The sequence below is a fragment of the Pseudomonas sp. YuFO20 genome (assembly GCF_035064975.1).
In the GTDB taxonomy this organism is placed as follows: domain Bacteria; phylum Pseudomonadota; class Gammaproteobacteria; order Pseudomonadales; family Pseudomonadaceae; genus Aquipseudomonas; species Aquipseudomonas putida_AE.
The window spans coordinates 1-57,671 of the sequence record NZ_JAXDEO010000004.1; the positions used below are offsets into that span (position 1 = coordinate 1).

The following is a 57,671-nucleotide window of genomic DNA, read 5'->3' on the forward strand; positions in this document are numbered from 1 at the left end:
CAGCAAGTCTGACGGAGCTGATGTGCGTATTTGGGAGGTGCTAATAGACAACGAGTACTTCTTCCTCGCATTTGACGATTTCCCAGTAATGATTACGCTAGAATCGAAGAGTCTGCAGGGAGACGATCATATACCAGCCTTCAAGGCCTTACTCGTTGAGAAGTCCTAACCTTGAAACCAATCGGGTGAACCGATCCACCCTGGCTATCTCAGACCTGAGAGTTTCAACGACAGCAACATTGGGGCTACGATGAGGTCGGCATGAAGGTTGCGTGAGCAGGCTGGTGCCCTTCCCGTCTTCCGTCAGCCCGCCGCGGACGCAGCATGAAGCGTTTCATCCGCCGCAAACTCGAAGCCTGGCTTATCCTGCTGGCAGCGAAGATCCTGATCGACCGCAACGTGCAACGCGCAGCTGTCATATCGCGCCGCGACAACATCGACATGTGGCGCATGGCCGAGCAGCTCGAAGCCATCGCCAAGCGCATCGGCAAAAGGTACCAGGGTTCTCACATTTACTAAGTAGGCGCCCCGTCAACAGGTCGACCATCAAGAACCGGCATTGGGTCTATTTGGACGCCTGTCGCGACACTCACCCACGCCGAATAGGCCGCGCTTTGTTGTGCGAAGGCTTCATCCCAACGACTTCCAGAGAGCTCGCCAGCGACTACCAGCATCATCAACTTGGTTGTTGCAGCGTCGAGCTCTACAAGAAGAACGTGTGATTGGAATCTAAAGTCGTCTTTGGGGATCATGGTAACGCTCGACTTGCTATAGCAATCATACGGGTCGATTTTGCAGACTTGATTCTCCTCCGTTGGATTGTCGCACAAAAACCTATACAAACAATCACAATCTGTACAGGTTCTGTGGCAAATTTCATGGAGCACATATGTACTCCACCCGCGAAATCAGTCCCTCGCCCTTCAAAGTCAGCCGCTATAGCAGCAAGGAATCCGCATGTCTGAGATAAAGGAACGGCCGATCTTGTTCTCGGCCCCGATGGTGCGCGCCATCATGGAAGGCCGGAAGACGGTCACGCGGCGATCACTCAACGAGCGAGTGCTGAAGAACACCCAGGAATCCGCACTCTACTGGAACGAGCCTGATGGACACGTGTGGGAAAGCTGTCACCCATACGACTGCTGTACAACTGAACGGTCGGAAGACTGAATTCCACAACGTGGCGATTGCCGACATTCGGCAATTGATGGCGTCAGTAAGCGATGGGCGGGCACTCCAGTTATTAGGTAGGTTGTTCTTCGAATTGCTTCGCTTCGAGCCGTACTCTGCGCTCGTCCAGCAGCTCGCCATCGAACATCCAATAGTCAGAACCGCTGACCGAAGTCCATTTGTATCCCAATGGTTCCGGTCACGAGACCTTACGGCATATGGAGGGATTGGTAATAAAGCGAGCCAGCCAGATCCGGGTATCTAGGTTGCTATAGGACAGTATCGCTCTCGTCTGCTTCCAGGTGCCCATCTATGCAGCGATCTTTGCCTTCAGTGGCGCATCGGGAGGCGCCCTGATGCGTGGCACACTCGGCGCGGCCTTGATGATGCTCTTTTTGGGACGACCTTATGGGCGTTTCTTAATAGGGTACGGAGGCTGCTTGGCTTGCCTCCGGGCGGGGATAGGCCCATGTCGTTGAATAGTTAAGTGGCCGTTATCGGCAAAAAACGCCTAGTCGGACATGGTCGCGTTCGCCAGTTTCGCTACCCTCGCTGAAGACAATCAGGCTGCAAAGTGTCTCATTTGAAGCTTTACGAGTTTTTCAGCAGTTAGCACACCGATTTGGAGGACTGAATAAACCAGACAAGTGGTGAACTCAGGACTGTCGCGTGCAATGCCGCGTCACAAGAAACTGACTGCCTGAAGGATTTATCCGCCCCCTGTTCCGCACCATTGCTGCCATCGACGTTTACTTGATCTTACTCACAGGCGGCATCATGTACTCACCCTTGACCACGCTTTGTCCCGGGCTGTACAGGCGCAACAACAAGCTGAAGTCGCCCTTGGGTACCGGCAGCCAGTTGCTTTCCTTGTCAGCCCCTGGCGAAGTGTGTTGCAGGTATATCGTCAGCGAACCGTCGGCATTCTTCTTCAGGTCCCGATTCTTGGTGCCGATCGAAAAGCGATTGATCGGGTTGGGTTCGAAAAAGTGCTCACCGTCGTACGCCGATATTGACCAGAACGCCTCGGCAGGCGGCAGTTGATCGGCCGCAAATGTCAGGCTGTACGGCTTCGAGCCCTCAAGCCGTTCCCCGCGGCCATCGTAGTCGGTGCCCAGATACAGCGCGTCGTCCGGCTTGTTGGTGGCGATGTAGGCCTTGGCTACCCAGGCACGGCGCAAGTAGTTGCTGCCTGCTGCGCCAGCAGTCAGGTCGGCCGCCCACTGGTTACCGAATTTGTTGGGGTGGATGCTGAACGAAAACCCGGCATTGAGCACCAGCGCACCATGCGCCAGTGCCCGGTCCAGGCCTCGCTGGATGGCCGGGTTGGTCTTGGCAAACTCCAGCGTGCGCTTGAAGGTGTCCACCAGTGCCGCCTCCTCCGGGCGTGGCTGGTTCTCTAAGAGGACTGTCGCCAGGTCCGCCCAGAAGGTTTCGTCCTTGACCCAGCGCACTTCTCCCTTGCTGTGTGCCGGGGCCGGAAATGTCGGCAGGGCGTGCCAATCGACGTTCCTGGGTTTGCCATCGAACTGGCTGAGCGGATAGGCGTTGACCTGATTGACCAGCGAGCGCACGGCCTCGCGGTCCTGAGTGTCGTCATCCATGAAGATGCGCGGCACCACCCAGGCCAGGTTGGTCGGCGAGCGCAACACCTCGACCATCCCGGCCGGTTTTTCACCCTGCCAGTCCGGTCCGACGATCATGTAGAAACCAGGTTTTGACTTGATCCGCGAGCCGGGGGCCGCGAACACTTCGGTATAGGCGTCCATGCAATGCAGCACCCAGTAGCGTGCGCCAAAGTCGGGGATCTGGAACACCACCGGGCCCTTGCTGAGGTCGGTGAACATCTGACCGTAGATCACGTCCTGGTTAGGGGTCAGCACAAAGCGCTGCCCGGCATCGAGGTAGTCGGTCAACATGCTCAACTGATTGACCGGGGCCACCGGAATGATGCCGCCGACCAGCCCCGGACGTGGCACCGGCTGCATGGCGGCGCGGCGATTATGCAGGTTGACCGCCGGCCAGCCCCAGATGTAAGCCTGTTTGCCGATGAGGTAGGCGTAATCTTCCTGGGCCTTCTGGTAGACCTGAGTCGACTCAGCAGCATTGAGCGGCGTTTTTTCCTGGGCCACGGCCCCCAGGTTTATCGACAAGGCCAGGCCGACGGCGGCCGCAATAGGTGAAAATCGGAGCGAGAACATTAGCGTGTTTTCCTTGTATTGGAGGGGCCTTCCCTTTCTGTGAGGGTGTTCGGGTCAGGATGACCAGAACCAGCAAAACCAGACGCAGCTGGTTGACTGGCTGCGCAGTTGGTCCTGTACGGCGTACCAGGCGGGCGGGTATGAGGCGAAAGCGATGGCGCCGGCAATCACTAGCGAAGGCAGTATCAGTTCGAGGGCACGCGCAACCTTGCCCATCCATTCAGAAGCCATGATTGAGGCCCCCGCGTTCAGTTGACACGGCGGATGGCTGGCGGCGCACGGTCACCGCGGAAGATCGCCGGGTCCGTGGCCAGGAATGAAGCGGATAGCGCATGCGCAGGTCCTCGATTGTTGTGATTGTTGTTATCGGGCGGCTCGACTCTGGGCAGTCGAGAGGCAGGAGGACTATGCAAATTCCCCCGGCGCGCATTGATCCCCCACATGGGGGGAACCGGGCGGCAAAAAAAAGGGCGAGCCCCGAGGATTACCCAGGCTCCGCCCCAAAAACACAGCACAGCGACCCGCAGTCACTGCGCCAGATAACCTCCGTCGACCACCAGGTCAGTACCCGTTACATAGCTGGCATCGTCCGATGCCAGGAAGAGCGCGGCCTTGGCGATTTCCTCAGGGGCGCCTACGCGGCCCATGGGGATGCGCTGCTGCAGGAAACCCTGGAACTGTTGCGCCTGTTCCGCGCTGATGGTGCCCAGGCCGCCAGTGAACATCGCCGTCGAGATGAAACCCGGGCACAGGTTGTTGATGCGGATGCCATAGCCCAGGCGCGCGCAATGGGCGGCGGCTGCGCGTGTGAAGATGCGCACACCGCCCTTGCTGGCGTTGTAGGACGGCACCAGTGGTTCGCCGATGATGCCTTCGATGGACGCGATGTTGATGATCGCCCCGCTGCCCTGCCCCTTCATGGCCGCGATGGCCTGTTGGGTGCCAAGGAATACACCGTCGAGGTTGACCGCGTTGGTCTTGCGCCACTGCGCCAGGGTCAGGGTTTCCACGTCGGCGATGATGGCGATGCCCGCGTTGTTGACCAATACGTCGAGGCGGCCCCAGCGTTGCTGGACGGCGTCCATGACCTGCTGCCATTGCTCCTGCGAACTGGCGTCATGAACATGGAAGTCTGCCGCCAGGCCTTCTTCCTGCAAGCGGGCAACGGCGCTTTCGCCATTCGCCACATCGATATCGGTCAACAGGACCTTTGCGCCTTCGCGCAGGAAGGCTTCGGCGATCGCCAGGCCGATACCGCTCGCGGCGCCAGTCACCAGGCAAACCTTGTTGTGCAGACGACTCATGAGTTTCTCCTTTCTTCAGACAGTCAGCAGGCGCAAGCGCCGCCGTCGATGACGATTTCGCTGCCGGTGCTCCAGCGCGACGCCTCGGACGCGAGGAACAGCACGGCGCTGGAAACATCCTGCGGCTGGCCGTAGCCGAGCGGGTGCAGAGACTCGGCGTAGGCGTCGGCGCTGGCTTCGTCGGGCGCCAGGCCGATGGCGACAAAACCGCGGACCACGTTCACGCCCATGTCAGTCTTGATGATTGCCGGGTGGATCGAGTTGACGCGAACGCCATAGCCCAGGCGAGCGAACTCCACGGCCGCTGCCTTGCTCATCAGGCGCACCGCACCTTTGGAGGAGCAATAACCGCCAAGCGCCGGCATACCCACCAGGCCGGCCACCGACGACAGGTTGATGATCGAACCGCCCTTGCCCGCGGCGGCGCCAGGACGCATGACCCGGGCGGCGTGCTTGATGCCGAGGAACACGCCGGTGACGTTGATCTCGTGCATCAGGCGGAAGTCCTCGACGCAGGCTTCGGTAAACAGCGCCATCTTCTCGATGCCCGCGTTGTTGACCAGCACGTCGAGCCCGCCGAAGGCCTCGACCGTTGCGGCGACCACCTGCTGCCATTGGGCTTCGTCGGTCACGTCATGCACCATGGCCAGGGCTTCGCCGCCTGCCGCACGGATACGTTCGGCCGTGGCTTGCGCCTGCTCGAGTTGCAGGTCGCTGACCATCACTTTGGCGCCCGCCATGGCCAGGGTGTGCGCAGTTTCGGCACCCAGGCCTTGCGCGGCGCCAGTGACCAGGGCGACCTTGCCGGCCAGGGCGAATCGTTCGAATACAGTATTCATCGTGATTTTTCTCTCGTGTTTGCTCACGCCGGTAAACGGCGCAGGAAATCCAGGAACAGCAGGCTGAACAGTGCGTCGGCGCTGGCCAGCAGCGGCAGTTGCCAGCCAATGTCTCCCAGCAGCCAATGGCCGAACACCAGCAGCACCACCAGCGTCTTGCCCAGCACGCCCAAGGCGATGTAAGGGCGAAAACGCTGCGGATGGCCGGCGACTCGCGCATAGGCGTAGCCGAACACCGCAATCAGCATCGCCGTCAGGTCGAGGAACAAGGCATTGCTGCCGTAGGCCGGCGTCAGCCCCAACAGGGGTGCCAGCCAGGATTGGCAAAACAGCAGGCCCGAGGCCACGGCCACATTGAAGGCGGCCGCGATGCCGAACAGCCAGCGGGCGTGAAGCCGCACATCGCGTGCTGCCGCGCGCGGGGCGTGAACCGTACGGGCTGGTTTATCCAGGACGACTGGGGGCATATTTTTCTCCGCTTGCGATGAACCGTTCAGGCTGGGCAACTGGCTGTTCAGGCCGGCAATGCGCTGCAATAGCCGCGCTCGTGGAAGAACTGGATCAGCTCGCGATGACCAAAGGCCTTGGCAGGCGACTGGAAGCCGACGTTCTTCTGCCGGTTCTCAAGCAGGCGCAGGGCTCCTTCGGCACAGAGGTCGCCGGTCCACGTGTAGGCCGCGGACAGGTTCATTACGTAGGACGTGGTGATCTGCCGGCCCTGCCCGTGCACCACGATCACACCGCGTTGCACGTCCAGCGAATCCTTCGGCGGCTCGCCCGTGTCCATCTGGTCGCCCATGTGGTTGGTCCACTCTTCACGCTGCTGCTGGGTCAGGCCCGGCGCGACCGCGTTGAAGGCCTTGATCGCCTGGATGACCGGGCCGATCATGTGTTCGCCCACCGCCGTCAGTACCTTGCAGTTACGCACGCGCGGATCGTTCTTGAACCACACCGGCTCGCAGGCGCCACCCCAGGGGTGAGCACTGAGCAGCGCATTGCGGTAAGGCACGGACACCTGGTAGGCCACGTCATTGGGCCAGGATTTGTACTCACCCTGCTCCAGGTAATACTGGGACACGTCGTTGCAGACCATGCGCAGGAACGACTTGGTCGAGGCTTCCGAGGGCAGGCCGTTGTCGATCTGGTAGCAGATGTCGAGGCTGTCGATCAGCGGGTTCTCCAGCACCACTTCGGCGGCCAGGGAGCCGGCGGCCCACATGAAGGAGTTGGCCGGGCACAGCAACAGGCCCTTGGCGGCGAAGGCGGCACCGAATTTCTCGCCGATGGCGGCAGTCCAGTCCTGCTCGCCAGTGGTATCCAGGTAATGGCAGCCCGCTTCCAGGCAAGCCTCCACCACCGGCCAGGCGATCTGCATGAAAGGACCGGCCACGTTGATCACCACGTCCACCTCGGCGAACAGTGGCAGCAAGGATTCCAGATCGTTGCTGGCGACGACGATTTGCGCATCGACCGCTTGGCCATGACGCTCTTCGACTATTTGCAACGCCGCTTCCAGACGGGCCTGGGTGCGCCCTGCCATGTAGAACGGTATGCCGCGCTGGGCCAGGGATTCGGCTACCAGTTTGCCGGTGTAGCCGCTGGCGCCATAGATCAGGACTTTGCGTGCTTGGGACATGTGAATTTTCCTCTTGTTGTTTGAATTGACTGTCAGCGGACTTCGAGATGCACGTTGGCTCGATCGCGCTCGAGGGCTTCGAGCAGGAAACGATCCTGGGGTTTTTCCGAGGCGGTCTTGGGGATCTGCGCCAACACCTGCAGGTAGCTCGGTACAAAGTTGGACTCGAGCTGCTCGCGGCAGACCCGGAAGATTCGCTGTGGGTCGAAGCCCGCCAGGTCTTTGGGCACCACCGCCGCAACCACATCTTTTTCGCCGGGGACACCGCTGCTGGCCGGGATGCCATAGACGTACACGTCGTCGACCTCCGGGCACTCGGCGATGGCTTTTTCGATGAAGGCGCTGCTGATGAACTCACCGTTGCGGCGAATGCCGCTGCCTTTGCGGTATTGGAAGAACAGCCAGCCCTCGGCGTCCTGGGTCACCACATCGCCCATGTGCAACCAGCCGGCCGCGCATTTCTTCGCCGAGGCTTCGGGGTTGTTGAAGTATTCGACCTTGTAGGGGCTGCCATCGACCGGCTGGAACAGCAGCTCGCCTGGCTCGCCCGGCGCGCAGTCATGGCCGGCCTCGTCGACGATGCGATGGCGTAGATTCGGCGCCGGCTTGCCGATACTGCCGACGGGGCCCACGCCGATCGGCTTGATGCTCAGCCCGCCCTCAGCAGCGCCGTAGAACTCCAGGACCTGGACGCCGAAGCGTTGCTCGAAGTCATTCCAGATCGCCTTGGGCATGCCGGCGGAAATCACGAAACGCACCGGATTGTCGGCGTCGTCTGGGCGGGCCGCCTCGGCATACAGCGCCGTGGTCATGCCGCCCAGCAGGGTGAAACTGGTGCAGCCGTACTGGCGGGTGATGTCCCACAGCCGAGATTTGGTGAACTTGCGCGACAGCACGCAGCGCATGCCCAATGCCAGCGACGCGCCGAGGGTGACCAGTTGGGCGTTGGCGTGGGTCAGCGACAGTCCCGAGTAGGGACGGTCGTCGGCGTGGTAGCCAAAGGCGCGGTCGGTGATTAAGGCCGACTCGCAATAGCGCCGGTGGGTCATGACAATGCCTTTCGGATCGCCCGTGGTGCCCGAAGTGAAGATCAACTGCATCGGCGCATCGTCGGCCAGATCCGCCAACGGATGATCGTCGAGACTTGTCTGCAGGACATCGGCGTACAGCGTCACATCGGCGCTGTTCTGCCACTCACCGGCGGCCTCGTCGCTGGGCAGGACCAGCACCCACGGGCGATCGTCGAGCTGCTCGCGGACCGCCAGCAGATTGCCCAGTGCGTAGTCGGCGGCAATCACTCCTTTGCAGCGCGCATTGTTGAGAAAGAACGCCAGCTTCTCGCCCTTGGCCCGCGGGTCGATCGGCACGAAGACGGTGCCGGTGATCGCCGCCGCCACCATCGCATCGACAAACTCCGCGTGGTTGGCCATCAGCAAGGCGAAGCAGTCGCCGGGCCGCAGTCCCAACCGGCTCAGGCCCCAGGCCAGGCGGTGGCCATTGCGCCACAGCTGCGCATAGGTGCGAGTCTGCGCCGGGCTTGCCGGGCCGTTCTCCACCGTCAGCACGCAACGCTGCGGGTCGCTCAGGACCCGGTTGCCGAGCAGCCCGGCCAGATTCAGATCGCTGTAATGACTCATCGCAGATTCTCCCGCACCAATAGAGTGACAACCGTGGCCGCGGCATCCAGGCCGATGGCCCCGCCGCCGTTGTGGGCCAAACCGATTCGCGCGTTATCGACCTGCCGTGCGCCGGCGCGCCCTTGCAACTGTTCGGTCAATTCGACGATCTGCGCGCAACCGCTGGCGCCGATGGGATGGCCTTTGCGCAACAGGCCGCCGGAAGCGTTCACCGGCAAGCGCCCACCCAGATGCGTCGCACCGGATTCGAGCAATCGCGTACCGCCACCGGGCGCGCACAGGCCCAGGTATTCGTAGGCCATGAGCTCCGACGGTGCCGAAGCGTCATGCAGTTCGACACAGGACAGGTCCTGCGGGCCGATACCGGAGGCGGCGTACACCTGCTGTGCCGCCAGGGCGCCGACGCTTTCGCCGGCCTGTTCGAAGTCCCAGCCCGACACCAGCGCCGAAGCCGCCACCCGCACCGGATTGCGCAGGCCGAGTTGCCGGGCCTTGCGCTCGCTGACCACCACCACGGCCGCCGCGCCATCGCCAATCGGCGAGCACATGGGCAAGGTCAAGGGATCGACGATCGAGCGGGCGCCGAGCACCTGCTCTACAGTCAGCACGTCACGAAATTGCGCGCGTTCATTGAGGCTGCCATGGAAGGAATTCTTCGCCGCGATCATTGCGAAATGCTCGGCAGTGGAGCCGTACTGCTTCATGTGTTTCTTGGCCATCAACGCGTAGATGTCCATGAACACCGAACGGCTGCTGCCCGCACCGGCGACGTCGAACGGCTCGCCTGCAGCCTCGGCGAGTTTCTTCACCACGTTCATCGCACCTTCGGGGTCTTCGACGTCGATGGCGCTGGAAAACGCCCCGAGACTGCGGGCCTTGTCTTCGTGAAACAGCTTCTCGTAGCCGCACACCAGGACGATGTCGTAATAGCCGGCACTGACCATGGCGCAGGCCTGCTGAAAGGCCGTGGACGATGAGGCGCAGGCGTTTTCCACATTGACCACCGGAATCTTGCCGATGCCCATGCCCCGCAGCACCACTTCGCCACGGATCATTTCCTGGCCGGTCACCACACCGGCGGCGGCATTGCCCATCCACGCCGCCTGTAGCTGCGTCTTGTCCAGCCCGGCATCGTTCAAGGCCAATTGGATCGCCTGTCCGGCCAAGCCCTTGAGCGTCTTGTCCAGGTGTTTGCCGAACGGCACCATGCCCACACCGGCAACGTATGCATTCATCTTCATGTCGAGGTTCTCAGATCCGTGAAATCAGGGTGCCGCCCTTGATGGCGAGCATTTCGTTGCAACCGTCCTCGATCATCGAGGCGCGGGCATCGCGCAACAGCTTTTCCACCGGGTACTCGCGAGTGACGCCGTTGCCACCGAACAGCTGGATCGCTTGCGAGGCCACGTCGAAGGCGGTCTGCGTCGCGGTGATCTTGGCGGCGATGGAACCTTGCAGCGCCGGGCGTGGCGCCAGCTGGTTGAACAGCACCGCACGGCGAGCCAGGGCACGGGAGGCCTCGACGCGGGTGAACATGTGGAACAGGCGATAGCGCACGTTCTGGTGAACGATGATCGGCACCCCGCCCTGCTTGCGCTGGTGGGCGTAGGTGTAGGCGAGCTCATAGGCAGCACGGGCCACGCCGGTCCAGATCACGCCCATCAATGCGTTGGCCTCGGCGAGCACGCCCTGCTCGACCCTGGCGTAGTCTTCCGGCCCGGCCACCAGGTGGTCGAGCGGCAGGCTGACGTTGTCGAAATACAATTCACCTTGCGGCAGCGCACGCTGGCCCATCTTGTCCAGCGGTGCCCCGCGGCTGACACCCGCGCTGTCGAGCGGCACCAGCACCACGCAGCGCTGGTCGCGGCCGGAGCCATCGTCGAAACCGCAGAACAGGATGCAGGTTTGCGCAATCGGTCCATTGGACACCCAGGCGGACTTCTGCCCGTTGATGACGATGCGCTCGCCCTGGATTTTCGCGTTGCAATTCAATCGGCCATGCCCCACGCCGGGGTGGCGTACGTGGCCGCTGCTGTCGAGCATGTCGCTGCCATGGTCCGGTTCGGTAATGCCCCAGCAGCCCAGCGGGCGGTCGATGTAGCGCTGCATCAGGTCCTGCCGATCGACCAGGTCCAGGACAATGCCCGGGATCATGGCGGCGCCCAGCACCACGGCCAGGCCCCCGTCACCGTGCCCCAATTCCTCGAACACCAGGCTCATCAGGCGTGCGCGATCGGCCGCCGGCAAAGCCTGCAGATCGGCCAGGTTCAGGCCGAGCCCGGCGAACTCCTCGAACACCTGCCACAACGGCGAGTCGGCGGCGATCACCTGCGCCGGGGTCATCTGGTCGAGCTGCTGGCCGAGCGGTCGCATCACATTGCAGGCAAAGCGCCGCGCACTTTGCTGCATCGCCGATTCCAGCTCGTTGAGGTCGGCATCGAGGCCGGTTGGTTCAAGTTCCACTCGCAAGGCATACCCAGTCATTATTGTTTCTCTCGGGAAATGGCGGCAGCGGGCCGCACGCAAGGCGCGGCTGTCGCGACAAGGACGAGCTGGATGGTATGCGCAGGAACGAGGGGGATTGACCCCCTTGATGGGGGATGGGGGGTGTTCAGACTTGCAGCTTAGGGGGTCCGCCTTGCCTGCCCGATTGCCGGGCAGGCAAGTGAATAACTACGGTTACCCAGGTCCTTGTTACAAGTGCCTGGGGAACAGTGCAGCGTTCAAAAACCTCGGATGAATCTTAACCACCTTGCGGAACCACACGAGCATCGTTGCCTGAGCCCTGGATATACACCTTCATCCCTTTAGCCAGGGAGGGATTGATCGGCTGGGTCACTGAGACCAGTACGCCACTGTTGACCCGCACGATAATCTGCTGCGCCTCTACCGGTTGATCGTACTTTTTCTTCTCGGCGTAATTACCACCCACCGCCCCGGCGAGCGCGCCGGCGACCATGGCAACATCCCGCCCGGTGCCCCGGCCAATCAGGCTGCCGATCCCCAGGCCACCCAGGCCACCGAGGACAGCACCGACGCCACTGTCGTGATTGGTCTGCATTTGTGTCAGCGAAATCTGCTCGATTGTGCCTGAGCGAATTTCAACTTCACCGGCGCCGCCGTCGGTTGAGCTGACGGCCGAACAGGCACTGATCAGTACAGCCGCCAATGTGATCGTCAGCCAGGACATGATTGCTTTCATAGCGGTGTACCTCGTCATTGATATTTGATGGCAATGCCCTTGAGCTTGCGTCCCTGAATCGTTTCGATGTCACGGCTCCAGAGTGGCCCGCTCACGTAGGCAGCGACGGGCTGGATCTGGTCATAAACGACAACCACTGCATCTGCGCCAAGCTTGGCTGCTTCTTCGCGCAGCTTTTGTTCGACCTGGGTGATGGGCGGTGCCGGGTCGACACTGGCATCGATCAGGATTTCGCCCAACCGCACGTTGGGCCGCGTCGGCGCTGTACGGAGTATCTGCACCTCACTGGCCAGGGTTGGCGCGGGGTGCTCGACGCCGACGTAAGCGGTTGTCTGCGCATCCACCGACGCACAGGCACCGAGCATCAGCACGCTGGTCATCAGCGCGGCCACTAGTAACGGTCTTTGCAAGCTTGCGCATCGAAGCGATGAATTAAGACGCATGTCAGCAATCCTCTGCTTGAGAGTTTCGAGCAGCCGCCGTGGCGGCTACGCTAAGGTTCAACTGCGAATGAACGCCCAAAGATCAACATTCAATTTATCGATGGCGGCCTTGAAGTCCTGGGCGGTAATTTTCTGGCTTTCATTTTCCAGGGTGCTACCAAAGACCTTGCGAACCACTTTGGCGACGGTCTGGTTGGTTTTCGCATCGATGAGCTCGGCTTCGATGAACAGGTTCGTGTCCTGATCCCGGTGACCGGTGGCCGCCTGTGTGGCTCCGACAACGGCGGCGATGGGCACCACTTCATACCATTTCATGCCTTCGTTGGAGGCACTCACTCCGGTGACCGCCGCACGCATGATCAGCGGTTTTGAACCAGTCGGCGCCTCTGAGATGTTCGACACCAGGCGGTATTTCTGACCCAGTGTGGTTCGCGCCTTGCTGGTCATGTAGTTCTGAATATCGGCCAGCGTCTGTTGATTGATTCGTTCATTGGGCTTGGGCGCCGGATAGAGTTCCAGCCTGTTGAACGCCACGGTGTCATAGGCGTTCGGGTTCCACGACGGGCTGACCCAGCGCATCGTCGTTCCACCGCTGGGCGTGTCGACTTCCTGCAGGTTGTCATAGTTGGAGAGGAAACCGGAGTACTGCGTTTGCTCGGTGACTTTCGAGGTGCAACCGCCGAGTAACAGACTGGCCAGCGCGGTGCCGACAAGCAGTTTTCGAGACAGATTCATCGTGGTGTGTACTCCTTGGTTTGACGCGTCTTTGTTATGGCAGGGCATTAGAATCGCCAGGTCATATTCCCGGTCAGCGCTTGAATCCATGCATTGTCAAACTGACCGGAAGTTCGATTGCCAGAGAGGGATTTGGTCTGGTCCACCGACATGTCACCGATCCAGATCATGGCCCAACTGACGTTGATGTCTGTCTCTTTGTTCAGAGCATAGGTGGCGCCTGTCGCAATGCGCCAGGATTCGTCCATGGGCACGGTGAACGTCCGATTGCCGTCCGACACGGCGCTGCTGTCGTAAGCCACGCCGACGTTCCACAGCAATTGCTGCGTGGCCTGGTATTGCGCACCAAGGGATAGGTGCCAGGTATCCTTGAAGTCGGCATCGACGGTGGTCGAACGGGCGTTGCCCGCTGAGGTGTCGACCTGGGCGGCAATCTCGCCGAACTCTGACCAGTCCTGCCAGTTGACCGAAGCCAGCAAGGCCCATTGCCGGTCCAGTTGCTGGAACAGACTCAGGGTGACGGTTTGCGGCACCGTCATGTCCAGTTTGGTCTTGGCGCCATCCAGGCGTTCCAGCGCCGGGCCATTGCCTTTGATGTCCAGGCCGTCCTCGAAATCCAGATCGACCTTGCTGGTGTACGTCAGGCCGATACGGGTTCCGGATTGCGGGGCATAGATCACGCCCACGTTCGCACCGAACCCCCAATCCTCGTCTTTGTATTTGAATTGCCCGTCACCACGATCGGTTAGACCGAACGGCGAGCGATCTATGGCGGTTTGTGCTTGCAGCATGCCGTACATGGCCTTGACGCCGACACCGATCGACCATTGTTCGTCAAAGCGATAGGCCACGCTCGGCACGAAAGAAACACCACCCAGACTGGCGTTCTGGGAGAAATAGCGGCCAGACCATTCGTTGTCGTAATTGACCGCCAGGCCGAAGTCGGCGTACTGGCCGAAGCCGACGCTCCAGTGATCGTCCAGTTCATGGCTGACGAAAAAACTGGCACCGGGTATGGGGTCCAGAGCGTTGCCACTGCTACTGCCCGCGACGTTGGTATCCTCGTCGCGATCAAATTTCAGGCGGCCGTACAGCACCTGCAAGCCAGCGGTTATTTGCGTGCCCGGCAGGTAGCTCATGCCCGCCGGATTGGAGGCGATCGTCGAGGGGCCCTGCGCCCGGGCGGCGGCACCGGCGTTGGCCAGGCCGGCATTATCGGTGCCGATTTCGTAGAGCATGATGCCGCCCGCCTGCACCTGATGGCAGAACAGAACAAGCACAGCTGGAATCGCAGCCTTCCTTAGTTGCATGGACTTACCTCGACAAGAAAGCTTTCTCGAACATCCAAATTAGTTCTGATTCAGAAAGTCTGAACTACGCTGGATGGAGCCGGGGACAGACCACTAAGTGGTAGTTCATGTTTTCGAAATCGCAAAGGTGTGCGAATGAATAAAGCTCTTCAATTCATGCCTGTCATGGCATTGGCAACCCTTTGGCCCAACATCGGGTTCTCCGCCGACAGCCAGGCGGAATTGGCCAAGCAATCGCTGAACCCGGTGGCGGCGCTCTACAGCGTGCCCATTCAATACAACTGGAACCAGAAGCTCGGGCCCAGCGGCGAGGGTTATCAAAGCGTCACCAATATCCAGCCCGTGTTGCCTTTTAGCATCAACGAGAAATGGAACCTGATTTCCCGAACCATCCTGCCGGTCATTGACCAACATGGCCTGGTACCCGGCGGGCAAGCCGACAAATCCGGGATCGGTGATATCACTCAGAGCTTCTTCTTTTCACCCAAGGAACCCACCGCCAGCGGCTGGATTCTGGGGGCCGGCCCAGTGATTCTGGTGCCGACCGGCAGTGATGACCTGCTGAGCGCTGAGCAATGGGGCGCCGGGCCTACGGTGGTGGCGCTTAAACAAAGCCATGGCTGGACTCGCGGTATTCTGGCCAACCACATCTGGTCCGTGGAAAGCAGCCCGCCCGACGACAAGGAAAAGATCAACCAGACGTTCCTGCAACCGTTCTTCAGCTACACCACCCATACCTACACAACCTTTGGCATCAACACCGAATCCACCTACGACTGGCAAACCCGCGAATGGTCGGTGCCGATCAACCTGTTCGTGACCCAGTTGTTCAAAGTAGGTCATCAACCCATGAGCTTGCAGGCCGGACCGCGCTACTGGGCTGACAGCCCGAAAGACGGTGCTGAAGGCTGGGGATTTCGGGTAGCGTTTACGCTGTTGTTTCCAAAGTAGATTTAATTCAGGCCGGAATAATTTCTGTTTCACCGCTACTGCAATGCCCTCGACGGTGTAGATAACAGCTCGAGCCTCAGCCAACTCATTGATGGAGATTGCCAATGAAATACAGCGCCCCGCTGGTAATGCTATTGGGCTCGGCAGGCCTCTTGGGCTGCGCCAGTTCCTCCAGCCATCCGGTGACACTGCCGTTGACCGCTACCCAACAGAATACTGGCCAGATCGGCAGTACGACTCTGACCACTGTGGATAATGAAACCAGTTTTGACTTCTACATTTCTGGTGTCCCTGACGGAACCACTCTGCCGTTGCGTCTCTACACTTTTGTCAACAAAGGCAGCTGCCAGCAGCCAGGCCCAGCCGCTTATGACATGAACAACAGGATTACCACTCAACGTGCTGCTGAAGCCGGTTGGACTTTTTACCGAACTGCGCCTGTCGCCGTCCCTGAACTGCTGTCCGGGAAGTACTCCATCGTCGTGCGTACGACTCCCGAGGATGGCAGCGTCGATATTTTTTGCGGAGATATCGCACAAGCGGTCAGGTGACCTGTCTTTACTTCTGCGGAGAAGAACGATGTTGGCACTCCATCAACATATCCGATTGCTCTCGCTTGGGCTGTTGATCGGCCTGTTCGCAGCACCCTTACAGGCAGCAGAAAAAGCCGTCACTGCTCCTGCGCCTGCGGTTCAACTGGAACCCAGGGCGCTGGAAGTTCTGCAGGCGATGAGCGCGAAGTTGGCTGGCTCACAGGGTATGAGCTTCACAGCCATCACGACCTACGAAAAGCCCAGCCGGCTTGGGCCGCCCTTGGCCTATAGCACGGTGGCGCAAGTCGACGTGCAACGGCCTGATCACCTACGCGTAATGACTTCGGGTGATGGTCCTGCGACCGAGTTTTACTATGACGGCAAGCGTGCCTATGCCTTTGCTCCGACGGAAAACCTGCTGGCGCAAGCGGATGCGCCACCCACCATTGATGCGACCCTTGAGGCTGCGTACCAGCGTGCCGCAATCTACTTTCCTTTTACGGATGTGATCGTCGCCAATCCTTATGAGGATTTGACCAGGGATATGCGTCTGGCGTTTTTCATCGGACAGTCCACGGTGATCGGGGATACCACGACTGATGTGATCGCTTACGCCAATGACATCGTCTTCGTCCAAGCCTGGATCGGCGCGCAGGACAAGCTTCCGCGCATGCTGCGTGCAGTGTTTCGCGATGATCCCAGCCAATCCCGGCATCAGGTCGCGTTCAGCGACTGGAAGCTTGCCTCGGCATTGTCAGTGGACAACTTCAAACCAGAACACATCGACAAGGCCCGACAGATCGAGTTTGCCCCGCCGCCAGACATGCGCCCCCCGGTTGGGGTTAAACCGCTGCAAGTAAAACCCTGAGTAAGGAGGATGAACCATGACTCGATCAACCTTGAGGCTTGCCGGCCTGTTGGTTGTGGCATTCACCTGTGATCAGGCTGCGGCCTGGTCGCACACTTCCGGTTTTGGGCGCACATGGGGAGGCGGTGGCTCGTGGAGCCACTCCGGTGAATTCGGCTCGGCTTCAGGAGGGGGTGGCAGTTGGAGCGGCTCAAGCTATCGCGGCGGCTCGGCTTCCGGGGGGGATGGCAGTTGGAGCGGCTCAGGCTTTCGCGGCGGCACGGCCTCCGGGGGGGATGGCAGTTGGAGTGCCAGGGGCGAGAATGGCGGCACCGCATCCGGGGGCGAGGGCTCCTGGCATGGCACCGGGGCCGAAGGAGGAACGGCCTATGGCGGCGAAGGCTCATGGCACGCCCAAGGCGAGTATGGGGGCAGTGCCAGTGGCTATCATGCGGACGGTTATGGCACAACGGTCTACCATCCCTCGAGCTACGGAACCACCTACTACCACCCGCCCACTGCTGTCTATGCCAGCAGTGGTTGCTATAACTGCGGCTACACTGACAGCGTAAGTCCTGCCGCCGCGGCGGCCGTTGGCGCGGTTACCAGGGCAGCCATGGCTGATGCTGCCAATACGAATGCCAGCAACAATGCCTATGGTGCAGGCTACAACGCCGGGATGATGGCCGCAGCGCCGCCTACCATGCCCATGGGTTCGACATTTGTCAGCTTGCCATCGGGGTGCGGGCTGAGGACCGTTTCCAGTGGCACGTACTATCAGTGCGGGGATTCCTGGGTGCGACCGGCCTACGGGGCCAATGGCGTTTATTACACCGTTGTACCAATGCCGGGATAACCTCGACTACTGCCTCGATAGGCAGATCTACTGCCTATCGAGGTATCCAAAAGTCACATCAGCAATACTCAGCGATTACTTGGCATGGCTTTTTTTCACGGCGCCCACAAAAGACGATTTCGGGTCTTCCTTGCAGGCCGCCACAATCTTGGGAACCACCGTTTCGGTGGCATCGACATCCAATACCGCTCCTACTGGCGTACCTGATTTTGTAAAGCCCTCAGCCAGAAAATAGGCGTTAGGTTGATACGTCTCATCCAACTCCACAAAATCGCCGCACGTCCACTTGTCAACGGATTGTGTGGGCGGCTTGGCGGCCAGGGCGGCAGAACTGACGAAGATTGCCAGGGTAGCGACGAATAGTTGTTTCGCTTTCATTGGAGGTCCCTCAGTAGTTGATTGAGCCGGCATGCCCAGGCAGAGGCAGTGGCGCAAATAACTATAGAACAGCGCAACAAAGCTGCTTCACAGCGTGTGGTATTGGCAGGCAGGTAGAACCACTTACTTTGCTACCCCGTCAAGCAGCACTCCATACGACTGGAGAAACTCCACCGTCCCGTGGAAGATCAGGCCGACGCCCATCGCCGAAACGAAGAAGCCGACGATGCGGGTCGCTGCGTCAATGCCTTGCGGGCCAATCTTTTTCAGGATGACATTGGCGTAAGCCAAAGAAAGGTAGGTTGTGAACATAGTGGCACAAATCGCCAGTGCCACCACGGCGAAGGACAGTATGGCGCGGTCGGAATCTTTTATGGTGCTGGTCAAGCCGATCACGGTGGCAATAGCGCCGGGGCCGAACATGATCGGCATGGCCATGGGTATGAAGGATACGTCCTGGTCGCCTTTGCCAGCGCTTGGAATCAGGTTGCTGTTGGGCGAAGGGGCGAAAAGCTCGAAGCCGATGCGCATCAGGATCAGCCCACCGACCACCCGAATCATACTCAATGGAACCTCGAACAGGCGCAGCAGCAGGTTGCCGAAGATCAAGAAGAAAAACATCAGCAGCAGCGCATAGAGGCAAGCCTTGCGCGCCACTCGACGCCGTTCGACAGCGTCTTTGTCTTGCAGCAGACCAAGGAATACCGGAATGGCCTCAAGTGGATTGATGATTGCCAGCAGGGTAGTGAACATGCCGAAGAACAGTGTGAGGTAGGCGTTCATGGATGATCTGCCAAGTGGGTTGTGTACCGGCTTACCATAGCTGATCAAAAACAGCGCGCCTCAAATCATGGGCATAAAAAACAGCGGATCCCGAATGTCCGCCTGAAAACGTAGATGCCTGTGCAGGCCTTGCCTGCCCGATTGCCGGGCAGGCAAGTGAATGACTGTCGCTACACGGGCAAACCGCATCAGGGTCAGTTGGTTTTCACCACATCAGGCGGCGTCCAGCTGCCGTCGATGATCGAGGCCTCAGGCCAGTAATTGCGCAGCAGCAACGAGAACGGCCCCGTGGGAGCTGGCAGCCAGTTGCTTTCCTTGTCTGCACCCGGAGACTTGGCGCCGAGGTAGAGGGTCAGGGAACCGTCCGGGTTGTCCTTGAGCGTCTTGTTCTTGGTGCCCAGCGAAAAGCGCTGCAAGGGGTTGGCGTGGAAGAAGTGCTCGGCGTTGTACAGCGTCAACGACCAGAAGCCCTTGACCGGTGGCGTCTGCCCCTTGGCAAAGGTCACCGTGTATTGATGATTGCCGTCCAGGGGTTGCCCCTGACTGTCGTCTTCCTTGAATTGGTACTGGGTCTCCTCGGGCGTGTTCTGGTACATGCTCGACTTGGAGATGGCAGTACGGTTGAGGTAGTCGGTGCCCCACTGTGACGCGTTGGCCGGAGCGGTCCAGCCGCGACCGATGGGCCGACCGTTGTAGCGAAAGTGGAACAGGGGGTCGATGAGGTCGGCATCGGCCTTGGCGAAGGTGTCCACCAGCTGTTTTTTGGTCTCGGGGTTGCTCGCCGCGGCCTCCCACACCGAGCGGATCCAGGCGTACAGGGCTTCTTCGCCCGGTAGCGGCGGCACGCGTTTCAACACGTCCGCGAGATCATCGTAGTAGCTCGCCGGCCTCACCCATTTGGTCTCGCCGCCGCTGCCCGCCGGAGCCGGGAAATGCGGAAGCTTGGCGTAGTCCACGGTTTTCATCTTGCCGTCGAACTGACTCAATGGGTACATGACCACTTGGTTGATCAGCGGCTGCACGGCCGCGGTGTCGGCCGGCGTGTCATCCTTGAACACCCGGGGAATCACGAACACCAGGTCGGTCGAAGAACGGGCGACGGCGGTAATGCCCGGCGGCACGGTGCCCTTCCAGTTGTCCCCGGCAATCAGGTAAAACCCCGGCTTGGTCCCGTACTGCTTGCCGATGCGCGCCACTTCGTTGGTGCGAGCGTCGTACAAGGCATACACGTAGAAGCGGTCGCCGAAGTCCGGCACCTGGATCACCGTCGGTTCGGTATCGAGCGCGGTGAAGCCTGCGCCATAGACCACGTCCTGGTTGGGGCAGGCGATGAAGCGTTGCTGGGGCTCGACATAGCTGGTCAGCATCGCGTTCTGGCCGACCGGCGCGACCGGAATGATACCGCCCAGCAAGCCGGGCTTCGGTGCCTCGGAGAAGGCCTTGCGGCGGTTATAGGCGTTGACCATGGGGTAACCCCATACATACGCCATGCGACCGACCATCTCGACATAGGACTGGGTCATCACGTTGCCGGCCACAGGGCCAGGCACCTGGTTGACGGCGGTAGGAATCGGTACTTGGATGTCCGGCGCTTGCGCCAGGCTCAGGCGCGGGGCGATGATCGCCGCCAGCGCAAGACTCAAGGCCATGGTAGTGGGTGCTGTTCTCACGATTCACTTCCCTTGCTGGTTGATGATGTGGGTTAACTAAAACTCACATGCGTTCCCGGCGCGCAGTCCGCGCGCCGTTGCACTCGCTACTGGACCAACGTTATATCGCCGGGCTTCCAGGTCTTGCTGAAAAAGGCTTCGAGCGGGCTGTACAGCCGCAGGATGGTGAACCAGCCTTTGTTCGGATCGGTCTGAATCCAGTTGCCCGCCTCCACGCCGTCGGGTTTGTTCGGGCTGAAGTACACGGTAGTCGAGCCATCGCTGCTCGGCACCGCAGCCGGGGTCGGATAGTTCTGGCTGCCTGCGCGCGGGTAGCGTTGCGGCGTGTCGAGCATCGAGCGGGTCTGGTTGTCATACACGGTGAACGACCAGAACTTCCCGGCCGGGATCTTCGCCGGCAGCGTAACCTTGTAAGTCTTGCTGCCATCGAAATACTCACCCTTGGCATCCGCCACGCCGACCAGGTACTGCGAGCCGATGTCGGTGAGGCGCATGATCATCGCCGGGGTGATGAAGGTGTAGCCGAAGAACATCGTCGTGCGCACATTGAGGGTGCGCGCCCCGGTCGGTGGATTGACGCTGATAGCGCCTTCCGGGCTGACCTGTGGCGGTGGCGTTTCGAAGTTGTAGCCGCCGAGGAACAACGGGTTGAACCAGGAAGTGGAATCCGGGTAGTAGTAGCCGCCGTCCGAGGGCCGGAAGCGAAAATTCAGGCTGCGCGCCGCCGCGTTACCAATGTGCGCCGCATCGGTGAGGATCTTCTTCATGCGCTCATCGGGCGCAAAGGGTTTGCCCTTGACGATGCCGATGGCGGCCAGCGAACCCATGATTTCCGTGGAGAATGCCGTCGCCGGTTCCTTCTGCACCACATCATTGAGTAACTCGAAATAGCTGAAGTCGCTCGGTGGCACCGTGTTCATGACCTTGCCCGTGCCTTCGGTGAACTGCACTGGCTCCTTGGGTCGCAGGAACGACCAGTCCAGCTGGTGCTCCGGTGTGCGCGCCAGCGTTGCGTTGCCCTGCAAGGCAGTCCCGATGCTGGTGCCGTAGCCGCCGGGCAGGTAGGGATAGACCTTGAGGGTGTTCTTGATCCGCGCGACCACCGGTTTCGGGTCGTCTTTTTCCAGGAACGAACGCCCGAGCAGCGTGGCGCGCGTGGTGCCCATCTTCTTCACGAAGTAACCGCCCTCCGGCACCTCGCCCTTGTAGTCGGGCGGCAGGAACAGGTATTTGCCGCCCTCGCCACGGTCCGGTCCGGGCAGTCCGAAATCGGTCACCCACTGGAACCACATGTCGTCGACCACGCCGAGCGAGAGCGGTGGCGTCTCGACCACGATCGGGCCCTTGCTGACGTCCAGGTTGACCCAGAAATACACGGTATCGGCGTTGGCCGTGAGAAACAGCGACTTGGCGTCCATCAGTCCGGAGAAGATCAAGGCGGTGTTGTTCGGTATGCCGGCCTCCTGGAAACCCTTGAAGATGGCGGCGACCGAGGCGCCCTGGTAGGCGTTGACGAAGGCTTCGACGCCATGCATCAGGTCCAGGTAGTCATAGGCCTTGGTGACCGTCTCTTTAGTCGGTGCACCATCCTTGTATTCGAGGGGGCCGAGGCTGGATTCGACCCGGTCGGGCGTGGCAATCGAGGATGGAATGGCCGCTGCGGCCTGGACAGCCGTACACAGGGGCAGGATGGCCGAAACCATGATTGCCCCCAGAAGTGTGCGTTGATGCATTGAGCGTCTCCCTGCATTGGCTCCCGCAGAATGGCTGGCCATGAATCGCGCGCACCAGAAATCCTGCCTTGGGGAGCACATCAATTGTTGAATGTAATCGTGGCCTACGAAATGCACTGCCGGGGTAGGTCAGGAAAGACACGAAGCAGTGTAGATCAATAATCGCACCGCCCTGCCCCGCAGACGCTTAGTGTTCCCACTCCACTCCGGGCAACGATTGAATGAACTCGTTGCCCATCAGCATGGCCGGGGTATGGAAACCCGCGACAGTCCCTTTCAGGCAATGCACAGCGATGGCCAGCCCGGCTTCCACGGTCAGTCGATAGACACTCGGCGCCGAAAGCACTGCCGTGAGTTTGCGGCCATCGGTGTCCACCGCCTCTCCCCAGAACTGGGTACGGTGATTGTCCAGCTCTGCGTGGCTCGGCCCGCCCGTGTAGAATCTGTCGATCAGATGCTTGAGCCAGCGTTGCGCCGGGGGGGTTGCCAGCAGGCCGTTGATGGCCGAAGTCAGACGCAGGAAAATCCCCACGCCTAACGGCAGCGCGGTGTACACCATACCGTTGGGCACCCCGGTGGATACACCCGCGGTATAGACGTCGGCCCAGGGAATGGTGACGCTCCAGCGGGCGCGATCCTTGAAGGGAACCCGGCGAATGCGATAGCCATTGGAGACTTTTTTCAGTTGATGGTCGCGCCTGATGAGGCCACCCAGGCGGATGCCTTCGACCAGGGTCTTGAGGCTGCCGGCGCTGGGTCGCGTGCCGAACGAAAACGCCAGGTCAATACGCTGGGCGTCGGGCATGCGCGCCTTGAGACTGGCGGCCAGGCAATCGGTCGGCACAATGTCGAAACCCGCTCCCGGGCAGAGCAGTATCGAGGCCGCTTTGGCCCGTGCATCCAGCTCATGGCACATCTGAAACACCGACAGCTCGCCGGCGATGTCCACATAGTGAATACCCAGAGCCAGGCACGCCTCCACGAGCGGCCGTGCCGTGGCCGAAAACGGCCCGGCACAATTGAGCACGACAGCGATGTCGTCCAGAGCGCCCACGGCATCTTCCAGGGCGAACACCCGATATTCGATGCCTAGCTCATCGGCCAATGGGCGCAGCCTGGTGTCGGAACGCGCGGCAATCACCACATCGAGATTTCTCTGCGCGGCTGCGCGACACATGAGTTCGCCGCTGTAGCCATTGGCCCCGTAAATCAACAGCTTGTTTTTCATTCGTCACCTCAGGTTTGTGTTTGTGGTGCTGCCGGGTCACGCCACCAGACCGAGCATCTTCGCGCGGACCACCGCTTGAGTCCGGCGTGATACACCCAGTTTCACGTTGATTTTCTGCGCATGGCTCTTCACGGTATGAAGAGAGATAAACAGCGATTCGGCGATTTCCTGATTCGATAAGCCCCGGGAAATCATTTCCAGTACCGACAGTTCCCGCTGACTGAGCAGGACCGCCGTGGTGCAGACCGTGGCGTCGTTGAAGACGTCCTTGCCCCAGCGCATCAAGCCGGGGCTGCGCTGACTGCAAACGCGCAGTGCGTGCTTCAGGCCGATTTGTCGGGCCAGCGCCAGTCCATCAAGCAGGCTCATTTGCGCTTTGCCTTGCAGATTCTGGGCGTATTGGGCTTCGGCCAGACTTAGCCAGAGTTCGCAGGCCAGGGTCCGTCGCCCCTGGGCCAGGGCCCGTTTGAGCATGGATTCCAGTTGCACGCGTACATCCTGCCCCGAGGCCGTGCGTACCTGGCAGAACAACAGTTCCAGGCGCTGGACCAGCTCCGGGCTGCCAAATGGCGGCTTGCAAGCACCGGCACCGCGGTAGTGCAGCAGGATTTTTTCCAGTGCCTGCCCTGCCCGCTCGGGCCGTCCTTGCTGCAGCCACAGTTCGCCGTAGGCCAGCACCAGCGGCCCCATGTACAGCGGCTCGGCGATGTTGCGCCGTTGCATCAGGCGCTTGGCCTGTGCCAGGCGAGTAAAGGCCTGGTCGAGATCGTCGGCCGCGGCATCGAGCGCAGCCAGGCCGATGTAGGCGTCGATGACCAGCGGGTCTTCGCAGGCCAGACCCGCGTGCAAACCATTTTGAAAAAGCCCGGCAGCCTCCGGGTATCGCCCTTGCTTGAGCAGGATCTCGCCCAGGCGCACCTGTGTCCGGCCCCACAGCAGGTCAGGCTCCGCCCAGGTGCCATTGAGTTCGCCCTGCAACTGGCGCAGCAGACGCTCGGCCCGGGTCAATTCGCCGCGAATGCCCAGCAGTTGCACGTGTTGCAGGACCAGAAGCGCCTCCAGACCAAGGCTGCCGCGTTCCCGTGCCAGACGGGTGGCCGTGCCGTTGAGGTCATGGGCGGTTTCCAGGTGAGCGTCGACCTGGGCGAGTTCGATGAAGGCCATCCTGGTCATGAGCTGTTGCGCGCAGGCAGCTGGCGGCATTAACGCCAGTGCCTCGCCCAAGTCGCTGTTCGACGGCAAGGGTTGACCACGTTGGGCGGCGATCATGGCGATCAGCACTTGCCATTGTGCGAGCATTTCGCGCTGCTGCCGGGCACCGGGTTGAGGCATGAATCGTTGCAACCGGTTGGCGCTTTGCGCTGCCGCTTCGAGGCGGCCGCTGAGCAACAGTGCCCAGGCATCGAGGATCAACAGCGACGGCGTACGGCACAGCAGGTCGCGCGGCAGGATCTTGCATCCACTCAATACGCGGGCCAGCTCACGGCCCTGGAACAAGCTTTCCAACGGCAATTGCTGCAAGAGCTCGGCAGCCAACTCGCCGTCGCTTGCCAACAGGGCCAGTTCGATTGCGGGCCGAACCTGATGTTGGCGGCGATACCAGTCACACGCATGGCGGTACAGCGCCTGTTTCGCCGCCTCGGCCACTTGCCTGGCGAGTACGCCTGCAATGGCCGGCCAAACGCGAAAGCGTTGATGTCCGTTGTCCAGTACCTCAATGAACAGACCGCTCTCGTACAACCGGTCGATGGGTGGGGCTCCCTCGACCGATACCAGCAGATGCTCGCAGAGCCCGGCATCGAAGCCAGGCAGGCAAGCCAGGGTGCAAAGGGTTTGTTGCCAGGCCCCAGGCAAGGCGGCTAGCACTTCTTCTTCAAGGTAACGCTGGAGCAACGCGGCGTCGGTTTCATGGCCTGGCGCATGGCCCTGCCCGGCACCGTGCAAGTGCAAGCGGATCCCGGTGTACCAGCCCCCGGTGCGGGCCAGCAGTTCGTCGACAGCCCAGGATTGTACCGTCTGCCCGCGGTCGCGCAAAACGGCTGCCAACTCATCGGCGGTCAAGGCCATCTGCGCGGCGCCCAACTCGAATAACTCACCCTCCAGCAACAGGCGCGTCAGAGGCAAGACTGGCCGGCGACGACTGGCGATCCACCACTGAACCTGGCAGGACGACGCCTGCATCAGCCGGTTCAAACAGTCGTCGAGGCTTCCTTCGATGGCACCGGGCAGACCGTCGAGCATCAGCCAGACAGGCGTCTGCCGCTGCTGCAGGTGGGTTTGCACCGATTGAAAATCTGCGTGTTCCAGACCCAGGGCCGCAGCCAGGCAATCCAGCCACTCCATCTCCTGAAGGTGCCGACCTTGAAGATCAAACCACAGCAGCGGGACATCGACCGGGCATTGGCGGGCGCACTCGCGCAACAGCAAGCTCTTGCCACAGCCCGCCGGCGCCCAGATCAGGCGTAGCCGGCAGCGCGCCTCAAGCAACGCATCGCGCAGCCGGCCGCGGGGAATGAATCCGTTAGGAAGGGGGGGCATTCTGGACACTCTGCTCTCCTGTCTCGCCAAGGGCCCGGGGGCGCAAGCTTGATCGCCGCTCATGCTAGTCGATGGCCTTGCAGGCTTTAGTCCCCGCAATGGGGGATAGCCGACTCGCCATGAGCCATTTTCAAGTGCGCGCCCCGGTGCCCTGGGACTGAGTCAATGTTTCCCGGAGAACTGTTAGAAGTTCACCCCGACACTGAGGGCGACAAAGTCGCGATCAGTGGAGGTGTTGAACTCGCCACCAAAGAAGTCGGTGTACGACAGACTGGCGGTGTAGGTGTTGAGGTAATCGGCATCCAGGCCAAGGCTGACGGCCTTGCGCCCCTCCTCGAAGTTGCCGCCGGGACCGGGCGAGTAGCCGTTGACGTCATGGGACCAGGCAACGCTCGGCTTGAGGTTGATACCGGCAAATACGTTGGTGTAATCGAGGATTGCACGGCCGCGATAGCCCCAGGAGGTGGCGGTGGTGAAACCGTCGTTGTTGCAGTTTTTGTCGACGTTTTTACCGTTGGCGCCCACTGCTCCCGCGTTGATGGCCTGGCAGGTATCGGCGGGCAAGGCGCCCGGGCCGAACACCGCATCGCGCCCGTAACGTGCCTGGGATTTACTCTCCAGGCCGCCCACATGGGTCACCCCGACTTCACCGACCACCGTCAGACGCTCGGCGCCCAGGACCTGGTCGAAGAAGTGCACGAAGGTGCTTTGCAACTGGCTAATTTCCTTGCGCTCATAGCCATGGACGGTGCTACCCGGAATGGATGCCGGATCGCCCCCAAGGACCGAAAAGTTGGAGAAGCTGGAGAACGGCCCGCCAAACTGCGCCAGGCCACGCACGCCGCTGTAGAGGACATCCGTGGTATTGAGTTGCACCGGGGCATTGGGACGATAGCTGATCTCGCCGGTCCAGGAAGTACCGGTGGGCAGCGTGGTCGCGAAGCTCAAGCCGTACAGGCGAATATCTTCCGGGTACTCGATGAAATACTGACTGCCGGCCGCCACATTGGCGATCGCCACACCCTGGCGCGCTGCGCCGGGCACGGTGGGAGACGAAGCACCGGCCAGGATACCCGCCGATTCGCGATAGGTGGCCTGGTTCGCCACCTCGGCGCTGAATATCGGTGCACGGGAATGGTAGTTCATGAAATAGCCACCGAATTCGGTATTCAGTGAATCGACCATCCAGCGTAGTGCCAGGCCGTACTGGCCACTGTCGCGCGCATCGCGGTCGCCACTGCGCGGCACGATCACCCCTTCCGACGTGGTTTGGTAACCGAACGCAGGACCAAAGGGCGCGAGGCCAGGCGACAGCACCGCCAGGTTGCGATTGCACCCGTCGGCCACGACGTCCGGCTGGGAGAAGAACGTGCCGCAGTTATCGACCACGGTCTGGTCCCATTCCAGCTGGTAGAACGCTTCGGCGGAGATGTTGTCGGTCAGGCTCTGGGAAATGGTGAACATGTTCACCGGGATCAGGCCTTCCTTGACCTCAGCACCGGGGCGGCGGAAAGCCGAGGCATCGATCGGGTTGATTACGTTGATGCCGTTCTGGATGAACGTGCTTTCACCCCAGCTGACGACTTGCTTGCCCAGGCGCACCGAACCCGGCGCGTCAGCGATGCTGTAGTTGTGGTAGACGAAGGCATCGAGCAATTGCGAACCGGCGGATTTGGCGCCCTCCTTGCGTCCGTTGTCGCTGATGTCCTTGAACGGACGGCTTTCATCCTTGAGTTCGAAGTCGTACCAGTATTTGCCCCGCACGAACACACCGGAGTCGCCGTATTTGAGCTCCAGGTCGTGAATGCCCTTGAAAATCTTCGAGAAGGTTTCGCCTTTCTTGAAGTTCAGGTGGCTGTCATCGGTGGTTTGCGCCAGGCCATCGCCGCCGTTGTTCGAACCGATGAAATCCTTGTCCGCTCCGCGCACCGACCAGCTGGCGCCCACCGACAGGGAGGTGTCGAACGTACCTTCGATTTCGCCGATATTGAAGCTGGCTGCCTGGGCCTGGGCCGCGCAGCCAAGGGCGATGGCTACAGCAAGCCCCGTGAGCTTGAATTCTGCGCGCGTTATTGTTTTTTTCATGCGGCTCCCCTGTTGGGTTTTTGTTGGTCGCCGCAGCTAATCAGTTCTCCCCGCCCGAACGTAAGCGACGAAAGAGTGATTCAAAAACTCATACCTGCCCGGCCTTTTCGACGCCCCCCAAACGGGGGAGATTTCCCGCCGCCTCAGTGCGTTAGCGTGTTCCAAGAGCAATCTTTCTTGCTCGGCCGATGACTTGCGGCGAGCTGCGGCGCAAGTCCGGGCCCACTTACGTTGTCGAGGAAAGTTGAAATGCAAACAATAAGAACCTGGCTCAAAGCCGGAGCTTTCTCCCTCACTGCCCTGTCCACCGCGGCGATGGCGGCAGTTCCTGCCGAAGAGGCTGCACAACTGGGCACAAAACTCACGCCCATGGGCGCAGAGAAAGCCGGCAATGCCAACGGCAGCATTCCAGCCTGGACCGGTGGCCTGCCGGCAACCGCCGCTCCGGTGGATGCCAACGGATTCCTCAGCGATCCCTTCGCCTCGGACAAACCCTTGTTCACCATCACCAAGGATAACCTGGCGCAGTACAAGGACAACCTGACGCCGGGCCAGCTGGAAATGTTCAAGCGTTATGGCGACACCTACAAAATGCCGGTCTACCAGACGCGCCGCAGTGCGGCCAACCCGGACTCGGTGTATGCCGCCGTGAAAAAGAACGCCACCACGACGAACCTGATCCAGGGCGGAAACGGCCTGGAAAACTTCGACACGGCGATACCTTTTCCAATCCCGAAGAGCGGTGTGGAGGTGATATGGAACCACATCACGCGCTACCGCGGCGGCAGCTTTCGCCGGGTGATTACCCAGGCCACCCCTCAGGCCAACGGTGCCGGCACCCTGGTAACTTTTGAAGATCAGTTCACCTATCGCACGCAGCTCAAGGACTACGATCCGAAAGAACCGAGCAACGTCATGTTCTACTTCACCCAGAACGTCCTGCAACCGGCACGCATGTCGGGCAATGTGCTGCTGGTGCACGAAACCATCGACCAGGTCAAAGAACCTCGCCTGGCCTGGATGTACAACGCCGGTCAACGCCGCGTGCGCCGGGCCCCGCAGGTTGCCTACGATGGACCGGGACTGGCCACCGATGGCCTGCGTACCTCCGACAACTACGACATGTACAACGGCTCGCCCGATCGCTACGACTGGAAACTGGTCGGCAAGAAGGAAATCTACATCCCGTACAACAGCTACAAACTGGCCTCCACCAAGCTCAAATATGACGACATTCTCAAGCCAGGCCATATCGACCAGAACCTGACGCGCTACGAGTTGCACCGCGTCTGGGAAGTCGAAGCGACCCTCAAGCCCGGCCAGCGTCATATCTATGCCAAGCGCCACTTCTTCATCGATGAGGACACCTGGCAAGCCGCCGAAGTTGATCACTATGATGGCCGCGGCCAACTGTGGCGCGTAGCCGAAGCCCATGCCATGCAACTGTACGATCACCAAGTTCCCTTCTATGCACTGGAGACCCTGTATGACCTGCAGTCGGGCCGCTACCTGGCCCTGGGCATGACCAACCAGGAGAAACGCTTCTACGATTTCGACTTCCAGGCCAGCAAGGCCGATTACTCCACCGCCGCCTTGCGTAACGCTGGCGTACGCTGAAGCGCAACCGTTCGCCGAATACCCGGCACCAGGCCACCCCTAGCGGTGGCCTTTTTTCGTATCCGGCCCAAACTGAGGTGCCCTGCGCCGCGTCGTGCGCCCAACCCGGTTTCCCGGTGTGCATGCCTATACTGTCGAAGGGTCATTCCCAGGGACGCCCTCCTCCAAGAAGAATACGGGTCAGTATGTCAGCCATAACGACAATGCCACTGTTGGCGACCAAGCTCATTCCTCCGCGCCGCGGTCGTGGAACCTTGCCCAGGCCGCGTCTGGAGCAACTGATCGAACAGATTGCCCACGCCACGCTGACGGTGCTCAAGGCCCCGCCCGGATTCGGCAAGAGCACCCTCGCCAGCGCCTGGGCACAGGCGGCGTTGGCCCGTGGCGCGCGGGTCGCCTGGCTAACGCTCGATGAAACCGATGCCACGCCCGAGCGCCTGCTGTTGCATGTGGCTGCGGCGGTCCAACGGGGTTTCAAGGACGATCTGGAACAAGACCTGATCAAGGACCTGCTCCTGCTACCCGGCGACCAGCTGGGGATCTTGCTGCTCAACGAACTGGAGCGCAGTTCGCAGAGCAGTTTCCTGTTTATCGACGACTACCACAGCGTGCCGCCGCAGGTCCTGATCAGCGCCTTCGACAAGATCATTCGCTATGCACCGGATAACCTGCACCTGGTGTTTTGTGGCCGTAGCGACTTGCCACCCGCCTTGTACGCGCACCTCTATAGCGACGCTTGCCGTGAAATAGACGTCGGCCAGCTGCGTTTCGATCTCGATGAAACACGCGACCTGCTGCTGCGTTCTGGCCTGGAAACGGTCGATGCTGGCGAAGTATTGGACCTGCACAAGGCCACGGAAGGCTGGATCGCCGCGTTGCGCGCCAGCCTGCTGTCCCTGCGCCAACAACCTGCGGGCAGTTTTCGGTTGCCCAAGAGCATTTCCGGGCTGCTCGATGAATTGCTCGAACGCCTGCCGCCTGAACTGGCCGGGCAACTGCCACACCTGGCCAGCGTGGAACGCTTCAATGCAACGCTGGCGCAAGCCCTGACGGGCCATACCGACGGGCATGCCCTGATCGAAGACATCGAACGCCTGCAGCTGTTTCTTACCGGGCTGGACGATAGCGGCGAATGGTTCAGCTTCCACCCGTTGTTTCGCGAACACCTGCGTCGCCGGTTGCAAGCCCGGGAACTCAACACGGCGCTGCGTTGCGCCGCGCATTGGTTCGCCGCAGAGCAACTCTGGACCGACGCCGTGCGGTGCGCATTGGCTGCCGGCGACAACGAAAGCGCCCAGGAATGGATCACGCATTGCGCCATCATGCTGGTCGAAAGGGCCGACTTCATCATCCTGCTGGACTGGCAACGCCAGTTGCAGGACCACCTTTTGCAAAGTCCGCCGCAGTTGAAACTGGCGCTGGCCTGGGCGTCCGGCCTGGCGATGACGCGCAGCAACTCTCGCCAGTTACTCGACGAGGTCAAGGCCGAATGGACCGAACTGCAGCGCTTCAATGAACAGGATGACCTCTACTGGGAATGCCAGGCCCTGCACGCCATGTTGCTGGCACTGGACGATCAGGCGGAAATTGCCGGGCGCCTGGCAGAACAGTGCCTGCCACATCTCAAGGAGCACCCCTGGATCTGCAATACCCTGCAATGCGTGGTCGGTTATGGTCATCTGGGGGCCTGCCGCTGGGAGGCGTTCTACAGTGTGCCGCCGACGATCTGCGCACCACTGGAGCGCAGCCGCTACCTGGCCAACCAGGTCTATCGGCTGACGCTGATGGGGCTTGGCGAGATCTTGCAAGGACGCTTTTCCCAAGCCGCGGCCATCCTTGAGGAGGCACTGCGTTGCAGCTCCCGGGAGGGCAGCGAGCAGACCCAGGCGCCGGTCCTGCGGGCAATGCCCGCCAGCTTCCTGGCCAATGTTCGATACATGCAAGGGCGCCTGGATGAAGCCGCCCGGCTCAGCCTGGAAAACATCGAGATCGCAAAACTGGGGGGCTTTCTTGATTGCGCCGCCAGCGTGTTTGTCACCGCCAGTGGTTTGAGCAGCAACCGTGGCAGCCTGCAAGGTGCGCGCAGTTTTCTCGAAGATGGCGAGCGGCTTGCGCACACCCGCGAGTGGCCGCGCATGCATGCGCAGCTGTTGCTGGAGCGCACGCGCATCAGTTTGCTTGAACACAAACATCACGAGGCGCTGGCCTGTGCCCAGCAACTCGAGGCATTGCAGCTCGGGCATCCGCCGCCAGCCAGCGACAGTTTTGATGAGTACCAGTGCCTCGCCAGCCTTGCCAGCCTGTGGTGCGAGGCCGCCGGTCTATCACGCCAGGCCGATCTGGCCAAGGCCGAGCACCTCGGCCAACTGGCGATGCAGCACAATCATCGATTGATGCAGATCCGCCTGGCTGCCAGTCGTGCTCTGGTGAGTTGGCAACGCCAGCAGCCGGACAGTGCGGTGAGGTCCTTGCTGGAGGCCTGCAGTCTGGTCGAAGCCACGGGCGCCAGGCAATTGCTCGCGGATCTGCCAGCCTGCGAGCGCTTGCAGCAGCTTGCAGCCTATGCGCTGCAGCAAGACATCAGCCTGAGCGAGCAAGCGCAATTGCAGCAGTTATTGCCGGGCGCGGTCAGCGCGACGCAACTGGCCAGCCAGTTACGCACGGCAATCAGCCTGACCAGCAAGGAACGCAATGTGTTGAAACTGGTGGCCGAGGGCAAGTCAAACAAGGAGATGGCGAAACTGCTCGGCATCACGCCCGAGACCATCAAGAGCCATATGAAAAACATCTTCGCCAAGCTCAACGTCGACAGCCGCGCCCAGGCTGCCGTGGCGGCCAAGGCGAGCGGCTTTATCTAGTACCCCGCCTGTGCTCAGCAGTAGCGCAAGGCTTCACATGGGAAACAACAAGTCCTTCGATGAAAGCAGCAGATCTCGCACTGGTTGCGCTGCCAATTCGGCCAATCACAGGCACACGGTCGATCTCGACTAATTCCGGCCTGGCAGGCAAGACAGCGCCGGAGCATTGGTCATCATTCACCTGAGTCCTGACCGCTCGGCTCGTTGTCCCAACATGCTAAGAAACTGTCCCGCTGCGCTCATAGCCTCGTGCCCGGGATATCTACGATAGGACCACTACCTCCGCCCCATCAGCGGGGGCCAGTTACCTATAACGGGCGCATATCTTGCGCACCGCCGTACAAGCACGGATTGGAGACAACAATGACAAAAATCGCCGAAATCCAGGACACCCCTTCACCAGCCTCTCCCTCGGCACCGAACATCATCCGGTCGTCGGTGCGCCAACATTCGATCAAGGTGGAGCTATGCACGCCCGCCATCGGCGCAGAACTCAGCAATATCAGCCTTGTCGACGCCGCTGAGGATCCCGAATTGATCGCGCAAATCCGGGAGCTGTGGCTCAAGCACAAAGTGCTGTTCTTCCGTGACCAGAACATCACTCCAATGGAGCAACAGCATTTCGCCGCGCAATTCAGCGAACTGGAAGCCCATCCCCTTGCGCCGAGCCATCCGGAGGCGGACAAGCTGCTGATGCTGTACCGCAACCTCGATCCGAACAAGCCTAAAAACTATGTCGAAAAGGCCAGCCGCGAGAACCTCTGGCATGCCGATGTCACTTACAAGAAGGCGCCGCCCCGCGGTGCGGTGTTGCGCTGCGAACTGGGTCCGGAAACCGGCGGAGACACTCTGTTTTCCAACATGGTGATGGCCTACGACAATCTGCCCGACACCATCAAGCAACGGATCGAGGGCTTGTATGCCAAGCACGGCGCCGAGCAGACCTTTGGCGCCCAGTTGCCACGCGAAGAACGTCACGCGATGGCCCTGAAGAGTCCCGGCGCTGAACACCCGGTTGTGCTGACCCATCCCGAGACGGGTGAAAAGGTGTTGTTCGTCAACTCGGCGTTCACCACCCATTTCTCGAACTTCTTCAATTTCGAGGACATCCGTTACGGCCAGGACTTCATCCCCGAGGCTCATCATCTGATGAACTACCTGATCTCCCAGGCCGCCATTCCGGAATACCAGGTTCGCCTGAAATGGCGCACCAACACCGTTGCCATGTGGGACAACCTGCAAGTCCAGCACTACGCGGTGGCTGACTACGGCAATGCACCGCGCAAGATGCTGCGCGCGACCCTGGCGGGCACCCCGCTGACCTGACCCTGACTGCCTGACAGGCTGCCAGAACACCCGACCCTCCGTGAGGGTCGGGCGATCCCGGCCGCCGAAAAAATTCCGCTCACAACAACAATCAACGGAGATACCTATGCTCTACGAACACGTCGACACCGCCGTCATCGATGGCGAATCCCTGCCCTGGATTCCGTTTACCCCGTATGCGGAAAACGTATTGCTCAAGTACTTCAAGCTCGACCCGATCCGCGGCGAATGGATCGTCATGATGAAGGCGCCGATCGACATGCAGCTGCCCAAGCATCACCACACGGGCACGGTGATGGTCTACACCTTCGAAGGCCAGTGGAAATACAAGGAACATGACTGGGTCGCCGGCCCGGGCAGCATTGTCTACGAGACGGCCGGGTCGACTCACACACCGGAAGTCGTCAGCACCGGCAATGGCGACGGCTATGTGCTGACCCTGGTCCAGGTCAATGGCGATCTTGCGTTTGTCGATGACAACGACAACATCGTCGCGCTGGAAAACTGGAAGTCCGGGCTCAAGCGTTATCTCGACTATTGCGAGCAGCAAGACATCGCACCGAAAGACCTCACGGCATTCAATTGATCCAAGTTCCGGGAGAACTCCCGGCATCCCTCCATTCAAGGGGGAGCCGGGACAGTAACCTGATCGCAAAACATCCAGGGGAGGAAAACAGGCTGTCCCGGTTCGCGGTCTTGACGTGGAATCTGACAGAGAACCCTGTCCGCTCCCCGATCTCAGACTCATGAACGGAGCGATGCCATGCATGGCTTGATGATGCACAAGCAGCTGTTGATTTCCTCTCTGATAGAACACGCCGACCGCCATCATGGCGATACTCAGATTGTGTCCCGCCGGGTGGAGGGCGATATCCATCGCTACACCTTCCGTGACTGCCACCGTCGCGCGCGCCAGTTGGCCAGCGCCCTGACCGGCCTGGGCGTGCAGCCGGCCGACCGCATCGGAACGCTTGCCTGGAACGGCTATCGTCACCTGGAGTTGTACTACGGCATCGGCGGCATGGGTGCCATCGTGCATACCATCAACCCGCGCCTGCATGAAGACCAGGTGGCCTACATCGCCAATCATGCCGAAGACCAATACATCTTCTTCGACATGACCTTCCTGCCGTTGATCAAGCTCATCGCTGGCCGCTGCCATACGGTCAAGGCGTTCATCGCCATGACCGATCAGGCCCACATGCCAACGGACGCCGGTATCGACAACCTGCTGTGCTATGAAGATCTGCTGCAACAGGGCGCCTGCGACTATGCCTGGCCGGATCTCGACGAGGAAGCCGCCTGTACGCTCTGCTACACCTCCGGCACCACGGGCAACCCGAAAGGCGTCCTGTACAGTCATCGCTCATCGCTATTGCACAGCTATGCCGCCGCACTGCCGGATGCCCTGAACTGCTCGGCGCGGGACGTCATCCTGCCGGTTGTGCCCATGTTCCATGTCAATGCCTGGGGGCTCCCGTACATCGCGTGCATGGTCGGCGCCAAGCTGGTATTTCCCGGACCTGCGCTGGACGGCCAATCGCTGTTCGACCTGCTGGAAGCGGAGCAGGTGACCCTCTCCGCCGGCGTACCGACAGTCTGGCAAGGGTTGCTGGGGCATCTGGAGCAAACCGACAAGTCTTTCTCCAGCATGAAACGCACCATTATTGGCGGTGCAGCCTGCCCCACGGCCATGCTGCACAGGTTTCAGGAGACCTTCGGCGTGGCGGTGTTGCACGTCTGGGGGATGACGGAGTTGAGCCCGATCGGAACCATCGGCACCCTCAAGGCCAGGCACCTGGTCATGTCCGCGGCCGAGCGTAATGCCGTGCAGTCCAAACAAGGCCGCGCAGTGTTTGGCGTCGACATGAAGATCGTCGGTACGGACGGCGTGGAACTGCCTTGGGACGGCGCGACCTCGGGTGACCTGATGGTGCGTGGCCCCTGGGTGGTACGCGACTATTTCAGAAACGAAGGTGAGTGCTCGCCGCTTCTCGAGCACGCCGGCCAGACATGGTTCCCGACCGGCGATGTGGCGACCATCGATGGCGATGGCTTCATGCAGATCACCGATCGCAGCAAGGATGTGATCAAGTCGGGTGGCGAGTGGATAGGCTCCATCGACCTGGAGAACATTGCGCTGAGCCATCCGTCAGTCGCCCAGGCGGCCTGCATCGCGGCCAAACATGCGAAGTGGGATGAGCGGCCGTTGCTGGTCATCGTCAGGAAAGCGCAGGCAGCCCTGACGCGGGATGAACTGCTGGCCTTTTATGAAGGCAAGATTGCCAAGTGGTGGACGCCGGATGATGTGGTCTTCGTCGACACGATTCCACTGGGTGCTACGGGCAAGGTCTTGAAGAACCGTCTGCGCGAGCAGTTCGGCGATCATCTGCTGGTCAAGGTTGTCAGCTGAGTAGCCAGGTAAAAATCCAGCCCTGTCCATGTGCAAAGGCAGGGCGGACGTTACGGCAGATGCCGGTAGCGTTCGCCCTGCCTTTTGCGTTGACGCCATGAAGTGGCTTAGCGTGCCGCTGGCTCACAGGACATCGACTGCTCGAGAAACTCCAGCAGCAATTCGTTGACCTGGGCGGGGCTTTCCTCTGCGGCGCTATGGCCTACACCGGGTAGCAGCACCTTTTTGCGCAGCGCGGGCAGGTAGGCGTCCATCTGCTCGTAGAGGCCGCGGATTTCAACCGGCTCCAGGGAAGGGTCGGCAGCACCACCGATGAACAGGCTCGGCTGGCTGACCTTCGCGCCGTCGAGAAACGCGGTGATTTCCCAGTTGCGGTCACGACAGCGGTAATAGTTGAGGGCTCCGGTAAAGCCCGTGCGTGTGTACTCGGCGACGTAGTAGTCCAGCGACCGGGGGCTCAACCAAGACGGAAACTCCCCCTTCGGCTCGGTGAAGGCATTGAGAATGGGTTCACCGGCCTCGACGAACAGACGCCAGCGTTCGGCGCCGACGGCGCTGCCGGAGATCGAATAGAAGACGCTGCTCAAGGTCTTGCGCGGATCGTGGGCCAACTCGCGATCCGGCTTGTCGAGCTGTTGGAAATACAGGTGGTGGTAGACCCTTCCTTTCGCCATGGCCTGCAAACCCACGGTCGGCTTGACCTTGCCGCGCGGTGGCACCGGCGTATTGAGCATCACCAGGCCACGGAACAGATCCGGTCGCAACAGGGCCGACGCTTGAGCCACCCAGGCCCCCAGGTCGTGCCCAATGATGACCGCGGACGTTTCGCCCAGGGCCGCCATCAAGCCCACCATGTCGCCGACGGCCTGGCTCATGTCATAGGCTTCGATGGCGTCGGGTCGGTCCGACTGCCCGAACCCGCGTTGATCGGGCACGACAACCCGAAAGCCGGCCTCGGCCAAAGCCACGATCTGGCGCCGCCACATGTACCAGAGGTAGGGGAAACCATGCAGCAGGATGACGAGCGGGCCCTGGCCCTCGTCGATGTAATGCATGCGGATGCCGTTGACTTCGGCAAAGCAGTGGTTGAATGCATCAGGATCGTCGGCATCCGCAGGCGCCATTGCAGCGAGCGGCTGACCGATACGCATTGAAGTGCGCGTATCCATTTTCTACCTCCATCTTATCAATTGTGGGCCTGAAGGTAGCGCCGTGTGGGTGCCCTGCACTGAGCTTCCCGGGACACAATCTTGTGAAATTGGGACAGCGCCAACACCTGCAGCGCGGCGCCTTACGCCATCGTTCCAGGCTCTTCGACTGTGTCCCAGTATGCTAAGAAATTATCCCGCCATGCCCATGTCACCGGGCCCATGCTCCCTAAAATGGATCCGCGCTACCTGCTCTGCATCACGCCAGACCAGGGTTGAAGATCGCTGGCGCCAGCAGTTCCGCCACAAGCGCCCTCTTCCCGCGCAAAACACCTTCGATGAAAAAAGCAACGCCGCCATCGGCCGAGGGAGATCCTGCACATGCCCAAGCTTGTTCGCGCCGCCGTCTTGACCAAATACCTGGAAGTCACCCAGGACCTCGGATTCAACCCGTGCGACATCATGACCGTCGTCGGGCTGAGCAAGGCTCAACTGCGAGTCCCGGAAAACCGTATACCCATCGATTCCGCCGTGCGCCTGCTGGAAGATTCTGCCGTCGCCAGTGGTTGCCAGACCCTCGGCCTGCGCATGGCCGAGTCGCGCCAGCTTTCAGACTTCGGCGCGGTCAGCCTGCTGCTCAGCCAGCAACGCACCCTGCGTGAGGCCTTTCAGGTAATGGAGCACTATCGTCATCTGATGAATGACTCCCTGGGGATCTTCGTTGAAGAAGCCGGCCGGATGGTGATCATTCGTGCCGAGATGGTCACCGAATCGCTGCTGCCCAGTCGCCAGGCCTCGGAACTGGTCATCGGTGTGCTGTTCGGCCTGTGCTCGACACTGCTCGGCGCGCAGTGGCGCCCGTACAGCGTCAACTTCATGCACCAGCCGCCAGAGAACCTGCATCTGCATCGGCGCCTGTTCGGCTGCAACCTGGAGTTTGGCAGCGATTTCAACGGCATCGTCTGCTCCGATGCCAGTCTGGACATGGTCAACGCCAATGCCGACCCGGCCATGGCAAGTTATGCCAGACACTACATCGACTCGCTGCAAAGCGATGTAGACACTTCGTTGCTGTTCGAAGTGCGCAAGGCAATCTACCTGCTGTTGCCCATGGGCCGCGCCACGATCGAACAGATCGCGCTGTCACAGGGCATGAACGTGCGCACCTTTCAACGCCGCCTGCAAGACGACGGCTGTGCCTTCAACGACCTGATCAACGAGGTGCGCCGTGACCTGGCGCTCCGTTATCTGGAAAACCCGAACCACTCGATGAGTAGCATCGCCGACATGTTCGGCTTCTCCATGGCCAGCTCCTTCACCCGCTGGTTCATCAACCAGTTCGGCATGCCGCCAGCGGCGTGGCGTCGCGCGCAGAAACAAGCGGTCGCTCCCTGACAGGGAGCGCTGTTCCCGCCTTTCAACGCACACAAAAAAAACGGCGACTGCTGGTACAGTCGCCGCGAAAACCGGTGCTTGTCACACCGGTGGTGAGCCTCACTGTAACGAGGAGCCAGCCCAGTGAAGCCCTGCCATAAACCTGTGTGAAGCCTGTTTTCAGGAACCCCAGTGCAGTAACAGAAGTACCAGCACCACGAGAAACACCGTTTCCCCGACCATCAGCAGGATCGGCTTGATCCCAACCGCTGCTAGTTCCTTGAGCCGGGTTTTCATGCCCAGGGCACTGATGGAAATCACCAGGCACCAGCGCGAGAACTCATTGACCCCGCCTTGCACCGCCGGCGCGATCCAGCCGGTGCTGTTGATGCAGGCCAGCATCAGTGATAACCCGTGAGCAATCATTGGATAGACGATCATCGCCAGGGTCGACAACGCCGACACGCCGATCACCGTGAACAGGGTCGCACGCTCTTTCTGCGGATGGTTAGGCAACGCCGCGGCCAGGGCCAAGGCTGCCGATGCACCGCAGATGGCGGTGGCGCCACCGGTAAGCATGCCGAACAAAGCCGAGCAGCCTGGCGGCGATCACCGAGACGCCGATGGTCACCACCACCAGGATCACCCCCAGCGCCATCGGCTTCCAGCCCTACGCCGCCATTTGTTCCAGGGTGATACGCATGCCCAGTAGCGCCACGCCGATGCGCAGCACCATACGCGCGGTAAACTCGACACCGGCCTTGCACGGGCCTTCGTCCGCCAGAAAGTTCAGCGCCATACCCAGCAACTAGGCGAACAGCATGACCGGCGCACCATAGTGCTCGGACAAAAACGAAGCGGCAGCCGCCACGATCAGGCTGACGATAAAACCCGGTGCCAATTCGCGCACGCGGGTATGGGCTTGGGTGAGAGCAATGGCGCTCATGGCATGGACTCCTCGCCAATCAGCATCTGCTCCAGCTTGCGCTTGCCGATCAGGTTCCAGGGGCGATCGAAAAACACATCAACACTTGAAAAACGACTCACAACTTCACCTCTAACGCGGCGTCACTGACAGGGGCTGCGACGCTGTCACCCGTTAAACGGGCAATATCTTTGTGGTAGTGACACTTGGCGTAAAAGAACACCGCCGCGGCCGCGAGGCTGACCAGTGGCACCAGTTGAAACGCGGCATGCAGGCCGATCAGGTCGGAAACCCGGCCGGTAATGAATGGCCCCGGGGCCAGGCCGAGCAGGTTGTTGGCCAGGGTCAACGTGGCAAACGCCGTGCCGTGTACCGAGTAATGGGTCAGGTTGGCGACCATCGCGCCAGCCGGGCCCGTGGTCCCGGTGGCAATCAACATGCCGAGGCAAATCAACAGCAATTGCACGGGCCCCGCCTGCAGCGCGAACGCCGCCGACAAGAGCAGGCAACTGCCCAGGCAGAAGGCGATGGCCAGGCTGACCTTGCGCTCCGGTGAGTTGCGACACAGCCGATCGCTGAGCATGCCGCACAGAATCATCCCCACACCGCTGCACAGCACAATGAGCGCTGCCAGGCCGCCGGCCTTGTCCGTCGGCATGTCGTAGTAGCGGTTCAGGTAGCTGGGAATCCACACCATCACCGTGCCGCCGACAAACAACTGCAAACCACTGCCGAAATAGGTCGCCACCACCGAACGGCTGGACCACAGGGTGCGCAACGGGCGCTGGACCTGCGCGCCCTGGTTCAGGGCCCGCGCCGCACGTTGCGGCGCAATGCGCGCTTCCTTGACGATGATTGGATACAGTACCGCCAGGCACAGGCCGAACAACGCCATGCCGGCAAATGACCAGCGCCAGCCCAGCTTGGCGGCGATCGCGCCGCCCAGGGCCATGCCCAGCACAGCGCCGAACAAGCCGCCGGCCATGAACGCGCTGGCCAGGGTGGCGCGCATGTGTTTTGGGAATACCGAAATCACCACCGCGATGCCAACGCTGCCGTAGGCGGCTTCGCCGACGCCTACCATGAACCGCGCGATGAACATCTGCGGGTAGTCCTGCGCCAAGGCGCAGCCCAAAGTTGCCAGGCTCCACAGTAGCGCCATCAGCGCCAGGCTCTTGACCCGGCCGAAACGGTCGGCCATCAGCGACAGCGGGAACGTCAGCAGGCCGACCATCAGGGCGACAATGCCACTGAGCAGGCCGAGCTGGCCGTCACTCAGTGCCCACTCGCTCTTGAGCAGCGGGAACACCGCATTGAGCACCTGGCGCGACATGTAATCGGAAATCAACAGGCCGAAGGTCAGTGCAAAGACAATCCAGGCATATCTACGCGCAACGTTGACGCAACCAGCGTCGTCATCGTCGGCGATTGGGTGAAAGGCCATGCAGCCTCCTCATGGGTTTTATTGTTGTTATCCAGCGGATGGCCAATACGGCTCTGCCTCCACTATTATCAGTGACCTGAAGGTAGCTCTGGCGGGGCGTCCTGCACTAAGCTTCGCAGGACACATTCTTGTGAAATTGGGACAGCCCAGCATGTACACCCTGACCCGCAGTGCCAGCCTGACCCACTATGAGCAAGTGGCCCGCTCCGTAGGGCTGGACCCGTTTCGCATGCTGCGCCTGGCCAAGCTGCCGGCCAGTACCCTGGCCGATCCGAACATCATGATCAGCAGCGATTCGGTCGGCTGGCTGCTGGAAGAGTCGGCGCGCCTGTCTGGCCATGAGGCGTTCGGGCTGTTGCTGGCGCAATCGAGGCAACTGTCCAACTTCGGCATGCTGGCGCTGCTCATTCGCGAAGAGCCGACCCTGCGCGCAGCCTTGCTGTCCTGCGCGCGTTACGCCCGGTTGCATAACGCCGGCGTGGAGCTGCGGCTTGAAGATGTCGGGGACCTGGTCCTGTTGCATATGGGTGTGAACATGCAGGGTCATCATGGCGTCTGGCGCCAGGCGATCGAACAGGCGACGGGGATTATCGTGCGCACCTTGAACAATCTCAGCGGCCAGACTTTCCGGCCAGTCAGGGTCAGCTTTACCCACGAGCGACCCGCCAGCCTGGAAGTCCATCACCGCGTGCTGGGCACGGCGATCGAGTTTTCCCAGGAGTTCAATGCCATCGTTTGCCGCGCCCGCGATCTCGACGCGGCCATTCCCGCGGCAGACCCGACGCTGCATCGCGAAGTGAAGCGATCCCTGGACCTGCTGTTGGCCAACCTGCGCGACGAGCCGGCGCAGCAGGTGCGCCAGGTGGTCAAGATGTTGTTGCCGGGCGGGCTGTGTTCCGTCGATGGCGTTGCCCAGCACCTCGGCGTGCATCGACGCACGCTGAACCGGCACCTCGCGGAGGAAGGGCAAAGCGTCACCACCATCATCAATGCCGTGCGTGCCGAACTCGCCGAAGAGTACCTGGCCAACAGCAAGCGCCGGTTATATGAGGTCGCCGAGCTGCTTGGTTTTTCCTCTGCCGGTGACTTTTCCCGCTGGTTCCGTTGCCAGTTTGGCCAGACGCCATCGAGTTGGGTCACAGCCTACCGAGAGAGCCAGGTGACACCCGGGTCACTCACCTGAGTAAGTGGAACGGGCGATCCCAAGGGAGCGCGCCCGCGAGCGGACCGACTTTGTCCCAATGCGCTAAGAAAACGTCCTGAAATGCACAGGATTGCCCGTGCCTGCCAACTAGGATAGGCGCGCGGCATCGTTGTCGGCTCCTGCCGCAGCCTCCCGCGGATTCACCTGTCCCACACCGCCGCAGCCAAAAAACTGGATCAACAATAACAAGCGCCGCCGTCACTCAAGGCATGGCTTTCATCTGTCACGCCCACGGCCCGGCCATAGACCAAGTAAATGGAGACACAATGCGAGTCGAACAACTGACCTGCGCCATCGGCGCGGAACTGCTCGATGTGAACCTGGGCGACGCAGTGCGCGATGACGACCTGTTCAACGAAATTTACGCCGCACTGCTCAAACACAAGGTGCTGTTCCTGCGTGACCAGGATCTGGACAAACTTTCCCGTCGCGATCACGAGGCTTTTTCCCTGCGCATGGGGCAGCTCGAAACCCACCCGATGCTGCCCAGCCATCCCGAAGCGCCCGGCCTCGTGCAAATCTGCAAGACCCCCGAGAACCCGGCGGACCGCTATGAAAATGCCTGGCACTGCGATGCCACCTGGCGTGAATCGCCGCCGATGGGCGCGGTGCTGCGTTGCATCGAATGCCCTCCGGTCGGCGGTGACACCATGTGGGCCAACATGGTGCTGGCCTATGACAAGCTGCCGGCGGACGTGAAACAGGAAATTGGCAACCTGATCGCCAGCCATAGCTTCAACGCCTCCTTCGCCGCCGCCATGCCCAGGGAAAAGCGCCTGGCGATGAAGGCGCAGTACCCGGATTCTGAGCATCCGGTCGTGCGCACCCACCCGGAAACCGGCGAGAAGGTGCTGTTCGTCAATGCCTACGCCACACACTTCGTCAATTACCACCGCGATGGCCGTGTCCGTTTCGGCCAGGATTACAACCAGGCCGGCGTCGACCTGCTCAAGTACCTGATCAGCCAGGCCTACAATCCCGAGTATCAGGTGCGCTGGCGTTGGAAGAAAAACAGCGTGGCGATTTGGGATAACCGCTGCACCCAACACTATGCCGTGATGGACTATCCGCCTTGCCATCGCAAGATGGAGCGCGCGGCTATTATCGGTGACAAACCCTACTGATCAGTAGTCAACCGGTTCAGACCCCAGAGACGCTGCTGAGCGTCTCCTTTGGGTCGTTCTTTACCATTGGACGAAACGGCCAATAGCCGCCCGTCACCCAAACCGCTGTTACGGCGTTTTTCCGGGAGATCGACCCCGTTTGCGCCCAACAAAAAAGGCCTACGCCATCAAGCGTAAGCCTTTGATATATATGGTGCCCGAAGCCGGAATCGAACCGGCACGCCCTTACGAGCGGGGGATTTTAAGTCCCATGCGTCTACCAGTTTCGCCATTCGGGCGGTAGCGCGGTGAAGCAGAGGGGGGAATATATACATCCCGTCCGGGTGAAGCAAGTTTGCGACGGTGTTTTTTGGCGATTGGATCGAGCCGATTGCGTAAAAAAAAGCTTCTTAAATCATGGATCTACGGAGCTTTTTTACAGTGCTGGGCAAGATCGATGGTGACCCCGCGCCCAGCACATCGCAAGAACCGGAATATCACTTTATATTTCAACAGCTTATCAGCATAACCCAGGCACATCCAGCCGCCGCGCCAGCCAATGCCTGAAACCGGGGAAGTCTCCGATTTCTACCCCCACAAGGACCGCGCCGATGGGGTGGTCTTGCTGCAGCGCGAAATCAAACACATGACACCCTCCATAGCTGATCCAGCCTCGTGGTGTAGCTCTGGCTCATCATTTCCCGGCGCATGCCCCAGTCGGGATTGGTCGGCACACTGGCCGCGCGAAGCGTCCCCCTTCCCCACCGGCCATTGATCTGGTCCAGCACCGCCATGACCCGGCTTGCCCCGGCCGGTTGCGAGGTGGCAAACAAATCATCGGTGTACTCGCCTGGCTGGCACAGGTTCAGCAGCATGACCTCCGCTTTGCTGTAGGCGAAGCCGGGGCGGAATACTCGATCAAGCGCGTCGACCGCCGTCCTGGTCAGCAGACGCACGTCATCCGTTGGATACGGTAGCTCCACCACCACACCGTTGGCGTATTTGGCTTCCTCGGGGTTGAACATGCCGGTCCGGATGCTGACCCGGATCTTCTTGCACAGGGAATGCTGCGCCCTGAGCTTTTCCGAGGCGCGCATCATGTAGGTGGCGACGGCCTCCTTGATCGGTGCAAGCTCCTTGAGCCGCATGCCGAACATTCGGCTGCAGCAGATCTCCTGCTTCGGCGGATCTGGTTCATCCAGTTCCAGACACGGGGTGCCGGCCAGTTCCCGGGCGGTCTTCTCGATCACCACGCTGAAGTGCTTGCGCAGCGACCAGGCGTCCGCCTTGGCCAGGTCCATGGCCGACTTGATGCCCAGTGTGTTCAAGTGCACTTTCATGCGCCGGCCCACACCCCATACCTCACCCACGTCGGTGTTGCGCAGTACCCAGTCACGTTTTACCGGATCGCAGATGTTCACTACGCCGCCAGTCTGCGCCTGCAAGCGTTTCGCCGTGTGATTGGCCAGCTTGGCCAGGGTCTTGGTGGGTGCGATGCCAACGCCGACCGGGATACCGGTGCAGCGCAAAACCTGGCTGCGAATCCGTCGACCCAGTACGTCCAGGCCTTCGATACCGGTCAGGTCGGCAAACGCCTCATCGATGCTGTAGACCTCGACCGCCGGCACCATCGACTCGATCAGCGTCATCACCCGCTCGCTCATGTCGCCATACAGCGTATAGTTCGACGAGAAGGCGACGATGCCTTGCTGGCGGAGCTTGTTCTTTATCTGGAAATACGGCTCGCCCATTTTCACGAAGGGCTTGGCGTCGTAGCTGCGCGCGATGACACAGCCATCGTTGTTCGACAGGACGACGATCGGGACCTTGGCCAGGTCCGGGCGAAACACCCGCTCGCAGCTGGCATAGAAGCTGTTGCAATCGATCAGACCGAAGACTGGCACTGGCTTAGACATGGCTGCGCACACTGCCGGTGATCACACCCCAGATCGACAGCTCGTCACTTTCCAGTACATAACGCGGCGGGTATTTGGGGTTCTCCGACAGCAGGATCACGTCCTTGCCGCGAATGCACAGGCGCTTGCAGACCGGATCGTTGTTCAGCAAGGCCACGACGATATGGCCATGGGCCGGTTCAAGCGAGCGATCCACGATCGCCAGGTCCCCCTCGAAAATCCCGGCGCCCTGCATGCTCTCCCCGGTGATCGATACCAGGTAGACGTGCGGTGCACGGATGTTCAGCACCTCATCCAGAGAGATGTGCGCCTCGATGTGGTCCGCTGCTGGCGATGGAAAACCTGCCGGCACCTGGAACAGGCAGAGCGGCAGTTTCCGACCGCCCTGGCCGATAGGTCCTAAAATTGCAAAGCTCATGACGCACGACTTCCAATACTGTACGAATATACAGTTAACGTCCAGAAGGCCTTGCGGTCAATTTTTTTGTAGGAAAAATCTGATGGGTGGGTGAGTCAATGAGCAATCGGTGCGGTGGTTGCGGAAAGCCTTGCAAAAGTTGCGGAACACATCACTTTCCTGAGAGCAATAAAAAACCCCGCAGACGTTAATCTGCGGGGCTATTTATAGTGGAGGCCGAGGTCGGAATCGAACCGGCGTAGGCGGATTTGCAATCCGCTGCATAACCATTTTGCTACTCGGCCTCAAAACATCTGTTGTCAGTAGCGCGACATCAAATGCGTAAAACTTGGAGCGGGAAACGAGACTCGAACTCGCGACCCCGACCTTGGCAAGGTCGTGCTCTACCAACTGAGCTATTCCCGCTTGGTGTGGCGCATTCTATAGAAATCAGAAGCGCCGTCAACCCCTTGATTCAAAAAAGTTTTATTTCTTTTGCACGTCGGTACGCAGATGCGGCCAGGCCGCCCGCAAGTACTGGACCATGGACCACAATGTCAGGCCCGCGGACACCATCAGCAGGGTGTAGCCCAGCAGGACCCAGAAGCTGAAGTCCGATGGATTGGCCAGCAGGATCACCAGCGCCAGCATTTGCGCGGCGGTTTTCCATTTGCCCAGGTTCGACACGGCCACGTGCGCACGGGCGCCGAGTTCGGCCATCCATTCGCGTAGCGCCGAGACCACGATCTCGCGACCGATGATCACCGCAGCCGGCAGCGTGAGCCACAGGTTGCCGTGTTCCTGTACCAGCAACACCAAGGCCACGGCGACCATCAGCTTGTCGGCCACGGGGTCGAGGAAGGCCCCGAACGGCGTGCTTTGTTCCAGGCGTCGGGCCAGGTACCCGTCCAGCCAGTCGGTGGCGGCGGCAAAGGCGAAGACCGAGGCTGACGCCAGGTAACTCCAGTGGTACGGCAGGTAGAACAGCAAAATGAAGATCGGTATGAGCAGGACGCGTAGAACGGTAATCAGATTAGGGATATTCATCGGCACAACTGGCTACGAGGTGAGGGGGCATTCTACTCGCTGTGCAGATTTGCATAAATCAACTCTGCGAGCTTTTTACTGATCCCGGGGGCTTTGGCGATTTCGTCGATGCTGGCACGAGACAGCTCCTGCAATCCACCAAAATGTTTGAGCAAATCGCGCCGACGTGTCGGCCCCACCCCGGCAACGCCTTCCAGCGTCGAGGTGCGGCGGGTCTTGCCGCGGCGCGCGCGGTGCCCGGTAATCGCAAAACGGTGGGCTTCGTCGCGGATCTGCTGGATAAGGTGCAGCGCGGGGGAATCACCGCGCAAGGTGAATTCGTGGGCGGCGTCGTTGAGGTACAGGGTTTCGAAACCGGCCTTGCGCGTCGCGCCCTTGGCCACGCCGAGCAGGATCAGGTCGGGCACCGCCAGCTCGTTGAGCACGTCGCGGGCCATCGACAGCTGGCCCTTGCCGCCATCGACCAGGAGGATGTCGGGCAGCTTGCCCTCCCCGTCCTTGAGCTTGCTGAAGCGTCGGGTCAGGGCCTGGTGCATGGCCGCGTAGTCATCGCCCGCGGTAACGCCTTCGATGTTGTAGCGTCGGTAATCGGACTTGATCGGGCCTTCGGGGCCAAACACCACGCACGAAGCCACGGTCGCCTCCCCGCTGGAGTGGCTGATGTCATAACACTCGAGGCGCTGGGGCGGTTCATCCAGCTTGAGCACTTCTGCCAGGGCATCGAAACGCGCGGCAACGTGTTGCCGGTTGGCCAGGCGCGCACCCAGGGCCTGCTCGGCATTGGTTACCGCCAGTTGCTGCCAGCGCGCACGGGTACCGCGCACTCTGTGGCTGATGGTCAATTCGCGACCGCGCAGCTCGTGAATGGCCGCGATCAGTGTCGGGAAATCTTCGTGGACCACATTGACGATCAGCTCGCTGGGCAAGTCGCGTTCGGGGCTGCTGACATAGTACTGGCCGAGAAACGCCGCCATGACCTCGGAAACGTCCTCCTCGATACCCACCTGCGGGAAGAAGTTCTTGCTGCCCAGCACTCGCCCGCCGCGCACGCTGATCAGGTGAACGCAGGCACCGCCCGGGTTGACGAACGCGGCAATCACGTCGACGTCACCCGTGCCGCCTTCCATGCTCTGTTGATCCTGGACCCGGCGCAGCAGCGAAATCTGATCGCGCAATTCGGCAGCACGCTCGAACTCGAGGTTGATCGCCGCCTCTTCCATGGCCGCCGACAACTCATCGGTCAGTGCATTGCTGCGCCCTTCGAGGAACATCACCGAGTGACGCACGTCTTCGGCATACACCTGCGGGTCGACCAGGCCGACACAAGGCGCCTTGCAGCGCTTGATCTGGTATTGCAGGCAAGGCCGCGTGCGATTCTTGTAGTAGCTGTCTTCGCACTGACGGACGAAAAAGGTCTTCTGCAACAGGCTCAGGCTTTCGCGAATCGCGCCGGCACTCGGATAGGGGCCGAAGTATTTGCCCTTGGCCTTCTTCGCCCCGCGGTGGATGCTCAAGCGCGGAAACTGGCCGTCAGAGAGAAACACGTAAGGGTAGGATTTGTCGTCGCGCAGCAGGATGTTGTACGGCGGACGCCATTCCTTGATCAGCGTCTGCTCAAGCAGCAACGCCTCGGTTTCATTGGCCGTGATGGTCGTTTCGACCTGGGCGATGCGGGCCACCAGCGCCGCGGTCTTGGGCGCCAGGCCGGTTTTGCGGAAATAGCTCGACAGGCGATTCTTGAGGTTCTTGGCCTTGCCGACGTAGAGCAGGCGTGCGTCGCTGTCGAACATGCGATACACACCGGGTCGCCCGCTGACCGTCGACAGGAAGGCGCTTGGATCGAAGATTTCAGTCATTTTCAGAGGCTGGCATCAACCATGCCGTGACGAACCGCCAACAGCGTCAACTCGACATCGCTGCTGATCGAAAGCTTTTCGAAAATGCGATAACGGTAGGTGTTCACGGTTTTTGGCGACAGGCACAACTTGTCGGAGATGATCTGGACTTTCTGGCAGCCGACGATCATCAACGCGATCTGGATCTCCCGTTCCGAGAGGGCGTCAAAGGGCGAATCGTTGGTTGGCTGGAAAGACTTGATCGCCAGTTGCTGGGCAATTTGCGGGCTGATGTAGCGCTGACCGGCAAACACCAGGCGGATGGCCTGGACCATTTCCGGCAATCCGGCGCCCTTGGTCAGGTAGCCTGCCGCACCGGCTTGCAACAGTCGCGTGGGAAACGGATCTTCCTCGCACACGGTCACCGCGACGACCTTGATGTCGGGATGGCTGCGCAATAATTTGCGGGTGGCTTCAAGACCGCCGATCCCGGGCATCTTGACGTCCATCAGGACCACATCGGGTTTCAACTCGCGCGCCTTCAGCAGGGACTCTTCCCCGGACTCTGCCTGGCCGACTACTTGCAGGCCATCGATGTCAGCCAGCATTCGTGTAATGCCTGTACGAACGAGATCATGGTCATCGACTACTAGCACCCTAATCAAGCAGACACCCCGCGATATGATCTTGTTGGATTGCCCGCCACCTTAGCAAAAAGCAACTGGCAGACCTAGCGGCAAGCGTTATATAAAAAGTTTCCACTCGTCTTGCAGGGCTTGTCGCCAGCGTGTTTCAGAGCATTGCTGCGGAGGCTTCACGCTCCATGCGCAGGAAACACTCGTCCCTGCCCACCACTTTCAAGCCCTTGCGTTCGTACAGGGCTCGCGCCGGATTATTTTCAAACACCGTCAAGCGCAGGGCCCCGCGCCCTTCCCTGCACGCCAGCGCCAATACCTGATCGATCGCCCAGGAACCAGCCCCCTGCCCTCGATACGCCTGGCCAACCTGAAGTTCGCGGATGTACAGCGCCCGGGCATCCCGGCTCAGGCTGACGAACCCCAGCCGACGATCAAAGTGCACGATCACCCGGTTGTCACGCCCCGCCCAGGCGACATCGAACGCTTCGTCCAGCCACAACAGATCGTGCTGGATGTAATAGCGCAGCATATTGATGCGTGTCAGGTCCCGGGCGAAATCGAGGTCGTGATCGGTCGCCGGGCGCCAGTCAACATCGATCAATGGCGTCATGCTGATCCCGTGGCAAAAAACCAGAAGTGTGGCACATCTTCATCGGCGCTCAAGCGATAGAAAACGCCGGCGCCGAGCGATAGCATTTTCTGATTGAAACCTCGTACCAGCCTCTAGTAAGCTCGGTGCACTCATCGGAGACAGACCATGTTCAACGCCCGCCCACCGCTTCATACCGCCAGCGCCCCGCGCTCGGTTGCGGCTGCCCGGGTGAATGACGTGTGCACTCCGGCAAACTTTTATTTTGGGTATTGGTTTAGCCACTGGCGCGCCTGATACCCACACGGCGCCCACTTCAAACGGGTCGCCACCAGAGAATTCTCAACCCCCGGTCGGCCTCCCGACCGGGGGTTTTGTTTTTTGGGCCCGAACACATTTAGCGACACACCGCCATCAAGAGGATTTTAGAAATGAACTACGCCACTTATTACCGTCACGACAGTTTTACCGCCTGGCGATTTACCACCCTCCGCTCGGGACAGCCTGCCGCCTCCGATCGGTCACCCACAGGTGGCAAGCACACACACGCAGCCAATCCGGCCAATTGTCGAACACCCCAGTAGGGCCGAGCGCGCGGGAATGAACCCGCCGCCGCCCAGGAAGCCTGAACATGAATTCGTCCGTCTCTGCTCTGCCACTGTCGACCCTCACCTCTGCCAACGAAGCGCTGACCCTGCGCCTGCCCAGTTCGTTGCAACTCAAGCAGCAATTGCCACTGACCAACGCCTTGGCCCGGCAAGTCGCGACTCACCGCCAGGCGGTTCGCGCAATCCTCGACGGTGAAGACTCCCGTCTGCTGGTCATCGTCGGCCCCTGCTCGATCCACGACCCGCAATCCGCTCTTGAATACGCCGACAACCTGGCCCGCCTGAGCGCCGACGTCAGCGACCAGATGCTCCTGGTGATGCGCGCCTACGTCGAAAAACCTCGCACCACGGTGGGCTGGAAAGGCCTGGCGTACGACCCGCACCTCGATGGCAGCGATGACATGGCCGGCGGCCTGACCCTGTCCCGCGAACTGATGCGGGAAATGCTCATGCTCGGCCTGCCGGTGGCGACCGAACTGCTGCAACCCATGGCCGCCGGGTACTTCGACGACCTGCTGAGCTGGGTGGCCATCGGCGCCCGCACCACCGAGTCGCAGATCCATCGCGAGATGGCCAGCGGCCTGGGCATGCCGGTAGGCTTCAAGAACGGCACCGATGGCGGTGTCGGCGTCGCCTGTGACGCCATGCGCTCGGCCGCCCATCCACATCGCCACTTCGGCGTCGACAGCCAGGGTCACCCCGCGATCATCCAGACCCCGGGCAATGCCGACACCCACCTGGTGCTGCGCGGCGGTCATCACGGACCGAACTACGACCGCGCCAGCGTCGCCCGCGTCCACGGCGACTTGACTCGACTGAAGATCCCGGCCCGGATCATGGTCGACTGCAGCCACGCCAACAGCGGTAAGGATCCGCTGCGCCAACCCGCCGTGTTCAACGACGTGCTGGAACAACGCCTGCAGGGCGATCGCTCGCTGATCGGCATGATGATCGAAAGTCATTTGTTCGAAGGCTGCCAACCGCTGAGCCCGTCGCTGAAGTACGGCGTTTCAGTCACCGACGGCTGCCTGGGCTGGAGCGCGACAGAGCAACTGTTGCGCCAGGCGGCAGAACGGCTGCGGGCACAGCAAACCCGCTGACCACCGGCATGATCGGGCTGCACCAACCCGTCTTCATCCGAAGATGGGTCGGCAGCCACCAGAATTCGTACCCTGCCTATGCCTTTTTCCCCAGGCCACAGCGGCCATTTCATGCATCGCTGCGGCGCTGGAGTCTTTAGAGTGACGTCGAAGTCACTTTCTTGAACCCTGGAAAAGGAATGAACATGCAACGGAATGCAAAGACTCATTATCCCATCCTGCTGGTGCACGGGCTGTTCGGCTTCGAGCGGATCGCCAGCGTGCACCTCTTCCACGACGTCAGGCAGGCCCTGCGCAACGCTGGCACGAGGGTGTTCGTCCCGCATCTGTCCGCCACCCACAGCAACGAAGTACGCGGCGAACAGCTGCTGGCGCAGATCCAGCGGGTACTGGAGGGCACCGGGGCCGACAAGGTCAATCTGATCGGCCACAGCCAAGGGGCGTTGGCCGCACGCTATGCCGCCGCGACAGCGCCCGGCAAGGTGGCCTCGGTGACGTCCGTCAGCGGCCCCAACCACGGCTCGGAACTGGCGGACCTACTGCGCAAGGCACTGACACCGGGCCACCTGCCGGAAATCGTGGCCGAGACCATTGCCACCTTGTTCGCCGACTTTCTTTCGTTACTCAGTGGCAAAGGCCGGATGCCGCAAAATGCCGTCGCCGCGTTGAACGCCCTGACCACGCAAGGCGTGAACGCCTTCAACCAGAAGTACCCCCAGGGGTTGCCGCAGACCTGGGGTGGCAAGGGCCGCGAACAGGTCAACGGCGTGCGCTACTATTCCTGGAGTGGCATCCTGCAGGGCAAGCGGCGGGCTGAAGGACTTGAGGTAGCTGATCCATCCCATGGACTGATGCGCGCGCTCTCACGTTATTTCTCCCTCGAGCCCTTGCAGAACGATGGCCTGGTCGGCCGCTACAGCTCCCACCTGGGCACCGTCATCCGCTCCGACTATCCGCTGGACCATCTGGGCACCCTTCGCCAGTCAGGCGGTCAAAGTGTAAGGCGCGTCGACCCGATCGATCTGTATGTGCAGCACGCCGAGCGCCTGAAAAAAGCCGGGCTTTGACCCAGGCCCGCCATCCAGAGCGCTGGCAACGGAACTTTGGGGAGAAATAGCCCACTGAATCCGGTAGGCTCAGCACTTTACCGTACATTGAATGGAGAGTTTTCCCATGGCCAAAGCCACTGCCCGTCACATCCTTGTTGCCAGCGAAGCCAAGTGCAACGAACTGAAAGCCCAAATCGAGGGTGGCGCAGACTTCGCCGAAGTCGCCAAAGCCAACTCCACCTGCCCTTCCAGCCGCCAGGGCGGTGACCTGGGCTCGTTCGGTCCAGGCCAGATGGTCAAGGAGTTCGACACCGTGGTCTTCAGCGCACCGCTCAACGTAGTGCAAGGTCCGGTCAAGACCCAGTTCGGCTACCACCTGCTGGAAGTGACCAGCCGCCAGGACTGATAGACGCCTGGATTTACTGTGCAGCGGCCCGCCTTCTGGTGGGCCGTCGTGTTTCAGATACGTAATACGGCTGGCGAGGGACGCGCCGCTAGCGTACAAATCGTGGTTGACGACCACCCGGCTCTAAGGCTGAAAATGCGACTGGCTTTCCCGACTTTATTGTTCACTGCCGTGGCCCTGCTCCTGGGCGCCGCCGGTGTGAATGCCGCACCGCAACATGCGTTGACCGTCTACGGCGAGCCCGCCAAGTACCCTGCCGGCTTCAGTCATTTTGCCTACACCAATCCGCAGGCCCCCAAGGGCGGGACGATGCGCCGTTCGGCGATCGAGATCGGGCATTTCGACCATGTCCTGCCTTACATAGACAAGGGCATCGGCGTGAGCCAGATCGATGGCCTGCTCTACTCGCCCCTGGCGCAGCGCTCGCTGGACGAGCCTTACACGGTGTACGGCCTGGTGGCGCAGCAGATGGAGCGCTCCGACGATGGCCTGTCCCTGCGCTTCCTCCTTAACCCCAAGGCGCGGTTTGCCGATGGCAAGCCGATCACCGCCGAGGACGTGCGCTACACCTTCGACCTGCTGATGACCCAGGGCAGCCTGCGATATCGCACGCAGTTCGCCGACGTAAAAGGCGTGGTAGTCGAATCGCCATTGACCGTGCGCTTCGACTTCAAGAACAACGAAAACCGCACCCTGCCGCTGGACATCGCGACCTTGCCGGTGTTTCCCGAACACTGGTGGAAGAGCCGTGACTTTGCCGATGGCGGCGGTTACGAGCCGCCCCTGGGCAGCGGGCCGTACAAGGTCGGCAAGATCGATTCGGGGCGCAGCATCACCTTCGAACGCAACCGCGACTGGTGGGGCAAGGACCTGCCGGTCAGCCGTGGCCTGTACAACTTCGACCATTTCAGCATCGAGTACTTCGGCGACACAGATGTCGCGCGCCAGGTTTTGCGCGGCGGCGCCTATGACTACAACCGCGAGTTCTCCGCCACCGGCTACTCCATTGGCTACGACAGCCCCGCACTGAGCGACGGTCGCCTGCAAAAGGCCCACCTGGCCACCGAAGCGCCGCAATCGGCCCAGGGCTTCGTGTTCAACCTGCAAAAACCGATGTTCCAGGACCGCCGGGTGCGCCAGGCCCTGGCGATGCTCTGGGACTTCGAATGGAGCAACCGGCAGATGATGCGCAACCTGTACATCCGCCAGCAGAGCTACTTTTCCAATACCGAGCTGGCGGCCCGGCGCTTGCCTGATGCCGGTGAGCTGGCGATCCTGGAACCCTTGCGCGGACAGATCCCCGATGAAGTCTTCAGTCAAGTGTTCGAGGCGCCGAAAACCGATGGCAGCGGCCTGATTCGTGACAAGCAGCTGCAAGCCCTGGAGCTGCTGGAACAAGCCGGGTGGAATCCCCGGGGCGATCAATTGGTGAACGCCGAGGGCGAGCCGCTGAGCTTCACCTTCCTGGTCAGCCAGAACGGCATGGACCGCTTGCTCCTGCCCTACAAGCGCACCCTGAAACAGATCGGCATCGACCTGAACATCCGCCGCATCGACTCGTCGCAGTACGTCAATCGCCTGATGAGTCGCGACTACGACATGATCGTCACCGGCTATCCGGTCACCACCTCCCCCGGTGGCGAACTGATCAACTACTTCGCCTCGGTCTCGGCGACCGACCCCGGTGCCAACAACTACATGGTGTTGAAGAACCCGGCGGTGGACACCTTGATCAATGGCCTGATCCGCGCCAACACCCAGGCCGACATGCTGCACTATGCCCACGCGCTCGACCGGGTGCTGCAATGGAACTATTACTGGATTCCCAACTATTACCCGCCGGGCAGTTCCACCGTGTGGTGGAATCGCTTCGGCATACCGAACGTGCAGGCGAGCAATGACGAAGCCATCGAGAGCTGGTGGGAAATGAGCACCACGCCACTGACCAACCAGCAGATGACCGCCGAGCGGATTCGTCGCGGCAGCCCCGGAGGACCGCACTGATGTGGGCTTATATCCTGCGGCGCCTGCTGCTGATCTTTCCGACCCTGGTGATCATCCTCCTGGTCAACTTCGTCATCGTCCAGGCCGCCCCGGGTGGTCCGGTGGAACAGGCCATCGCGCACCTTCAGGGCATCGGCGGCGCCAATGTCGGTGGCGGTTCCAGCGAGACCATGAGCCATTCCCGCGCCAGCCGCGGCCTCGACCCGCAGCTGATCAAGGACATCGAAAAGCAATACGGCTTCGACAAGCCGGCACCCGAACGCCTGTGGCTGATGCTCACCAGTTACGCGCGCCTGGACTTCGGCAAGAGCTTCTTTCGCGGCGCCACCGTCACCGACCTGATCCTGGAAAAGATGCCGGTCACCATCTCCCTCGGGCTCTGGGCGACGCTGATCACCTACCTGGTGTCGATTCCCCTGGGGATCCGCAAGGCCGTACACCACGGTAGCCACTTCGATGTCTGGAGCAGCACCGCGATCATCATCGGCTATGCCATGCCGGCCTTCCTGTTCGCCATGTTCCTGATCGTGGTGTTCGCCGGCGGCACCTCGCTGAACTGGTTCCCGGTGCGCGGGCTGGTCTCGGACAATTTCGAGTCGCTGTCGACCCTGGGCAAGGTCGCCGATTACTTCTGGCACCTGGTACTGCCGGTGACCGCCCTGGTGATTGGCGGTTTCGCGACCCTGACCATCCTGACCAAGAATTCGTTTCTCAACGAAATCACTCGCCAGTACGTAGTCACCGCCCGCGCCAAGGGCCTGAGCGAGCGCCGGGTGCTGTACGGCCACGTGTTTCGCAACGCCATGTTGCTGGTAGTGTCGGGGATTCCCCAGGCCTTCATCAGCGTGTTTTTTGCCGGCTCCCTCCTGATCGAAGTGATCTTCTCCCTCGATGGCCTGGGCCGCATGAGCTACGAGGCGGCCGTGTCCCGGGACTACCCGGTGGTGTTCGGTTCGCTGTTCATCTTCACACTGTTCGGCCTGCTGATAAAACTGGTCGGCGACTTGTGCTACACCCTGGTCGATCCGCGCATCGATTTCGCCGCGAGGAACGCCTGATGCTCAAGCTTTCGCCGCTGGGCCGACGCCGCTTCGAGCGTTTCAAGAAAAACCGCCGCGGCTGGTGGTCGCTATGGTTGTTTGTCGGGCTGTTCCTGCTGACCCTGGGCGGCGAGCTGATCGCCAACGACAAACCGCTGGTGGTCAGCTATCAGGGATCGTTGTACTTCCCTGCCCTCAAGCGCTACACCGAGCAGGAATTTGGCGGACAACTGCCCTTCCAGGCCGATTACCGCAGCGATTATGTGCAGAACCTGATCAAGAAGGACGGTGGCTGGCTGCTGTTCCCGCCGATCCCCTTCAGCGACGACACACCGAACTACGACCTGAACAAACCGGCCCCGAGCCCGCCATCGAACGTGAATTGGCTGGGCACTGACGACCAGGCGCGGGACGTGTTGGCGCGAGTGATCTTCGGCGCGCGGGTTTCGATCCTGTTTGCCTTGATGCTGACGTTCGTCAGCGCGCTGATCGGCATCGCCGCCGGCGCGTTGCAAGGCTATTACGGTGGCTGGGTCGACTTGCTCGGCCAGCGGCTGCTGGAGGTCTGGTCCGGGTTGCCGGTGCTGTACCTGCTGATCATCCTCTCGGGGTTCGTCGAGCCGAATTTCTGGTGGTTGCTGGGGATCATGGCGCTGTTTTCCTGGCTGGCGCTGGTGGACGTAGTGCGCGCCGAATTCCTGCGCGGGCGCAACCTGGAATACGTCAAGGCGGCCCGGGCGCTGGGCCTGAGCGATCGCAAAGTGATCGTGCGGCACATCCTGCCCAACGCCATGAACGCGACCCTGAGTTACCTGCCGTTCATTCTGACCGGGGCCATCTCGACCCTCACCGCCCTGGATTTCCTCGGCTTCGGCATGCCGGCCGGCAGTGCGTCCCTGGGCGAACTGATCGGCCAGGGCAAGCAGAACCTGCAGGCGCCCTGGCTGGGGCTGACGGCGTTTTTTACCCTGGCGTTGATTCTTTCTCTATTGGTGTTCATCGGCGAAGCCTTACGCGACGCCTTTGACCCTCGTGCGTGAAGCGGACCGTTGATATGAGCAACCTGATCGAAATCCGTGACCTCAGCGTGGCCTTCAGTGGCCAGACCGTGGTGCGCAACCTGTGCCTGGACATCCGCCCCGGCGAATGCCTGGCGCTGGTCGGTGAGTCGGGTTCGGGCAAGTCGGTGACCGCCCACTCGATCCTGCAGCTGCTGCCCGAATGCGGCACCGAGACCACCGGCAGCATCCGTTATCGCGGCCAGGAACTGGTGGGCGCCGATGCGAGCAAATTGCGCAAACTGCGGGGTAATCGCATCGCGATGATCTTCCAGGAGCCGATGACCTCCCTGAACCCGCTGCACAGTATCGAGAAGCAGATCGGCGAAACCCTGCTGGTGCACAAAGGCCTGGCCGGCAAGGCGGCACAGGCGCGGATTCTCGAATTGCTGCACCTGGTGGGTATCCAGAAGCCCAAGGAGCGGCTCAAGGCCTACCCCCACCAGTTATCGGGTGGCCAGCGCCAGCGGGTGATGATCGCCATGGCCCTGGC

The 57,671-nt window shown here is 60.9% G+C and carries 48 protein-coding genes, 3 tRNA genes and 2 pseudogenes (1 of these 53 running past the window's edge); 22 read left to right on the forward strand and 31 right to left on the reverse strand.

Annotated features, from left to right (window positions below):
- The 4 genes and pseudogenes from SOP85_RS03225 to SOP85_RS03240 form a co-directional block, all read left to right on the forward strand.
- Nucleotides 1-169: DUF3630 family protein (locus tag SOP85_RS03225; RefSeq protein ID WP_323626142.1), on the forward strand; the 169-nt coding region annotated here is incomplete at its 5' end.
- 155 nt (nt 170-324) lie between these two features.
- The gene (locus SOP85_RS03230) at nt 325-519 is read left to right on the forward strand and encodes a hypothetical protein (RefSeq protein WP_323626041.1); all 195 of its coding nucleotides are present in this window, start codon (nt 325-327) and stop codon (nt 517-519) included.
- A 438-nt stretch (nt 520-957) separates the two neighbouring features.
- A pseudogene (locus SOP85_RS03235) lies at nt 958-1,050 on the forward strand (morphogenetic protein); the annotation flags it as partial.
- A 422-nt stretch (nt 1,051-1,472) separates the two neighbouring features.
- On the forward strand, nt 1,473-1,649 hold the full coding sequence (locus SOP85_RS03240) for a hypothetical protein (RefSeq protein ID WP_323626042.1): 177 nt from the start codon (nt 1,473-1,475) through the stop codon (nt 1,647-1,649).
- A gap of 270 nt (nt 1,650-1,919) precedes the next feature.
- Here the strand turns inward: SOP85_RS03240 and SOP85_RS03245 are convergent, their stop codons facing one another.
- From SOP85_RS03245 to SOP85_RS03300, 12 genes are all read right to left on the reverse strand, one after another.
- Nucleotides 1,920-3,371 (reverse strand): DUF1254 domain-containing protein, encoded by a 1,452-nt coding sequence (locus SOP85_RS03245; protein ID WP_323626043.1) that lies wholly within the window; start codon nt 3,369-3,371, stop codon nt 1,920-1,922.
- A 527-nt stretch (nt 3,372-3,898) separates the two neighbouring features.
- Entirely contained in the window at nt 3,899-4,675 is a 777-nt protein-coding gene (locus tag SOP85_RS03250) for a glucose 1-dehydrogenase (protein ID WP_323606181.1), read from the reverse strand.
- A 23-nt stretch (nt 4,676-4,698) separates the two neighbouring features.
- Nucleotides 4,699-5,514, reverse strand: a complete 816-nt coding sequence (locus SOP85_RS03255; RefSeq protein ID WP_323606182.1) for an SDR family NAD(P)-dependent oxidoreductase — start codon at nt 5,512-5,514, stop codon at nt 4,699-4,701.
- A gap of 23 nt (nt 5,515-5,537) precedes the next feature.
- On the reverse strand, nt 5,538-5,981 hold the full coding sequence (locus SOP85_RS03260) for a hypothetical protein (RefSeq protein ID WP_323626044.1): 444 nt from the start codon (nt 5,979-5,981) through the stop codon (nt 5,538-5,540).
- A 47-nt stretch (nt 5,982-6,028) separates the two neighbouring features.
- On the reverse strand, nt 6,029-7,150 hold the full coding sequence (locus tag SOP85_RS03265) for a saccharopine dehydrogenase family protein (RefSeq protein WP_323626045.1): 1,122 nt from the start codon (nt 7,148-7,150) through the stop codon (nt 6,029-6,031).
- A gap of 32 nt (nt 7,151-7,182) precedes the next feature.
- Nucleotides 7,183-8,787, reverse strand: coding sequence for an AMP-binding protein (locus SOP85_RS03270; RefSeq protein WP_323626046.1), 1,605 nt, complete (start codon nt 8,785-8,787; stop codon nt 7,183-7,185).
- Nucleotides 8,784-10,028 (reverse strand): thiolase family protein, encoded by a 1,245-nt coding sequence (locus SOP85_RS03275; RefSeq protein ID WP_323606187.1) that lies wholly within the window; start codon nt 10,026-10,028, stop codon nt 8,784-8,786. The genes SOP85_RS03270 and SOP85_RS03275 overlap by 4 nt, the downstream gene beginning before the upstream one ends.
- Before the next feature lie 10 nt (nt 10,029-10,038).
- Entirely contained in the window at nt 10,039-11,271 is a 1,233-nt protein-coding gene (locus SOP85_RS03280; protein WP_323626048.1) for an acyl-CoA dehydrogenase family protein, read from the reverse strand.
- Nucleotides 11,272-11,530: 259 nt separating this feature from the next.
- Nucleotides 11,531-11,989, reverse strand: coding sequence for a glycine zipper 2TM domain-containing protein (locus SOP85_RS03285; protein WP_323606190.1), 459 nt, complete (start codon nt 11,987-11,989; stop codon nt 11,531-11,533).
- A 14-nt stretch (nt 11,990-12,003) separates the two neighbouring features.
- Nucleotides 12,004-12,369 (reverse strand): hypothetical protein, encoded by a 366-nt coding sequence (locus tag SOP85_RS03290; protein ID WP_442967894.1) that lies wholly within the window; start codon nt 12,367-12,369, stop codon nt 12,004-12,006.
- Between the two features lie 120 nt (nt 12,370-12,489).
- Nucleotides 12,490-13,167, reverse strand: coding sequence for a DUF3313 domain-containing protein (locus SOP85_RS03295; RefSeq protein ID WP_323626050.1), 678 nt, complete (start codon nt 13,165-13,167; stop codon nt 12,490-12,492).
- Between the two features lie 47 nt (nt 13,168-13,214).
- Entirely contained in the window at nt 13,215-14,477 is a 1,263-nt protein-coding gene (locus SOP85_RS03300) for an OmpP1/FadL family transporter (protein WP_323626051.1), read from the reverse strand.
- Between the two features lie 156 nt (nt 14,478-14,633).
- On the opposite strand from SOP85_RS03300, the gene SOP85_RS03305 reads away from it, so the two are divergent.
- The 3 genes from SOP85_RS03305 (at nt 14,634) to SOP85_RS03315 (ending at nt 16,829) form a co-directional block, all read left to right on the forward strand.
- Nucleotides 14,634-15,428 (forward strand): transporter, encoded by a 795-nt coding sequence (locus SOP85_RS03305; RefSeq protein WP_323626143.1) that lies wholly within the window; start codon nt 14,634-14,636, stop codon nt 15,426-15,428.
- A 104-nt stretch (nt 15,429-15,532) separates the two neighbouring features.
- Nucleotides 15,533-15,979 (forward strand): hypothetical protein, encoded by a 447-nt coding sequence (locus SOP85_RS03310; RefSeq protein ID WP_274075980.1) that lies wholly within the window; start codon nt 15,533-15,535, stop codon nt 15,977-15,979.
- A 28-nt stretch (nt 15,980-16,007) separates the two neighbouring features.
- A complete protein-coding gene (locus tag SOP85_RS03315; RefSeq protein ID WP_323626052.1) occupies nt 16,008-16,829 on the forward strand; it encodes a DUF2092 domain-containing protein in 822 nt (273 codons plus the stop codon).
- 910 nt (nt 16,830-17,739) lie between these two features.
- Here SOP85_RS03315 and hdeA read toward each other — a convergent pair.
- The 7 genes from hdeA to SOP85_RS03350 all read right to left on the reverse strand — a co-directional run bounded on the left by hdeA (nt 17,740) and on the right by SOP85_RS03350 (nt 28,079).
- Nucleotides 17,740-18,042 carry an acid-activated periplasmic chaperone HdeA gene (hdeA, locus tag SOP85_RS03320; RefSeq protein WP_323626053.1) on the reverse strand — a complete coding sequence of 101 codons (303 nt, stop codon included), beginning with the start codon at nt 18,040-18,042 and terminating at the stop codon, nt 17,740-17,742.
- 123 nt (nt 18,043-18,165) lie between these two features.
- Nucleotides 18,166-18,825, reverse strand: coding sequence for a MarC family protein (locus SOP85_RS03325; RefSeq protein WP_274075979.1), 660 nt, complete (start codon nt 18,823-18,825; stop codon nt 18,166-18,168).
- Between the two features lie 194 nt (nt 18,826-19,019).
- The gene (locus SOP85_RS03330; RefSeq protein ID WP_323626055.1) at nt 19,020-20,495 is read right to left on the reverse strand and encodes a DUF1254 domain-containing protein; all 1,476 of its coding nucleotides are present in this window, start codon (nt 20,493-20,495) and stop codon (nt 19,020-19,022) included.
- Nucleotides 20,496-20,581: 86 nt separating this feature from the next.
- A complete protein-coding gene (locus SOP85_RS03335) occupies nt 20,582-22,228 on the reverse strand; it encodes a DUF1254 domain-containing protein (RefSeq protein ID WP_323626056.1) in 1,647 nt (548 codons plus the stop codon).
- A 187-nt stretch (nt 22,229-22,415) separates the two neighbouring features.
- A complete protein-coding gene (locus SOP85_RS03340; protein WP_323626057.1) occupies nt 22,416-23,456 on the reverse strand; it encodes a saccharopine dehydrogenase family protein in 1,041 nt (346 codons plus the stop codon).
- Between the two features lie 36 nt (nt 23,457-23,492).
- Nucleotides 23,493-25,994: a LuxR C-terminal-related transcriptional regulator gene (locus SOP85_RS03345; RefSeq protein WP_323626058.1), complete on the reverse strand. Its 2,502-nt coding sequence runs from the start codon at nt 25,992-25,994 to the stop codon at nt 23,493-23,495.
- Between the two features lie 183 nt (nt 25,995-26,177).
- Nucleotides 26,178-28,079: a DUF1302 domain-containing protein gene (locus SOP85_RS03350; protein WP_323626059.1), complete on the reverse strand. Its 1,902-nt coding sequence runs from the start codon at nt 28,077-28,079 to the stop codon at nt 26,178-26,180.
- Between the two features lie 249 nt (nt 28,080-28,328).
- Between SOP85_RS03350 and SOP85_RS03355 the strand changes: the two genes are divergently transcribed.
- The 5 genes from SOP85_RS03355 (at nt 28,329) to SOP85_RS03375 (ending at nt 36,293) form a co-directional block, all read left to right on the forward strand.
- On the forward strand, nt 28,329-29,696 hold the full coding sequence (locus SOP85_RS03355) for a DUF1329 domain-containing protein (protein ID WP_323626061.1): 1,368 nt from the start codon (nt 28,329-28,331) through the stop codon (nt 29,694-29,696).
- Nucleotides 29,697-29,950: 254 nt separating this feature from the next.
- Nucleotides 29,951-32,554, forward strand: coding sequence for a LuxR C-terminal-related transcriptional regulator (locus SOP85_RS03360; RefSeq protein WP_323626062.1), 2,604 nt, complete (start codon nt 29,951-29,953; stop codon nt 32,552-32,554).
- 453 nt (nt 32,555-33,007) lie between these two features.
- Nucleotides 33,008-33,880, forward strand: a complete 873-nt coding sequence (locus SOP85_RS03365; protein ID WP_323626144.1) for a TauD/TfdA dioxygenase family protein — start codon at nt 33,008-33,010, stop codon at nt 33,878-33,880.
- Nucleotides 33,881-33,986: 106 nt separating this feature from the next.
- Complete coding sequence (locus SOP85_RS03370; RefSeq protein WP_323626063.1) at nt 33,987-34,466, forward strand: 2,4'-dihydroxyacetophenone dioxygenase family protein; 480 nt, start codon at nt 33,987-33,989, stop codon at nt 34,464-34,466.
- 177 nt (nt 34,467-34,643) lie between these two features.
- Nucleotides 34,644-36,293, forward strand: a complete 1,650-nt coding sequence (locus SOP85_RS03375) for a 3-(methylthio)propionyl-CoA ligase (RefSeq protein WP_323626064.1) — start codon at nt 34,644-34,646, stop codon at nt 36,291-36,293.
- Nucleotides 36,294-36,400: 107 nt separating this feature from the next.
- On the opposite strand, the gene SOP85_RS03380 is transcribed toward SOP85_RS03375, so the two are convergent.
- A complete protein-coding gene (locus tag SOP85_RS03380) occupies nt 36,401-37,462 on the reverse strand; it encodes an alpha/beta fold hydrolase (RefSeq protein WP_274075976.1) in 1,062 nt (353 codons plus the stop codon).
- Nucleotides 37,463-37,822: 360 nt separating this feature from the next.
- On the opposite strand from SOP85_RS03380, the gene SOP85_RS03385 reads away from it, so the two are divergent.
- Nucleotides 37,823-38,836: an AraC family transcriptional regulator gene (locus SOP85_RS03385; RefSeq protein ID WP_323626065.1), complete on the forward strand. Its 1,014-nt coding sequence runs from the start codon at nt 37,823-37,825 to the stop codon at nt 38,834-38,836.
- Nucleotides 38,837-38,995: 159 nt separating this feature from the next.
- Here SOP85_RS03385 and SOP85_RS03390 read toward each other — a convergent pair.
- A pseudogene (locus SOP85_RS03390) lies at nt 38,996-39,761 on the reverse strand (YeiH family protein).
- Between the two features lie 97 nt (nt 39,762-39,858).
- Nucleotides 39,859-41,184, reverse strand: coding sequence for an MFS transporter (locus SOP85_RS03395; RefSeq protein WP_274075974.1), 1,326 nt, complete (start codon nt 41,182-41,184; stop codon nt 39,859-39,861).
- Nucleotides 41,185-41,335: 151 nt separating this feature from the next.
- Between SOP85_RS03395 and SOP85_RS03400 the strand changes: the two genes are divergently transcribed.
- Both SOP85_RS03400 and SOP85_RS03405 read left to right on the forward strand, forming a co-directional pair.
- Nucleotides 41,336-42,367, forward strand: a complete 1,032-nt coding sequence (locus SOP85_RS03400) for an AraC family transcriptional regulator (RefSeq protein ID WP_323626066.1) — start codon at nt 41,336-41,338, stop codon at nt 42,365-42,367.
- A 287-nt stretch (nt 42,368-42,654) separates the two neighbouring features.
- Nucleotides 42,655-43,512, forward strand: a complete 858-nt coding sequence (locus SOP85_RS03405; protein ID WP_323626067.1) for a TauD/TfdA dioxygenase family protein — start codon at nt 42,655-42,657, stop codon at nt 43,510-43,512.
- Nucleotides 43,513-43,703: 191 nt separating this feature from the next.
- On the opposite strand, the gene SOP85_RS03410 is transcribed toward SOP85_RS03405, so the two are convergent.
- The 9 genes from SOP85_RS03410 to SOP85_RS03450 form a co-directional block, all read right to left on the reverse strand.
- Nucleotides 43,704-43,790: transfer RNA gene (locus SOP85_RS03410), tRNA-Leu, on the reverse strand.
- A 339-nt stretch (nt 43,791-44,129) separates the two neighbouring features.
- Nucleotides 44,130-45,407, reverse strand: a complete 1,278-nt coding sequence (umuC, locus tag SOP85_RS03415) for a translesion error-prone DNA polymerase V subunit UmuC (protein ID WP_323626068.1) — start codon at nt 45,405-45,407, stop codon at nt 44,130-44,132.
- On the reverse strand, nt 45,400-45,825 hold the full coding sequence (locus SOP85_RS03420) for a LexA family protein (RefSeq protein WP_046820111.1): 426 nt from the start codon (nt 45,823-45,825) through the stop codon (nt 45,400-45,402). The genes umuC and SOP85_RS03420 overlap by 8 nt, the downstream gene beginning before the upstream one ends.
- A 210-nt stretch (nt 45,826-46,035) precedes the next feature.
- Nucleotides 46,036-46,109: transfer RNA gene (locus SOP85_RS03425), tRNA-Cys, on the reverse strand.
- A 45-nt stretch (nt 46,110-46,154) separates the two neighbouring features.
- Nucleotides 46,155-46,230, reverse strand: a tRNA-Gly gene (locus SOP85_RS03430).
- Nucleotides 46,231-46,290: 60 nt separating this feature from the next.
- A complete protein-coding gene (gene pgsA / locus SOP85_RS03435; protein ID WP_274075970.1) occupies nt 46,291-46,851 on the reverse strand; it encodes a CDP-diacylglycerol--glycerol-3-phosphate 3-phosphatidyltransferase in 561 nt (186 codons plus the stop codon).
- A 32-nt stretch (nt 46,852-46,883) separates the two neighbouring features.
- Nucleotides 46,884-48,707, reverse strand: coding sequence for an excinuclease ABC subunit UvrC (uvrC, locus tag SOP85_RS03440; protein WP_274075969.1), 1,824 nt, complete (start codon nt 48,705-48,707; stop codon nt 46,884-46,886).
- 2 nt (nt 48,708-48,709) lie between these two features.
- Nucleotides 48,710-49,351: a response regulator transcription factor GacA gene (gacA, locus tag SOP85_RS03445; protein WP_008015884.1), complete on the reverse strand. Its 642-nt coding sequence runs from the start codon at nt 49,349-49,351 to the stop codon at nt 48,710-48,712.
- Between the two features lie 127 nt (nt 49,352-49,478).
- Nucleotides 49,479-49,934 carry a GNAT family N-acetyltransferase gene (locus SOP85_RS03450; RefSeq protein ID WP_406591699.1) on the reverse strand — a complete coding sequence of 152 codons (456 nt, stop codon included), beginning with the start codon at nt 49,932-49,934 and terminating at the stop codon, nt 49,479-49,481.
- A 610-nt stretch (nt 49,935-50,544) separates the two neighbouring features.
- On the opposite strand from SOP85_RS03450, the gene SOP85_RS03455 reads away from it, so the two are divergent.
- The 7 genes from SOP85_RS03455 to SOP85_RS03485 all read left to right on the forward strand — a co-directional run.
- Nucleotides 50,545-51,621, forward strand: coding sequence for a 3-deoxy-7-phosphoheptulonate synthase (locus SOP85_RS03455; protein WP_323626069.1), 1,077 nt, complete (start codon nt 50,545-50,547; stop codon nt 51,619-51,621).
- Nucleotides 51,622-51,806: 185 nt separating this feature from the next.
- Nucleotides 51,807-52,688, forward strand: coding sequence for an esterase/lipase family protein (locus SOP85_RS03460; RefSeq protein ID WP_323606339.1), 882 nt, complete (start codon nt 51,807-51,809; stop codon nt 52,686-52,688).
- Nucleotides 52,689-52,794: 106 nt separating this feature from the next.
- Nucleotides 52,795-53,076, forward strand: coding sequence for a peptidylprolyl isomerase (locus tag SOP85_RS03465; protein WP_059405911.1), 282 nt, complete (start codon nt 52,795-52,797; stop codon nt 53,074-53,076).
- Nucleotides 53,077-53,211: 135 nt separating this feature from the next.
- Nucleotides 53,212-55,080 carry an extracellular solute-binding protein gene (locus SOP85_RS03470; RefSeq protein ID WP_323626070.1) on the forward strand — a complete coding sequence of 623 codons (1,869 nt, stop codon included), beginning with the start codon at nt 53,212-53,214 and terminating at the stop codon, nt 55,078-55,080.
- Nucleotides 55,080-56,138 (forward strand): microcin C ABC transporter permease YejB, encoded by a 1,059-nt coding sequence (locus tag SOP85_RS03475; protein ID WP_323626071.1) that lies wholly within the window; start codon nt 55,080-55,082, stop codon nt 56,136-56,138. Before SOP85_RS03470 ends, SOP85_RS03475 begins: the two co-directional genes overlap by 1 nt.
- Entirely contained in the window at nt 56,138-57,160 is a 1,023-nt protein-coding gene (locus tag SOP85_RS03480) for an ABC transporter permease (RefSeq protein ID WP_274075964.1), read from the forward strand. The genes SOP85_RS03475 and SOP85_RS03480 overlap by 1 nt, the downstream gene beginning before the upstream one ends.
- Nucleotides 57,161-57,174: 14 nt before the next feature.
- On the forward strand, nt 57,175-57,671 hold the 5' end (the start) of the coding sequence (locus SOP85_RS03485) for an ABC transporter ATP-binding protein (protein WP_323626072.1). It continues 1,081 nt past the right edge of the window; the window shows 497 of its 1,578 coding nt (coding positions 1-497); the start codon lies at nt 57,175-57,177; the stop codon falls past the right edge of the window.

Bases quoted from the DNA above. Each gene is read 5' to 3' on its own strand.
- SOP85_RS03230 (WP_323626041.1), top strand. From the start codon at position 325: ATGAAGCGTTTCATCCGCCGCAAACTCGAAGCCTGGCTTATCCTGCTG.
- SOP85_RS03245 (WP_323626043.1), bottom strand. From the start codon at position 3,371: ATGTTCTCGCTCCGATTTTCACCTATTGCGGCCGCCGTCGGCCTGGCC.
- SOP85_RS03250 (WP_323606181.1), bottom strand. From the start codon at position 4,675: ATGAGTCGTCTGCACAACAAGGTTTGCCTGGTGACTGGCGCCGCGAGC.
- SOP85_RS03255 (WP_323606182.1), bottom strand. From the start codon at position 5,514: ATGAATACTGTATTCGAACGATTCGCCCTGGCCGGCAAGGTCGCCCTG.
- SOP85_RS03260 (WP_323626044.1), bottom strand. From the start codon at position 5,981: ATGCCCCCAGTCGTCCTGGATAAACCAGCCCGTACGGTTCACGCCCCG.
- SOP85_RS03265 (WP_323626045.1), bottom strand. From the start codon at position 7,150: ATGTCCCAAGCACGCAAAGTCCTGATCTATGGCGCCAGCGGCTACACC.
- SOP85_RS03270 (WP_323626046.1), bottom strand. From the start codon at position 8,787: ATGAGTCATTACAGCGATCTGAATCTGGCCGGGCTGCTCGGCAACCGG.
- SOP85_RS03275 (WP_323606187.1), bottom strand. From the start codon at position 10,028: ATGAAGATGAATGCATACGTTGCCGGTGTGGGCATGGTGCCGTTCGGC.
- SOP85_RS03280 (WP_323626048.1), bottom strand. From the start codon at position 11,271: ATGACTGGGTATGCCTTGCGAGTGGAACTTGAACCAACCGGCCTCGAT.
- SOP85_RS03285 (WP_323606190.1), bottom strand. From the start codon at position 11,989: ATGAAAGCAATCATGTCCTGGCTGACGATCACATTGGCGGCTGTACTG.
- SOP85_RS03290 (WP_442967894.1), bottom strand. From the start codon at position 12,369: ATGACCAGCGTGCTGATGCTCGGTGCCTGTGCGTCGGTGGATGCGCAG.
- SOP85_RS03295 (WP_323626050.1), bottom strand. From the start codon at position 13,167: ATGAATCTGTCTCGAAAACTGCTTGTCGGCACCGCGCTGGCCAGTCTG.
- SOP85_RS03300 (WP_323626051.1), bottom strand. From the start codon at position 14,477: ATGCAACTAAGGAAGGCTGCGATTCCAGCTGTGCTTGTTCTGTTCTGC.
- SOP85_RS03305 (WP_323626143.1), top strand. From the start codon at position 14,634: ATGCCTGTCATGGCATTGGCAACCCTTTGGCCCAACATCGGGTTCTCC.
- SOP85_RS03310 (WP_274075980.1), top strand. From the start codon at position 15,533: ATGAAATACAGCGCCCCGCTGGTAATGCTATTGGGCTCGGCAGGCCTC.
- SOP85_RS03315 (WP_323626052.1), top strand. From the start codon at position 16,008: ATGTTGGCACTCCATCAACATATCCGATTGCTCTCGCTTGGGCTGTTG.
- hdeA (WP_323626053.1), bottom strand. From the start codon at position 18,042: ATGAAAGCGAAACAACTATTCGTCGCTACCCTGGCAATCTTCGTCAGT.
- SOP85_RS03325 (WP_274075979.1), bottom strand. From the start codon at position 18,825: ATGAACGCCTACCTCACACTGTTCTTCGGCATGTTCACTACCCTGCTG.
- SOP85_RS03335 (WP_323626056.1), bottom strand. From the start codon at position 22,228: ATGCATCAACGCACACTTCTGGGGGCAATCATGGTTTCGGCCATCCTG.
- SOP85_RS03340 (WP_323626057.1), bottom strand. From the start codon at position 23,456: ATGAAAAACAAGCTGTTGATTTACGGGGCCAATGGCTACAGCGGCGAA.
- SOP85_RS03345 (WP_323626058.1), bottom strand. From the start codon at position 25,994: ATGCCCCCCCTTCCTAACGGATTCATTCCCCGCGGCCGGCTGCGCGAT.
- SOP85_RS03350 (WP_323626059.1), bottom strand. From the start codon at position 28,079: ATGAAAAAAACAATAACGCGCGCAGAATTCAAGCTCACGGGGCTTGCT.
- SOP85_RS03355 (WP_323626061.1), top strand. From the start codon at position 28,329: ATGCAAACAATAAGAACCTGGCTCAAAGCCGGAGCTTTCTCCCTCACT.
- SOP85_RS03370 (WP_323626063.1), top strand. From the start codon at position 33,987: ATGCTCTACGAACACGTCGACACCGCCGTCATCGATGGCGAATCCCTG.
- SOP85_RS03375 (WP_323626064.1), top strand. From the start codon at position 34,644: ATGCATGGCTTGATGATGCACAAGCAGCTGTTGATTTCCTCTCTGATA.
- SOP85_RS03380 (WP_274075976.1), bottom strand. From the start codon at position 37,462: ATGGATACGCGCACTTCAATGCGTATCGGTCAGCCGCTCGCTGCAATG.
- SOP85_RS03385 (WP_323626065.1), top strand. From the start codon at position 37,823: ATGCCCAAGCTTGTTCGCGCCGCCGTCTTGACCAAATACCTGGAAGTC.
- SOP85_RS03395 (WP_274075974.1), bottom strand. From the start codon at position 41,184: ATGGCCTTTCACCCAATCGCCGACGATGACGACGCTGGTTGCGTCAAC.
- SOP85_RS03400 (WP_323626066.1), top strand. From the start codon at position 41,336: ATGTACACCCTGACCCGCAGTGCCAGCCTGACCCACTATGAGCAAGTG.
- SOP85_RS03405 (WP_323626067.1), top strand. From the start codon at position 42,655: ATGCGAGTCGAACAACTGACCTGCGCCATCGGCGCGGAACTGCTCGAT.
- umuC (WP_323626068.1), bottom strand. From the start codon at position 45,407: ATGTCTAAGCCAGTGCCAGTCTTCGGTCTGATCGATTGCAACAGCTTC.
- SOP85_RS03420 (WP_046820111.1), bottom strand. From the start codon at position 45,825: ATGAGCTTTGCAATTTTAGGACCTATCGGCCAGGGCGGTCGGAAACTG.
- pgsA (WP_274075970.1), bottom strand. From the start codon at position 46,851: ATGAATATCCCTAATCTGATTACCGTTCTACGCGTCCTGCTCATACCG.
- uvrC (WP_274075969.1), bottom strand. From the start codon at position 48,707: ATGACTGAAATCTTCGATCCAAGCGCCTTCCTGTCGACGGTCAGCGGG.
- SOP85_RS03450 (WP_406591699.1), bottom strand. From the start codon at position 49,934: ATGACGCCATTGATCGATGTTGACTGGCGCCCGGCGACCGATCACGAC.
- SOP85_RS03455 (WP_323626069.1), top strand. From the start codon at position 50,545: ATGAATTCGTCCGTCTCTGCTCTGCCACTGTCGACCCTCACCTCTGCC.
- SOP85_RS03460 (WP_323606339.1), top strand. From the start codon at position 51,807: ATGCAACGGAATGCAAAGACTCATTATCCCATCCTGCTGGTGCACGGG.
- SOP85_RS03465 (WP_059405911.1), top strand. From the start codon at position 52,795: ATGGCCAAAGCCACTGCCCGTCACATCCTTGTTGCCAGCGAAGCCAAG.
- SOP85_RS03470 (WP_323626070.1), top strand. From the start codon at position 53,212: ATGCGACTGGCTTTCCCGACTTTATTGTTCACTGCCGTGGCCCTGCTC.
- SOP85_RS03475 (WP_323626071.1), top strand. From the start codon at position 55,080: ATGTGGGCTTATATCCTGCGGCGCCTGCTGCTGATCTTTCCGACCCTG.
- SOP85_RS03480 (WP_274075964.1), top strand. From the start codon at position 56,138: ATGCTCAAGCTTTCGCCGCTGGGCCGACGCCGCTTCGAGCGTTTCAAG.